The organism is uncultured Azohydromonas sp. (assembly GCF_937926365.1).
Classification (GTDB): Bacteria; Pseudomonadota; Gammaproteobacteria; order Burkholderiales; family Burkholderiaceae_C; genus Azohydromonas.
In genome coordinates, this window is sequence record NZ_CALAOH010000123.1 from 1 (window position 1) to 53,870 (window position 53,870).

Here is a 53,870-nt window from a genome sequence, read left to right on the forward strand (position 1 = left end):
CGCCGCAGCGCCTGGCCGCGCGCCTGGAGCGTGCGCAGGGCGTGCAGCGCGAGCGCGCCGCCGTGCGGCTGCAGGGCCTGGCCGCGCGGCTGCTGCGCGCACAGCAGACACAGCACCAGCGCACGCTGCTCACGTTGCAAGGCATGGAGCAGCGCCTGGCCGCCCTGGACCCGCACCGGGTGCTGTCGCGCGGTTACGCCTGGGTGACGAACGAGGCCGGCCAGCCCATCGTCTCGGCGCGGGCATTGCAGCCGGGCCAGCAGGTGCAGGCAGTGTGGAGCGACGGCCGGGCGCTGGCGCAGGTGCTGCGGGTGCAGCCGGAGGACTGAAGCCGGATGTTGCGCGCAAGGCCCTTGCACCGCCGACGCGCCGCAGCGTGCACTCCTACAATCGCCGTGGCTTTGCCGTTGCACGCTCTTTGACGTGCATCAATGAACCCAGGAGAAAAGATGGAACACGTTCTGCCCCCGCTGCCCTACGGCTACGACGACCTCGCCCCGCACTACAGCCGCGAGACCCTGGAGTACCACCACGACAAGCACCACAACGCTTATGTGGTGAACCTCAACAACCTCCAGAAGTGCACCGAGTTCGAGAACATGGCCCTGGAAGACATCATCAAGAAGTCCTCCGGCGGCATCTACAACAACGCGGCCCAGATCTGGAACCACACCTTCTTCTGGAGCTGCATGAAGCCCAACGGCGGCGGTGAGCCCAAGGGCGCGCTGGCCCAGGCCATCAACGCCAAGTTCGGCTCCTACGCCGCCTTCCGCGAAGCCTTCGTCAAGAGCGCCGTGGGCAACTTCGGCTCGGGCTGGACCTGGCTGGTCGGCAAGGCCGACGGCAGCGTGGACATCGTCAACATGGGCGCCGCCGGTACGCCGCTGACCACCGGCGACAAGCCGCTGCTGACGGTGGACGTGTGGGAGCACGCCTACTACATCGACTACCGCAACCTGCGTCCGAAGTTCGTCGAAACCTTCCTCGACAAGCTGGTGAACTGGGACTTCGCGGAGAGCAACTTCGCCGCCTGAGGCCGTTGATGCCCGCGGCGCCCGGTGCGGCGCCGCTTGAGCGATGTCAAGAGGCCGATCCCCAAGATCGGCCTTTTTGTTTCACTTCGGCGTGTTGAACGGTGCGCCGCTAAGCTTCGCGCCGGCCTGGATGCCGCGCTTGGCAAACCAGCCCTGGTTCATCTCCAGCGCATAGCGCACCGGCTTGGCCGAGCAGTGAGAGTCCAGCGTCTGAGGCTTCATGTCGGCGATGTTCACCACCGTCCCGTCATCGGCCAGGAAGGCGATGGAAAGAGGCAGCAGCGTGTTCTTCATCCAGAAGCACTGCGGCGCCGCCTGCTCGAACACAAACAGCATGCCCTCGTGAGCCGCCATCTCGCGCCTGTACATCAGGCCGGTGGCGCGCTGCTCCGGGGTGAGCGCCACCTCGGCGCGGATGTTGTGCATGCCCGCGTTGAGCGTGACGGTTTCGAGCCGCTGGGGCTGGCTCTGCTGTGCGACGGCGGGCAGGGTGGTGAGTGCCAGGGCCAGCAGCCCCGTCAGGAATGCGTACGTCTTGATCTTGATCATGCCGTGCTCTGGGGTTGACACCTAGATTATCCGTGTCGTCGAGCCTGTGGCCGGCGGCTGCCCGTCGCCGATGAATGCCCCCACCGCCTCCCTGGATACCACTGCCGCACAGCCCGATCTCGCCGTACTGGACGACCCGCAGGAACAGCAGCGCTTCACGCGCTGGCGCGAGGGACGTGACGGGCAGCGCGTCGGCGAGTCGGTGCTGCGCCTCTCGGGCATGTATTGCGCCGCCTGTGCCGACACCATCGAGCAGGCGCTCATGGCCGTGCCGGGCGTGCAGTCCGCGCGCGTGAGCGCCTCGGCCGAGCGCGCGCGCATCGAGTGGGACCCATCGCGCACGCGTGTGGCGGAGATGGTGCAGGCGATCCGCCGCGCCGGCTACGACGCCGTGCCCGACGCCGCCGCGCCGGCACGCGCGCTGCGCCAGGCCGAGCACCGGCAGGCCGTGTGGCGGCTGTTCGTGGCCTGGTTCTGCATGATGCAGGTGATGATGATGGCTTGGCCGATCTACGTGGCTAAGCCGGGCGAGATGGCGCCCGACCTGTGGCAGTTGCTCAACTGGGGCTCCTGGGTTTTGAGCGTGCCCGTGGTGTGGTGGTCGGCCGCGCCGTTCCTCAAGGGCGCCTGGCGCAGCCTGCGCACGCGGCGCATCGGCATGGACGTGCCGGTGGCGCTGGGCGTGATCGTGACCTTCGTCGCCAGCAGCGGCGCGACCTTCGACCCGGGAGGCATCTTCGGCCACGAGGTGTATTTCGACTCGCTCACGATGTTCGTGGCCTTCCTGCTGGCCGGGCGCTATCTGGAGATGCGCGCGCGCCATCGCGTGGCCTCGGCGCTGGAGGAGGCGCTGGCGCGCATGCCGCAGACGGCGCAGCGCGTGCGCGCCGATGGCAGCCTCGAAGCCGTGAGCGTGCATGCGCTGCGTCCGGGCGACGTGGTGCAGGTGGCGCTGGGCGAGAGCTACCCGGCCGACGGCGAACTCATTGAAGGGCAGACGCAGGCCGACGAATCGCTGCTCAGCGGCGAGTCGCGCCCGGTGTCGCGGCAGTGTGGCGACGCGCTGGTGGGCGGTGCGGTTAACGTTGGCGCCCCGGTGCGCATGCGCGTGCAGCGCGTGGGTGCAGACACTCGTTACGAGCGCATCGTGGCGCTGATGCAGCAGGCGCTCACCGAGCGGCCCGCGCTGGCGCGCAGTGCCGACCGCTGGGCGCGGCCCTTCCTGTGGGCGGTGCTGGTGCTGGCCCTCGGCGCGGCGCTGGCGTGGAGCCTGGTGGATCCGTCGCGGGCGGTGTGGGTGGCGGTGTCGGTGCTGATCGTGACTTGTCCCTGTGCGCTGTCGCTGGCCGCGCCCTCGGCGCTGGTGGCCGCCGCTGGCGGGCTGGCGCGCCGCGGCGTGCTGCTGCAGCGGCTGGACGCGCTGGAAGCGCTGGCGCGGGTGCGGCGTCTCTTCATCGACAAGACCGGCACGCTGACCGAGGACAGGCTGGCGCTGCGCGATCTGCAGCGGGGTGCCGGCGTGGCCGATGCCGAGCTGGATGCGCTGCGCGTGGGCGCCGTGGTGCTGGCGCGCTGGTCCAGGCATCCGCTGTCGCGCGCGCTGGTGCAGACCGTGGGCAGCGACGAGGCCGTGCCGGGCGAGGGCGGATGGACTCAGGTGCGCGAGCAACCAGGCCAGGGCCTCAGCGCGCTGGACGCGCAGGGCCGGGAGTGGCGCCTGGGCCGGGCCTCGTGGGTGGCCGACGCGCCCGTGGCCGATGGCGGCGACGCACTGCAGGTGGCCTTCGGACCGCGCGGTCAGGTACTGCTGACCTTCTGTTTTGAAGAGCGGCTGCGCGAGGACGCGGCCGCAGCCATGGCCGCGCTGCGCGCCGCCGGCATCGAGCCCGCGCTGCTGTCGGGCGATGCGCCCGCGCGCGTGCAGCGGGTGGCGCAGCGCCTGGATCTGCCGGTGGCGCAGGCCGGCGCCACGCCCGAGCGCAAGCTCGAGGCGGTGCGCGAAGCGCAGGCACGTGGCGAGGTGGTGGCCATGGTGGGTGACGGTGTCAACGATGCGCCGGTGCTGGCGCAGGCGGACGTTTCGTTTGCGATGGGCGACGGCGCGCTGGTGGCGCGGGTGCACGCCGACGCCATCCTGCCGTCGCAAAAGCTGCAGGCATTGGCCGATGCGCGCAGTATTGCCGCCAGGACCATGGGGGTGGTGCGGCAAAATATCGCCTGGGCCGCGCTCTACAACCTGGCCTGTATTCCGCTGGCGCTGGCCGGCTGGCTCCCACCGTGGGCCGCCGGCTTGGGCATGGCAACGAGCTCACTGCTCGTGGTGGGCAACTCGTTGCGCCTGGCGCGCTGAGGGACGATGGAAATCCTGTACCTGCTCATTCCGATGTCGGCGCTGCTGGTGCTGATGATCATCGGCGTGTTCGGCTGGGCCTTGCACGGCGGGCAATTTGACGATCTCGACCGAGAGGGCGAGCGCATCTTGAATGCGGATGGTGAAGCGTTGACGGGGGTCAAGCTTGAAGAAAGCACGGCCCCGAACAATGCGCACCGGGTGGATTCTCACTAAGAAGGAGGCCAGTGATGGCTCAAGCGGCGCAACCGGGAAGACCGGTATATAGCGACGCCCCCGTGCGATTGTTCGCACTGGCGGCGGTGCTTTGGGGTGTGGTCGGCATGTTTGTGGGCGTGTTCATCGCCGCGCAGCTTGCCTTCCCTGATCTGACGTTCGGCATTCCCTGGCTGAGCTACGGGCGCTTGCGTCCGCTGCACACCAACGCGGTGATCTTCGCCTTCGGCGGCTGCGCGTTGTTTGCCACGTCCTATCACGTGGTGCAGCGTACCTGCCAGACGCGCCTGTTCGCGCCGGGCCTGGCGATGTTCACGTTCATCGCCTGGCAGGTGGTGATCGTGCTGGCCGCGATCTCGCTGCCGCTGGGCTACACCTCCGGCAAGGAATACGCCGAGCTGGAGTGGCCGATCGACATCCTGATCGCCGTTACCTGGGTCTCCTACGCCATCGTGTTCTTCGGCACGGTGGGCATCCGCAAGGTGCGCCACATCTACGTGGCCAACTGGTTCTTCGGCGCCTTCATCATCGCCGTGGCCCTGCTGCATATCGTCAACAGCGCCGCGATCCCGGTGAGCCTGACCAAGTCCTACTCGGCCTACGCCGGTGTGCAGGACGCCATGGTGCAGTGGTGGTACGGCCACAATGCCGTGGGCTTCTTCCTGACCGCGGGCTTCCTGGGGATGATGTACTACTACATCCCCAAGCAGGCCGAGCGCCCGGTGTACTCGTATCGCCTGTCGATCGTGCACTTCTGGGCCCTGATCTTCACGTACATGTGGGCGGGTCCGCACCACCTGCACTACACCGCGCTGCCCGACTGGACGCAAAGCGTGGGCATGATCTTCTCGCTGGTGCTGCTGGCGCCGAGCTGGGGCGGCATGATCAACGGCATCATGACCCTCTCGGGTGCGTGGCACAAGCTGCGTGACGACGCGATCCTGAAGTTCCTGATCGTTGCGCTGTCGTTCTACGGCATGTCGACCTTCGAAGGTCCGATGATGTCGATCAAGACCGTCAACGCGCTGTCGCACTACACCGACTGGACCGTGGGCCACGTGCACTCCGGCGCTCTGGGCTGGGTGGGCATGATCTCGATCGGCTCGCTGTACTTCCTGATCCCGCGCATGTTCGGCCGCAAGACGATGTACAGCACCCGTGCCATCGAGCTGCACTTCTGGGTGGCCACCATCGGCATCGTGCTCTACATCGCCGCGATGTGGATCGCCGGCGTGATGCAGGGCCTGATGTGGCGCGCGGTCAACCCCGACGGCACGCTGGTGTACAGCTTCGTCGAGAGCGTGAAGGCTTCGTATCCCTTCTACATCATCCGCATGCTGGGTGGTCTGCTGTACCTCACGGGCATGGTCATCATGCTGTGGAACACGATCATGACGGTGCGTAGCGGCAAGGTCGTCGAGACGCCGGTGCCCATGGTGACGGCTCACGCCTGACTGGATTGAGGAAAGACCGACATGGCACACGCAAATCCGACTGGTCACGAGAAGATTGAGACCAGCAACTTCCTGATGATCGTGCTGATCCTGGTCACGGTCGCCTTTGGCGGCCTGACCGAGATCGTTCCGCTGTTCTTCCAGCACAGCACGACCAAGCCGGTGGAAAACCTCAAGCCGTACACGGCGCTGCAGCTCGCGGGCCGGGACGTCTACATCCGCGAGGGCTGCTACAACTGCCACTCGCAGATGGTGCGTCCCTTCCGCGCCGAGACGCTGCGCTACGGCCACTACTCCACGGCCGGCGAGTTCGTCTACGACCATCCCTTCCAGTGGGGCTCCAAGCGCACGGGTCCGGACCTGCACCGCGTGGGCGGCAAGTACAGCGACGACTGGCATCGCATCCACCTGATCAACCCGCGTGACGTGGTGCCCGAGTCCAACATGCCGGCCTATCCGTGGCTGGAAAACGCGGCCCTCAACCCGGCTGACGTGGCGCCCAAGATGACGGCGCTGCGCAAGGTGGGCGTGCCTTACACCGACGACGAGATCGCCAAGGCGGCCGACGAGGTCAAGGGCAAGACCGAGCTCGATGCGGTCGTCGCCTACCTCCAGGTGCTGGGCACCGCTCTGAAGTAAACCAGCCCGGAGCCTTAGCGATGGACTTCGACATCAATGTCCTGCGCAGCGCCGTGACGGTGTTCAGCTTCATGCTGTTCCTCGGCATCGCGTGGTGGACGTGGAGCAAGCGTCAGCTTTCCCAACACGAAGCGGCGGCCCAGCTGCCCTTCCTCGAAGAGGACGGCGAGCCCGTCGCTGCGGCAGCGGCCCGCTTCCAAGGGAGTAAGTAATGAGTGATTTCATCAACAGCGGCTGGTCCTGGTACGTGATCGCCATCGTCGTGGGCGGACTTGCGTTCTGCATGTTCGTGCTGATGGTGGCGAGCAAGCACAAGCCCATGGCCAGCGACAACACCACCGGCCACCTCTGGGACGAGGACCTGCGTGAACTGAACAACCCGCTGCCGCGCTGGTGGCTGTGGCTGTTCATCATCACGGTGGTCTTCGCGGCCATCTACCTGGCGCTGTACCCCGGCCTGGGTTCGAGCAAGGGCGCCTTCAACTGGAGCAGCCGCGGCCAGTACGAGGCCGAGCAGGAGAAGGCCCGCGCCGCCATGGCGCCGGTCTACGCCAAGTACGTGGGTATGACGGCCGAGCAACTGGCTCAGGATCCGGCGGCCATGGGCATCGGCGAGCGCCTGTTCGTCAACACCTGCGCCGGTTGCCACGGCTCGGACGCGCGCGGCAGCAAGGGCTTCCCCAACCTGACCGACGATGACTGGCTGTACGGTGGCGACCACGACAAGATCAAGGAAACCATCTCCACGGGTCGCCAAGGCATGATGCCCCCGATGGCCGCGGCCATCGGTGGTGGCGAGAACGTGCGCAACGTCGCCAACTACGTGCTGAGCCTCTCGGGCAGCCCGCACAACGCGGTCTACGCGCAGCTGGGCAAGGAGAAGTTCACCGCGGTGTGCGCCGCCTGCCACGGTGCCGACGGCAAGGGCATGCAGGCCATGGGCGCGCCCAACCTGACCGACAAGATCTGGCTGCACGGCTGGGGTGAGCAGGCGATCATGAACATGATCAACAACGGCAAGACCAACGTCATGCCGGCACACGCCAGCCGCCTGAACCCCGAGCAGATCCATGTGCTCGGCGCCTATGTCTGGAGCCTGTCCCACAAGGGCGGTGCCGCCACGACGGCGCAGAAGTAAGCAAGCGGTACGACCTCCGGAGGCTCATGGCGGCATGAGCTCTCCGCCGAGGTGCTGATGCATCAACACACGCGCGCCAGGCCGGTTTCCGGCTCTGGCGCGCGGCGTTTTTTGGGCCCTGACGGCCTAGGAGCAGGAATCCATGGATCGCAAGACCGATCAAGAGGCGGCCGGCGGCCAGCGTGTGCCCTGGTGGCGCGTGCGCATGATGTGGCTGGTGGTGGGCGGGCCGTTGGCCGTGGTCGTGGCCGCCATCGTGACGGCTGTCATCGCCATCCGCGGCGCGGACGAGGTGGTGGGCTCCGGCGCGGCGCCGCAGTCGCAGCAGCCCGCCGAGGATGCCTCCTCGGGCGATATGCGCCCCGCCCTCGAAGCCCGAAACAAGGCCGCCGCCGAGGCGGCCGCGGCCAAGGCCTCTTCGGGTCAACGCTAGGGCAGGGCGCGCCGCGAACGCGCAAGAATGGTCCGCAGGAGGTGATCGGACATGTCGACAACCCCTCGCGTGCTGACGGTGATGATGGTGGCCTGGCCTTCGTTCCTGATGGCCTCGGTGCTGGAGATGCTGGTGTTCGCACTGGTCGATCCGCACGACCTGCAAGGTGCGGGCGGCATCCCGCTGGAGCTTTCCGCCACCAGCGTGTACTCCCTGGCCTTCTTCCTGTTCTGGGCCGTGATCGCTGCGGCGGGTGCCCTGGAGCACTGGCTCTCGACGCCCCCGGGCGGCACCCGTTCCACGATGCGCGGCGTCCACGGACACTGAATCCGCAAGACGCAAGCGCAAAAAAGCCGATGGCGCCTTCGAGGCGCCATCGGCGTTTCTGAGAACCTGTTCTCGAAAATTCCGGCTCAGCAGGCCGCGCCGTTGACGAGTTTCTGCAGGCCGGCCTGGTCCACGATGCGGATCTGGCGCTGCTTGACCTCCAGAAGACCTTCCTCCTGGAACTTCGAGAAGGTGCGGCTGACCGTTTCCAGCTTGAGGCCCAGGTAGCTGCCGATTTCCTCACGCGTCATGCGCAGGATCAGCGACGAGGCGGAGAAGCCGCGTGCCTGCAGGCGCTGCGTGAGGTTGAGCAGGAAGGCTGCCAGCCGCTCTTCGGCACGCATGCTGCCCAGCAGCAGCATCACGCCATGATCGCGAACGATTTCACGGCTCATGATCTTGTGCAGCTGGCGCTGCAGGTCGGAGAACTCGCGCGAGAGCTCTTCGAGCTGGCCGTAGGGGATCACACAAACCTGCGAGTCCTCCAGTGCCACGGCATCCACCGTGTGTCGCTCGCTGCCGATGCCGTCGAGCCCCAGCAGTTCGCCGGCCATCTGGAAGCCCGTGACCTGGTCGCGCCCGTCCTCGGCCGAGACGCAGGTCTTGAAGAAACCCGTGCGCACCGCGTACAGCGACTGGAAGGCGTCGCCGGCGCGGAAAAGGGTGTCGCCGCGCACCACCGAACGCCGCGTCGCCACCATGGTGTCCAGGTGCTCCAGGTCGCTGCGCGACAGGCCCACCGGCAGGCACAGCTCACGCAGGTTGCAGCTTGAGCAGGCAACCTTGAAAGGCTCGGTGCGGATGGGCGGCAGTGTGCTGTTCATGGTGCTTCGCGTCGTTGAGGCGGCACAGCCCGGCGATTGGGCGCAGGAGTCTTCGGAGTGATCGTCGGTCTTCAACATGATATGCCTCAATAACAAGCACCATTCTTGGCTTCGGTGCGGCTTGCCGGCTTGAGGCACATCAAGCTCTGATGTGCCGAGTTTGGCAAAGTCTCTCCATGCTAAGCGATACCTCCACCACCGGGCCCATCCTGACTGAAAGCCTGCTGCGGCGCCTGGACGTGCCGGGGCCCCGCTATACCTCTTATCCGACCGCCGATCGCTTCGTGGAAGCCTTCGGCCCGATCGAATACCGCCAGGCTCTGGAGCAGCGCGCCCAGGGTGCCACGGTGGGCGGCACGCCGCCCTTGTCGATCTACGTGCACATCCCGTTCTGCGAATCGGTCTGCTATTACTGCGCGTGCAACAAGGTCATCACCAAGCACCATGAGCGCGCCGAGGAATACCTGCGGGCGCTGGAAGCCGAGATCGGACTGCACGTGGCCGTACTGGGCAAGGGCAAGGCGGTGTCGCAGCTGCACTTCGGTGGCGGCTCGCCGACCTTCCTGTCGGACGCCGAGATCGAGCGGCTGATGACCGCGCTGCGCGATGCCTTCCGCATCGCACCGGGGGCCGAGCTTTCCATCGAGGTGGATCCGCGCACCGTCACCGCGCAACGCCTGGAGCACCTGGCACGCCTGGGTTTCAACCGCCTGAGCTTCGGCGTGCAGGACTTCGATACCGAAGTGCAGAAGGCCGTGCACCGCGTGCAGTCTTACGAGAGCGTGCGCGACCTCGTGGCCAGCGCCCGGAGCCTGGGCTTCGAGTCGCTCAACGTCGATCTGATCTACGGGCTGCCCAAGCAGACGCCCGTCTCCTTTGCCCGCACGGTGGAGTTGGTGGGCGAGCTGCGGCCGGACCGCATCGCGCTCTATGCCTACGCGCACCTGCCGGCGCGCTTCAAGCCGCAGCGCCGCATCGATCCGGCCGAGCTGCCGCCGCCCGGCGACCGGGTCCAGATGCTGGGCAGCGCCATCCAGGGCTTCCTGGGCTTCGGCTACACCTACATCGGTATGGACCACTTCGCCCTGCCGGGCGACAGCCTGGCCGCGGCCAAGCGCCAGGGGCGGCTGCACCGCAACTTCCAGGGCTACAGCACGCAGCCCGACTGCGACCTTATCGGCTTGGGCGTGTCGGCCATCGGCCGCATGGGCGCCACCTACAGCCAGAACGCCAAAACCCTGCCGGAGTACTACGACGCCGTGAACCAGGGCCAGTTTCCCGTGGTGCGCGGCCTGGCGCTCACGCGCGACGACCTGGTGCGCCGCGCCGTGATCATGGCCCTCATGTGCCAGGGCCGGGTGGAATTCGAGTCCATCGAGCTGGCGCACCTGGTGAGCATGCGCAAGTACTTCGCCACCGAGCTCGAAGCGTTGCAGCCGCTGGTGGACATGGGCTTGGTGGAGATCGAGCCCGAGGCGATCCAGGTCACGCCGCGGGGCTGGTACTTCGTGCGCGGGGTCGCCATGGTGTTCGACCGGCATTTGCGCGCCGATCAAACGCGCGAGCGCTTTTCGCGGATCATTTGAGGCTTCGCCCGCATTCCCCCTCGCAGTAACTCCCTCGTCTTCCGGTCATGGATGCCGCCCTCGTCTTGAGCGCCCTGCTGATGGGCCTGGCCGGATCGCCCCACTGTGTGGCCATGTGCGGCGCGGCGTGTACTGCGCTGGCCGGACGCTGCGGGGCAGGGCGGCCGCAGCAGGCGCTGCTGGGCTTTCACCTCGGCCGGCTGCTGGGCTATTCGGCCGCCGGCGCGATCGCGGCGGGCAGTGTGTCGCTGCTGGCGCAGTTCTCGCAGTTGACGCCGGCCCTGCGACCCCTGTGGACGCTGGTGCACGTCGCGGCGCTGGGGCTGGGCGTATGGTTATTGGTGAAGGGCAAGCAGCCCGAATGGATCGAGAACCTCGGTCGCGGTACGCGGCTCGCGCCGGCGGCGGCCTCCGCGGCGGGTGCAGGCGGATGGCAGCCGATGCTCGGTCCGCTCAAGGCCGGGCTGGCCGGTACGGCCTGGGTGGCCTGGCCTTGCGGGCTGCTGCAGTCGGCGCTGGTGGTGGCGGCGCTGGGCCATCAGGCGGCTTCCGGTGCGCTGATCATGGCCGGCTTCGCACTGGGTTCCTCGCTGGGCCTGTGGCTGGGCCCGGCGCTGTGGTGGCGGCTGGGCGCGCCGGGTTCGCGCTGGCTGGCCTCGGGCGGCTGGGCCGTGCGCCTGGCGGGCCTGGGCCTCGCGGGCGCATCGGCCTGGGCGCTGGGCCATGGGCTGTGGCAGCGCATCGCCGACTGGTGCGCGAGCTGAAGGCAGCACCGGGTCTTCCCCAGGGGCAGGGAACGAACGCTGTCAACTTCGCGTCAACCTCGACTGCAATGCTGTTTCGGTTTCGTCCAAGGAGTCTCAAGTCTTATGTAAGACATAGGACTCAGGACCGCGTCGAATAGAATCGCGGTCTCATTCCACAACCCCACGCCGGAGCGAGTTTTCATGTACCAGCACATCAAGGTGCCCGAGGGCGGGCAGAAGATCACCGTCAACGCGGACTTCTCGCTCAACGTCCCCAGCAACCCGATCATTCCTTACATCGAAGGTGACGGCACCGGTTTCGACATCACGCCGGTGATGCTGAAGGTGGTGGACGCTGCAGTGCAGAAGGCTTATGGCGGCGAGCGCAAGATCCACTGGATGGAGGTCTACGCCGGTGAGAAGTCAACGAAGGTCTATGGCCCTGACGTGTGGCTGCCGACCGAGACGCTCGACGTGCTGCGCGAGTACGTGGTGTCGATCAAGGGCCCGCTGACCACGCCCGTGGGTGGCGGTATCCGCTCGCTGAACGTGGCGCTGCGCCAGGAGCTCGACCTCTACGTCTGCCTGCGCCCGGTGCAGTACTTCAAGGGCGTGCCCAGCCCGCTGAAGGAGCCTGAGAAGACCAACATGGTCATCTTCCGCGAGAACTCGGAAGACATTTACGCCGGCATCGAATACGAGGCCAAGAGCGAGAAGGCCCAGAAGCTCATCAAATTCCTGATCGACGAGATGGGCGTCAAGAAGATCCGTTTCCCCGAGACCTCGGGTATCGGCATCAAGCCCGTGTCGATCGAAGGCACCGAGCGGCTGGTGCGCAAGGCGATCCAGTACGCCATCGACAACGACAAGCCCAGCGTGACCATCGTCCACAAGGGCAACATCATGAAGTTCACGGAAGGCGGCTTCCGTGACTGGGCCTATGCGCTGGCCAAGCGCGAGTTCGGCGCCGTGGAGATCGACGGCGGCCCGTGGTGCAAGTTCAAGAACCCGAAGACGGGCAGGGACATCATCATCAAGGACTCGATCGCCGACGCCTTCCTGCAGCAGATCCTGCTGCGCCCGGCCGAGTACTCCGTGATCGCCACGCTCAACCTTAACGGCGACTACATCTCCGACGCCCTGGCCGCGCAGGTCGGCGGCATCGGCATCGCCCCGGGTGCGAACCTGTCCGACTCGGTGGCCTGCTTTGAAGCCACGCACGGCACGGCGCCGAAGTACGCCGGCAAGGACTACGTGAACCCCGGTTCCGAGATCCTGTCGGCCGAGATGATGCTGCGCCACATGGGCTGGACCGAGGCGGCTGACCTGATCATCAGCTCCATGGAGAAGTCGATCCAGTCCAAGAAGGTGACTTACGACTTCGCCCGCCTGATGGAAGGCGCGACGCAGGTCTCCTGCTCGGGCTTCGGCCAAGTGATGATCGACAACATGTGAAGTCCGCGCCCGGCGCCGTTGGGCGCCGGGCCGGTCGTCCAGTTGCAGCAGGCTTATGCAATGAGCCTGTGCGGTCCGCAAGGAACCGTCAGACAAAAAAAGTGATGAAATCGCTTGCCAGGTCTGAAATCCTTGCTAGAATCTCAGCTTCTGTTCCCCGATAGCTCAGTCGGTAGAGCGACGGACTGTTAATCCGCAGGTCCCTGGTTCGAGCCCAGGTCGGGGAGCCAAACAGAAAACCCAGTAGTGCCGAAGAAGCGCCGCAAGCACTTGGTGCAAGTGGTGATTCAAATCCCCGATAGCTCAGTCGGTAGAGCGACGGACTGTTAATCCGCAGGTCCCTGGTTCGAGCCCAGGTCGGGGAGCCAAATACTGAAAAATGCCCGCAGCCGCGGGCATTTTTCTTGGAAATCCCGGTTGCGGCCAGTTTGGCCGCCACGGGTCCGCGGCAATACGCGCTTGGCCAGCAGGGCGTCCGGAGGACGCCGCCGACGCGGTTACACTAGCGGTTTCGGTCCGACGGGGGTGCTTAGCTCAGTTGGTAGAGCGGCGCCCTTACAAGGCGTAGGTCGGGGGTTCGAACCCCTCAGCACCCACCACCCCGCGGCGGCTCAAGGGCCGGCTCAGCAGATGGCTTCAAAGGCGAACCGAGGTTCGCCTTTGTTGCATCCGGGCCAGGCTTTTTTCCGTGTCCCAGCCTCAGGACCCTGGTCGAGGAACCCATGTTCGATTTCGTTCGCACCCACACCCGGCTGCTGCAGTTCCTGCTGGTGCTGCTGATCTTTCCTTCCTTCGTGTTCTTCGGTGTGCAGGGCTACAGCAGCTTCACCGAGGGCGGCAACGCCACGGTGGCGGAAGTCGATGGCCATGCCATCAAGCAGCAGCAGTGGGACATGGCGCACCAGCAGCAGGCCGAGCAGCTGCGCCGCCAGATGCCCAACGTGGACCCCAAGCTGCTGGATTCGCCGCAGTTCAAGCGCGAGACGCTGGACCAGCTCGTGCGCGAGCGCGTGCTGATGTCCGCGGCCGAGAAGCAGCACCTGGCGATCAATGACGACCGGCTGCAGCGTCTCTTCGTCAACGACCCGCAGTACGCCTTCCTGCGCAAGCCCGATGGGAGCATCAACAACGAGATGCTGGCCGCGCAGGGCATGAGCTCCGCGGAGTTCGCCGAGCGCCTGCGCCGAGACCTGACGCTGCGCCAGGTGATGGAAGGCGTCACGCAATCGACGCCGGACACGCCCGCGGCGCGCCAGCTCTCCTTCAACGCGCTGCTGCAGCAACGTCAGGTGCAGCTGCAACGATTCAGCGCCGCCGACTACACCGCGCGCGTGAACCCCGGCGACGCCGAGCTCAAGGCCTATTACGACGGCCACCAGGCGCAGTTCAAGGCGCCCGAACAGGCCGTGATCGAGTACGTGGTGCTGGGCGTGGACGCGCTGCAGCAGGACGTGAGCGTGAGCGAGGAAGAGCTGCGCAAGTACTACGACGAGAACGCCGCGCGCTACACCAGCGCCGAGCAGCGCCGCGCCAGCCACATCCTCATCGCCTCCGACAAGGACCAGCCTGCCGCCGAGCGCACCAAGGCCAAGGCCAAGGCCGAGGCGCTGCTGGCCGAGCTGCGCAAGAACCCGGCGAGCTTTGCCGAGGTGGCGAAGAAGGAGTCGCAGGACCCGGGCTCCGCGCAGCGCGGCGGCGATCTCGACTTCTTCGCCCGCGGCGCCATGGTCAAGCCCTTCGAGGACGCGGCCTTCGCCATGAAGCCCGGCGAGATCAGCAACGTGGTCGAGAGCGATTTTGGTTACCACATCATCCGGCTCGACGCCGTGCGCGGCGGCGAGAAGAGGCCGTATGAAGCGGTGCGTGCGGAGATCGAGGCCGAGGTGAAGAAGCAGCTGGCGCAGCGCCGCTACACCGAGGCCGCCGAGCAGTTCACCAACACGGTGTACGAGCAATCGGACTCGTTGCAGCCCGTCATCGACAAGCTCAAGCTCAAGAAGCAGACCGCCACCGTGCAGCGCACGCCCGCGCCCGGCGCCAGCGGCGCGCTGGCCTCGCCCAAGCTGCTGGAGGCCGTGTTCTCCAACGACGTGCTGCGCAACAAGCGCAATACCGAGGCCGTGGAGGTCGGCGCGAACCAGCTGGTCTCCGCGCGCGTGGTGGAGTACCGGCCCGAGCGCGTGCGTCCGTTCGAGGAGGTGCAGCTGCAGGTGCGCGAGCGCGTGGTGAACGAGCAGGCGCTGGCGCTGGCGCGCAAGGACGGCCAGGCGCGCCTGGCGCAGCTGCAGCAGGGCAGCGATGCCGCTGCGGCTTCGCTGCCGGCGGCCGTGACGGTGTCGCGTGCCGAGCGCGGCGATCTCGCGCCCGCGGCGCTGGATGCTGTGCTGCGCGCCGATGCCTCCAAGCTGCCGACGCTGGTGGGCGTGGACGTGCCGCAGGGCTACGTGATCGCGCGGCTGCTCAAGGTCGAGGCGCCCAAGGCCGACTCGCCGCAACTCGTGGCGCTGCAGGGCCAGTACGCGCAGGCCTGGGCCGCGGCCGAAGGCCGTGCCTATTACGAGGCGTTGAAGAAGCGCTTCGACGTGAAGATCAAGGTCCCGGCGGTGGCCACGGTGTCGGCCGAGGACACGGCGTCGAAATAATTCGCGCAAAGGCCTTGCAAAGCTTGGAAAGTTCGTACTACAATCTATTTCTTCAACGACGGTGGCTGTAGCTCAGTTGGTAGAGTCCCAGATTGTGATTCTGGTCGTCGTGGGTTCGAGTCCCATCAGCCACCCCACCGAATACCGGCAGTGATGCCGCAAACAAAGCCTCCCTCGCGGAGGCTTTGTTGTTTTTGCCCTCGGGCATGCCCTGATCGCGGCTGTCTGGTCTGTGAAATAAAAAGTCACAAATACGGACCTGCAGAGGAGGGGAACCCAAGATGGACGTCCTGCTGGCGCATCAGCGGGCGGTCGAGGACGACTCGAAGTACATCCGCAGTTCCTTTCACGGCCTCGATCCCCACCTGCGTTCCGTTCTCGAAGCCACGCTCGCCTGCCAGCCACCGGACGGCTCATCCGCCGGCCCGCGCGCGCTGATCGTCTGCCCGACACGAGCGTCGATCGATGAGCGGCTCGAAGCGCTGGACCGCTGCGCACGCAACCGGTTCGACCCCGCGGGCAGCGCCTTTCCCATCAGCTTCTCTGCCTGCGCAAGCCAGGAGCCGCAAGCCACACACGACCGCCTGGGCCAGCATGCACCGGTGCTGCTGCTGACCGATGCCGCATCGCTGGACCGGTGGCTCATGGGCTGGAGCGGCCCCGAACTGCGCGACAGCCTGCGCGTCGTGGCGTTCGAGGCCAAGGGTCAAGGCCGGGTGCAGGCCGTGGAGCTGGCACTGCTCATCAGCCGGCTCCAGGTGCAGTGCGAGCACGCCCTGGTCCGCATCGGCAACGTCCCCTCGGCGGCGCCGGTTCCGCCGGAACTGTTGCAGGCGCACCTGTACGCGCTGGCGGTCGCGGAAATGGACTTGCCCGAGTGGTCGCGTCGTGAGCACGGCCGGCCCGCGCTCAGCGCCTTCGTGAACGAGGCACCCGCCTCGCTGCCGCTGCGCGCCGCCTTGCGTGCCGCGCTGCAACCCAGGCCCCGGGTGCGGGCACGCCTCCAGGCCGCCTTCGTCCACACCCTCCGCGAGCTGCAGTCCCCACTGCACGCCTATACCGATGCGCGCACCGAGGCCTGGATCGAGCACGCGCTCGACACCCTGCCAGGCCGTCTCGACCAGGCGTTGGGCCGCTGGCGTGTTCTCTACCGTGCCGCCCGTGCCACGCTGGAGTGGGCAACGTACAAGATTCAAAGTGATCTACTACCCTCACGCAGTGGGGCCTACCGTTGCCAGCAACGCCGACAGGAAGAGGGAGCACATCAGCTTCAGCTGCTGCGCAACGCATGCGACGCCGCCGGGGCATGGCCGGAATTCCATCCCGCACGCTTCCTCGCCGCCGAAGGCCTGTTGCCCGGCCACGGCGAGGCACGGCATCCGTTGCGCGTGTTCCTGTCCGCGGCACGGGGACCTGGCGAGTTCATTTCCCGCCCGCACCCCGACGCACTGCGCGAGTTGGGGCCGCGGGCGCTTCTTCATCACGGGGGGCGACGCTATCGGGTCACCGGAACCGTGCCGCGAGACGCTGCCGCCGCGCTCACCGAGGCCAAGCTGTGCCGCTCGTCCGGCTGTCTGCTGCTGGGCGATCAGCGCCGGCGCGAGCTCTGTCCCGTCTCCGGTGCAAACCTTTCGGATCCCGGCGCCAGCGAGTACCTGCACGACCTGCTGGAGGCGCCTGATGCCTACGCCGAGGAAGTGGAGGGACACGCCCCGGCGGACGAGCCCGGCACGGCTGGCTTCGATGTCGACACCTGCTTCAGCATCGATGAAGGCAGCAGGGACTTGGTGCAGGAGGCTTGGTTGAGGAGCGGCAGCGAGACGCTGCTGGCGCTGAAGTTCATCCCTGGCGCGCGCCTGGTGCGCCTCAACCGCAGGTGGCATGGCTGCGAGGACGAAGGTTTCATGCTCGACCTGCACAGTGGAGCCTGGTGCGGGTTGCAGCCTCAGGCGTCGCTCACGGGCCCGCGGCGCCGCGTCAGGCTCTGGACCTCGTACCGCACCGATGCGCTCCTGCTCCAACCCACGGCTCTCCTTGGCTTGAAGCGTGGGCACGTCGCCGCGTTCCAGCATGCGCTGCTGCATGGCGTCGCGCGGTGCCTGCAACTCGATCCGGGCGAGCTGGGCATGGTGTGCTTGGGGCAGGGTGAGGTCCCCAGCATCCTGCTGCACGAGGTGGACGGAGGCGGTGCGGCGCTGCTGTCGCGCCTGATGGACGAAGAATTCCTGCGGGCCGTGATGAGCGAGGCACGGGCACCGTGCCGCGTTGACAAGGCGGACTGCGCGGCATCGGGCCGTCCCGCTGGTGGCGCGGGCGACGGCGGATGGGAACTCAACGACGTACTGGACCGGCTGGGCCACTGCGCGCTGGATTTGAAGGCTCCTACCGCGGAAGAAGGCTACGAGGCCCGCTACCTGCGGCTGCTGCAGCAGCTCGACCCGGCGTCCGCCGCCAGCCGCCGCTTTCTCGACCACCTCCACGGCTGCCGCCTGCGCCTGCCCGACGCGGTACGACGGCGCGTGCCGGGCCTGTACCTGCAGCCGGATTTCCACTTCGAGCCCCGCACGTGGGTCTTCTGCGACGGCGCGTCGCCTGGAGACCTGGCCGCGCAGGAAGAAGCCTGGGCCCAGCATGAAACCCTGCTGGCGCGCGGCGATGAAGTGTGGGTTTGGCATGCCGCGGAGGACCTGGCCGCGAAGGTGGCACAGCGACCGGACCTCTTCAGCCCTCAGCGGTGAGTGCCGTGACGTACCCGCCCGGCAGGCTCGTGGCCCTGCGCGGGCGCGACTGGGTCGTACAGCCTTGCGCCGACCCCGAATTGCTGTTGCTCAAGCCCCTGGGCGGCTCCGAGGACGAGATCACCGGCCTGTACCTGCCGCTGGGCGGCGAGCGGCCGCGGGACGCGCGCTTCGAGCCGCCCACGGCCGAGGACCTGGGCGACTTCGCCACCGCGCGGCTGCTGCACGATGCCGCGCGGCTGGCGCTGCGCAACGGCGCCGGCCCGTTCCGCAGCCTCGCGAAACTGTCGTTCCGCCCGCGCTCGTACCAGATGGTGCCGTTGGTCATGGCACTGCGGCAGGACACGGTGCGGCTGCTCATCGCCGATGACGTGGGCGTGGGCAAGACGGTGGAGTCGCTGCTGGTGGTGCGCGAGCTGCTGGAGCGCCGGCGCATCCAGCGCTTCGCGGTGCTGTGCCTGCCGCACCTGTGCGAACAGTGGCAGGCCGAGATCCGGGCCAAGCTCGACATCGAGGCCGTGGTGATCCGCAGCAGCACGCAGGCGCGGCTGGACCGCCAGATTCACGGTGACGCCAGCGTCTACGACCACTATCCGTTCCAGGTCATCAGCATCGACTTCATCAAGTCCGATGCGCGCCGCGACGTGTTCATCGAGCAGTGCCCGGCGTTGATTGTCGTGGACGAGGCCCACGCCTGCGCGCGCCCCTCCGGCGCCGCCGCGGCGCAGCAGCAGCGCTACCACCTGGTCAGCCGCATCGCCGCCAAGTCGCGGCACCTGCTGCTGCTCACGGCCACGCCGCACAGCGGCAAGGCCGAGGAGTTCCAGTCGCTGCTGGGCCTGCTCAAGCCCGGTTTCGAGATGGTGGACCTGCCCACCGCCACCCAGGCGCAGCGGCGCGAGCTGGCCCGCCATTTCGTGCAGCGCAAGCGCGCCGATGTGGAGAAGTGGCTCGGCGAGGACACGCCTTTTCCCCAGCGCGATGCCTTCGAACTCAGCTATGAGCTCTCGCCGGAGTACCTGAAGCTGTTCCAGGCGCTGCTTCACTTCTCGCGCCACCTCATCGCGCCGGCTCCGGGCCAGAGGCAGAAGAAAGCGCATGACTGGGCCGCGCTCGGCCTGCTGCGCGGCGTCATGTCGAGCCCGGCGGCCGGCGTCGAGATGCTGCACACGCGGCTGGCGGGGCTCGGCCGGCTCGCAGCCGAGGAGCAGGGCGACCCCGCGGCGGCCGTGGACGTGGCCGAGGACGACCTGTTCTTCAACCCCGTGGCGGATACCGAGTTCGGCCCCGAGGGCGACCACGCGCCGGTGCGGGTGGTGGAGCGCAGCCACTGGTCCGAGCCCCAGCGCCGCCAGTTGCGCGAGTTCGCCTCGGCGCTGCAAGCCCTGGCCGGCCCGGCGCAGGACCGGAAACTCCTCGCCATGGCGCGCCAGCTCACGGCCTGGCTCCAGGAAGCGCCGCCCCAGTGCCCGGTGGTGTTCTGCCGCTACGTCGAGACGGCCAAGTACGTGGGCGAGTACCTGGCGCCGCTGCTGCGCAAGGAGCTCGGCCGGCTGGACTTGCAGGTGATCACCAGCGAGCTGCCCGACGAGCTGCGCCGCCAGCGCATCGAGGCCATGGGCGGCACCAGGCTGCGCGTGCTGGTGGCCACCGACTGCCTCAGCGAAGGCATCAACCTGCAGGAGCACTTCACCGCGGTGCTGCACTACGACCTGCCGTGGAACCCCAACCGGCTGGAGCAGCGCGAGGGCCGCGTGGACCGCTTCGGCCAGACCGCGCCCGTGGTGAAGGCCTGCCTGCTCTACGGCGCCGACAACCCCATCGACGGCGTCGTGCTGGACGTGCTGCTGCGCAAGGTCAAGGAGATCAAGCGCGCCACGGGCATCAACGTGCCGTTTCCCGAGGACTCGCGGTGCGTCATCGACACCATCGCCCAGGCGCTGTTGCTGGACCCCGGGCGCGGCATCAGCACCCGGCAGGGCGCGCAGGGGCTGCTGTTCGATTTCGGCGACTTCGAGGAAGCCGCCACCGCCAGGGACAGCGTCACGCGCAGCCTCGACGACGCCGCGCAGCGCGAAACGGCCTCGCGCGGCCTCTTTGCCCAGCACGCCCTCAAGGCCCAGGACATCGAGGCCGACCTGCGCGAGGCGGACGAGGCCATCGGCGACCCGCACGCCGTCGAGCACTTCGTCACCCGCGCGCTGCCGGACCTCTTCGGCGTGCAGGTCATCCCACAGGGGCCGGGCTGGCGCATCGTCACCGACAACCTGGCGCCCGCGCTGCGCGAGGCACTGCCCGGCGCGGCCACCGCCCGGGCCGTGGCGGTGAGCTTCCAGTCGCCCACGCCCGCGGGCTTCAGCTATCTGGGCCGCAACCACGCCTTCGTCGAGCAGTTGTGCCAGGTGGTGATGGCCAACACCCTCCACCGCCAGGGTCCGCGCGCCGCGCGCGCGGCCGTGATCCGCACCCACGCCGTGGCGACCAAGACCACGCTGCTGCTGTTCCGCTGCCGCAACCTCATCGAGCAGTCGCGCGGGCAGCACCAGATCGTGGCCGAGGAGATGCTGCTGTGGGGCTGGCGCGGCCCGGCGTCGCGGCGCGAGTTGCTGGACCACGCCGCGGCCAAGGCGCTGCTGGCGCAGGCCCGCGCCGCGTCCGATCTCTCGCCCCAGGCCCGTGCCGCCTTCCTCGCCAACGAGCTGAAGAACCTGGAGCGGCTGGACGCCGCCTTCGTCGAGCTGGCCGAGGGCCAGGCGCGGCGGCTGGCCGAGGCGCACGAGCGCTTCAGCGCGCTGATGGACCAGCAGCGCTTCCAGGTCGTCCGCCCCGTGCTGCCCATGGACCTGCTGGGCGTCTACGTGCTGCTGCCGGAGGCGCCGCCATGATGTTTCCCGCCCTTCGCATCGAAGGGGCGATCCTCTCGCCCGACATCCTGGACCGGCTGGAGGACCACGCCGGCCAGCGTCCGGCCGACTTCGGCTTGGAAGGCAGCGCCCGGGTCAAGGACGAGATCGCACGTGCCTGGGCCGACGCGCAGGAGCTCTGGCGCCTGTTCCGGCGCAAGCTCGCCTCGCTGCCGCCGGACCACCCCGCCACCAGCGAGACGCGCCAGCAGTGGGTGCTGCCGCTGCTGGGGCTGCTGGCCTACCAGCTCGAATTCCAGGCCCGGCACACCGAGCTCAACGGCAAGCTCTATCCGCTGTCGCACCGCGTGGTGAACCGCGGCGGCACCGTGGTGCAGGTGCTGGGCTGGCGCGACCCGGCCGGGCTGGACCGCAAGGCCGAGCCGCGCGCCGGCGCGCCGCGCATGTCGGCGCATGCCATGGTCCAGGAATACCTGAACCTGGCCGACGAGCTCTATGGCCTGGTGACCAACGGCCGCGTGCTGCGCCTGCTGCGCGACAGCTCGCGGCTGATCAAGCTGAGCTATCTGGAGTTCGACCTCGAACGCATCTTCGGCGACGGCCTGTTCGCGGACTTCGCGCTGCTGTACCGGCTGCTGCACGCCAGCCGCCTGCCGGCGCGGCGCGAGGAGGCGGCGCAGTGCTGGCTGGAGCGCTACCACCTGGATTCGCTGGACGCGGGCTCACGCATCCGCGCCGGCCTGTCCCAGGCGGTGGAGCAGGCCTTGAAAGGCCTGGCCAACGGTTTCATCCAGCACCCGGCCAACGCCGCGCTTCGCGAGCGGCTGCGCGGCGGTGCGCTGGGCGCCGATGCCCTCTACCAGCAGTTGCTGCGGCTGATCTACCGGCTGCTGTTCCTGATGGTGATCGAGGAGCGCGGCCTGGTCTTCCCTCCCGGCGTGGAGGCGCAGCGGCGCGAGATCTACGAGCGCTACTACAGCCTGCAGCGCCTGCGCCGCCTGAGCGAGAAGCGTCACCTGGCCGACCGCCGCCATGCGGACCTGTGGCCGTCGCTGCTGTCCACCTTCGAGCTCTTCGAGGCCGGCGGGCCGGGTGCCAAGCTGGGGCTGGCGCCGCTGGCCGGCGAGCTGTTCGGCCGTGGCGCCATCGCCAACCTGGCCGGCTGCGCGCTGGGCAACGACGCGCTGTTGGGGGCCCTGCGCGCGCTGAACCTGTACGCGCACCCGGACAGCGGACAGCTCATCCGCGTCAACTACGGCGCGCTCAACGTGGAGGAGTTCGGCGCCGTCTACGAGGGCTTGCTGGAATACGAGCCGGCGATCCTGTGGGAGGGCGAGCAGGCCGCCTTCGATTTCAGGCGCGGCGACGAGCGCGCCAACACCGGTTCGCACTACACGCCGGACGAGTTGGTCCAGCCGCTGTTGAAACACTCGCTGGACCACCTGATCGCCGAACGGCTGAAGGCGCCGGACCCGGTTGCCGCGCTGCTGGACCTGCGCGTGGCCGACGTGGCCTGCGGCTCAGGGCACATCCTGCTGGCGGCGGCGCGGCGCATCGCCACGGAGTTGGCGATCCATGAAACGAGGGAGGACCAGCCCTCGCCCTCGGCCTTCCGTGCCGCGCTGCGCCGGGTGATCTGCAACTGCATCTATGGCGTGGACCTGAATCCGCTGGCGGTGGAGCTGTGCAAGGTGGCGCTGTGGCTGGAGGCGCACGTGCCGGGCGAGCCGCTGAGCTTCCTGGACCACCACGTCAAGTGCGGCAATGCGATCGTGGGCAGCGGGCGGCGGGAGGACATCGGCCGGCGCGGGGTGCCGGACGAGGCTTTCAAAACCCTGCCGGGTGACGACAAGGAAACGGCTGCAGCACTGCGAAAACGCAACAAGGCCGAACGGGCGGGGCAGGGCTCCTTGGGCTTCGACCCCGAGGGCGAGCGCCGCATGGTGGCCGAGCTGGAGGGCTGGCGGGCGCTGGACGCCATGCCAGACCACACGCCGGAACAGGTGGAGGCCAAGAGAATGCGCTTCATCGAGCTGTCGCACTCGCCGCAAGCGCAGCTGATGAAGCAGCTGGCCTCGCTGCCGATCGCGCAGTTCTACGTGCCCAAGCGCGCGGGCCGGCTCGACCTGCATGTCACCGAGGAGGCTTTCCGCCACTACTGGCAGGGCTCGCGCCGGCCGGAAGGCGTGGCGGTGGAGGAGGCGCTGGCCGTGGCCGAGAGGAAACGCTTCTTCCACTGGTTCTTGGAATTCCCGGAGGTGATGGCGCGGGGCGGGTTCGATTGCGTGGTGGGGAATCCACCGTATTTGGGTGGGCAGGATTTGAGCGGCACGTATGGGTACCCGTTCTGCAATTACGTCAAATGGGAATATGTGCCGGCCGGGTTGAGCGACTTGGTGGTGTATTTCGTCCGACGCATCTTTGGCTTGTTGCGCCAGGATGGGTTCATGGCGCTGCTGGCCACGAACTCCATCAAGGATGGTGACGTGCGCAAGGATGGGCTGGAGCAAGTCATTCGCCTTGGTGGATGCATCAATTTGGCGGTGCGAGGCGTTAAATGGCCTGGGCGTGCAAATATGGTTGTTTCAATGCTTGCGGTCTGCAATGGCGAGGCCGTTGTTCCAAGAGTGCTCGATGGACAACCTGTTTGTCAAATTAATGCTTTTCTTGAAGAAGGTGAAAAAGAAGAGCAGCCCTCGAACTTGCTTTTCAATGCAGAACAATTATTTCAGGGTAGCATTTTCTTGGGCGATGGGTTTGTGCTTGGCGACAAAGAGGTGCAGGCGTTTGTTGATGCAGACAAGAGAAATGTTGACGTCATCTTTCCATTGCTGAACGGTCAGGAGCTCAACAACGAACCTCTGCAACAATCGGAGCGAAAGATAATTAATTTTTTCGATTGGTCGGCTGAGGCCGCAGCCCGGTACAAGGAACCGTTTCAGCGCATTGAGCAGCTTGTACGTCCAATGCGTGCCAAGAATAATCGGGTGGCGTATCGTGAAAAATGGTGGCTTTACGGTGAACCACGGCCCAAGTTGATGTCGAAGCTATCAGGGCTTGACAACTGTTTTCTCGTGGCTGCCAACACGAAATATTTGAATTTTTCCAGAGTGCAAACGGGTGTAGTTTTCACGCATACAATTTTTGTGCTCACCACCGACCGCTGGGACCTCTACGCCGTCGTCCAGTCCACCCTGCATGAAATCTGGGCCCGCAAATACAGCGGCACCCTGAAGCAGGATCTGCGCTACTCGCCTTCCAAGTGCTTTGAAACCTTTCCCTTTCCTTCGAAGCTCTGGGACGCTTCAAGCGCCGAGCTGGCCGCCATCGGCGAGCGTTACCACGAACACCGCCGCCGCCTGATGCGCGAGCTGTGGCTGGGCCTGACGGATGTTTATAACCTGTTCCATGCCAAGGCCCTGACGCCGGCGCTGGTCGAGAAAATCAGCAGGAAACCGGCGGACATTGCGCAAGCCGGTTATGAAAACCTGCTGGAGCTGCGCCGCCTGCACCTTGCCCTGGACGCCGCCGTGCGCGACGCCTACGGCTGGCAGGACCTGGATTTGAGCCACGATTTCGTCGAGGTGGAAACGCTGCCGGAAAACGACCGCGTGCGCTTCACCATCAGCCCCGCGGCGCGGCGGGAATTGCTGCGGCGGCTTCTGGTGCTGAACCACGAGCGGGCGGAAGCCGAGAAACGTTCCCCAGCACCTAAAACCAAACCAGGCCACAAGAAATCGAGAGAAGGCCAGGCGGACTGCCAGAGCACAACGCTCTTTGGGGAATACTGAGCCGACTCAGTGTCGCGGCGGTATGGTTCCTCCTGGCCGCTCTGGGTGTCAGCGCAGGGAAATCTCCTCCTCCGAAGCCTTCAGCACCAACCGAATGGCATCGATGACCGCCTCGGGCGCCGAGTGGCCGACCAGCACGTAGGGCGGCCTTAAACCTTTGCTCTTCAGCAGCGCGCGCAATTCCTCCACGATGTGCTCGCCGTCGCGCGGCGTGGTGGCCGGATCGCTGTCGCCATAGCCGGGGCGGTTGTAGGCGAAGGCGGTAGTGTTCTTCGATATCTCAGGGAAAACCTTGTCCCAGTTACCCAGCTTCGCCCCCAGGCCGTTTTCGAACACTACCACCTGCGGCCCGTTGCGCACCAGCACATATTCGGTTTGTCACTCCTCCACCTTTTCCGTCACCGTACCGGGCAGGGTGGCGCAGCCCGAAACCAGGCTGGACAAGGCCAGGGCGGCACCGGCCAGCAAATGCCCGGTGGCGCGCCATGAAGATGGCCGAGCCGAATCGACCGAGTGCGTGCGCTGGGGCTGCTGCAAGCTTGAAGTCTTGATTGAAATCATGGCGGTTTTGTTTGCAGGGGCTCAGGTCACGCCTTTGTCTAGGTCCGCTTGCCCGGACTTCGGGTGCTGAGCCTGCCGGTTGATGGGGCGGCCCTTGAGGACACCGTAGTTCTTGAGCGGCATGGGACCTCCGTTGCATGGTTGCGGAAGCATCCGGCGGCCTGGGCCGCCGGCGTGCAACCTTCGCGCGGGGGCCGGGCGGCGAAAGGGACCTTCGTCACCCGCGGCCCGGCGTGCCGCTCAGGGATAGCTCACCGGCGGCGTCGGCCGGCTCTGCGGCAGCGGGATGAACTCCGTCTCCTGCGGCACCGCCGGGAAGCGCCCGGTGGCCCAGTCGGCCTTGGCCTGCTCGATGCGCTCGCGTGAGCTGGAAACGAAGTTCCACCACACGTAGCGCGGCGCGTCCATCGCCGGCCCGCCCAGCAGCACCAGGCGCACCGGCTCTTCCAGCGCGCGCAGCACCACCGGTTCGCCCGTCCTGAACACCAGCAGCTGCCGCGGCCCGTGTCCCTGCGTCGCGTCCTCGGCGTTGACTGACACCTGGCCCTCGATCACGTAGGCGGCGCGCTCCTCGTGCAGCGGCGGCAGCGGCAGCTGCGCGCCGGGTGCCAGCCGCACCTCCACGTAGAACATCTCCGACAGCGTGCGCACGGGCGAGTGCGCGCCCTCGAAGTCGCCCAGGATCACGCGCAGGCTGCAGCCCCCGGCCTCCAGTTGCGGCAGCTCCCCGGCGCCGTGGTGCACGAAGGACGGTTCAACTTCCTCGTGCGCCTTGGGCAGCGCCACCCACAGCTGGATCCCGGCCAGCGGACTGCGGCCGTCGCGCCGCTCGGCCGGCGTGCGCTCGGAGTGCACGATGCCGCGTCCGGCCGTCATCCAGTTCAGCTCGCCGGGGCGGATGGGCTGCACCACGCCCAGGCTGTCGCGGTGCAGGATCTCGCCCTCCAGCAGGTACGTCACCGTGGCCAGGCCGATGTGCGGGTGCGGACGCACGTCCAGCCCGCGTCCGGCCTCGAAGCTCACCGGCCCCATCTCGTCGAAGAACACGAAGGGTCCCACCATGCGCCGCTCGGCCGAGGGCAGCGCGCGGCGTACCGTGAAGCCGTCCCCCAGTTCCGAGCTGCGGGGAATGACGATGGTCTCCAGTGCGTCCATGGACATGGCGGTCTCCCGGGGTGGTTGGTCAAGCGGTCAATCGAGTTCCAGCAGCAGCGGCTGGTGGTCGGAGGCGCTCGTGCGCGCGTCCACGCGCAGCGCGCGCAGGCGCGGCGCGAGGTCGGCGCTGGCGAACACGAAATCGCAGCAGTAGGGCGGCTCCGGCGCCGGCCCCTCGTGCGGCGCGAAGGTCGGCGGGTGCGGCTCCTGTGGATGCAGCAGCGCCCAGGCATCGAGCCAGGCCGGCGTGGCGTCGGGGAAGGGTGCCAGCATCCGGCGGTACTCCTCCGAGCCGGGCTTGAAGTTCATGTCTCCCGCCAGCAGCGCGGCGCCGCCACGCGGCAGCACCAGGAACGGGCCTTCCTGCGCCGCCGGCGGCTGCCGCGCATGCGCCGCGGCCTCCTGCTGCAGCTCGCGCAGCCGCTGCACCTGCGCCAGGCGCTGAGACTGGGCGTAGTAGGCGAGGTGCGTGGTCATCACCCGCAGCGGCCCGAAGGGCGCGCGCAGCGTGGCCTCGATAACCAGCCGCGGCATGCTGGGCACGCCCGGGGCGGCCGGCCTGGGCAGCTGGTGGCGCAGCACCTGCAGCACCGGCAGCCGCGACAGCAGCAGGTTGCCGAAGCGCCGGCGCGAGCCCGCCGGGCCGGGCACGTCCACCGCCACGCCCTCGACGGCGGTGAAGCCCGGCAGCGCCAGGGCCAGGGCGCGGAACTGGTTGCCGGCCGCGCCGCCGGGAAGCCGGGGCCAGCCATCGGCCACCTCCTGCAGGCACAGCACGTCGAAGTCGGCCAGCGCGCGGGCGTCGGCCACGATGCGCTCCAGGTCCACGCGGCCGTCGGTGCCGCGGCCCCACTGGATGTTCCAGGTGATCAGCTTCACGGGTCGGCTCCTCCAGAGCTGAGGGCGGCGCCAGCAGATGGGGTGCCCGCCACGCGGGTCGACGTGTGGTGCGCGAGCGTCAGGCGGGCTGCAACTCGATGTGCACTTCACGGCCGCAGGCGGCGGCCATGTTCACCAGTGCATCCAGCGAGAAGCGGCTGATGCGGCCTCGCAGCAGGTCATTCATGCGCGGCTGCGTCACGCCGCAGCGCCGCGCGGCTTCGGCCTGCGTCCAGCCCTCGCTGGCCACCAGCGCCGACAAGGCCCGCGCCAGCTCGGCCCGCACCCGCAGGTTCGCCGCTTCCTCGGGCGTGTCGGCCAATGCGTCGAACACGTTGCTGAAGGTCTGCACTTCCATCATCGGCTCCTCATCAAGTCCCGGTAGCGCCGGGCCGCCAGCTCGATCTCCGCCTTGGGAGTGGCCTGCGTCTTCTTCTGGAAGGCATGCAGGACATAGACCGCCTCGGGCAGCCGCGCCAGGTAGATCACGCGGAAAGTGCCTTGCTCGCACCACACCCGCAGTTCCTCGACGCCGGCCCCGGCCGCCGGTATCGGCTTGAAGTCGTCCGGCTGTTTGCCACGCTGTACCAAGTCGAGCTGATAGCCCGTGTCCTGCCGCGCATCGCTCGGAAACTCGCGCACCGCCTTCAGGGAGTCACCGAGGAAGGTGATGGGCTTCATGAGCAGTCACTATATCCGTTTTGATATAGGTGCCGCCAGAGTTCCGCCCCTCACCACCGCGCCGACACCTCCACCCCCGCGCCGTGCGGCCCGATCAGCGGCAGCACCGTCACGCGCCGCTCCTGCTTCGGGTCCACCAGCCACCAGGTCGCCGCCGCCGAGAGCGCGGCGCCGCCGAGAACGTCGCGCCAGCGGTGCTCATCGGCGTGCACGCGGGTCCAGCCGACGTAGCCGGCGGCCAGGTACATCGGCCACGCGGCCTCGATGCCGTGGCGCCGGTGCACGTAGGCCGCGGCCGAGAAGGCACGCGCGGCGTGGCCGGAGGGGAAGGCATCGTCGTCCTTGCCGTTGGGCCGGTCCACGCCGGTCGTGCGCTTGAGCACCTCCGTGGCGCCCAGGGTCACCACGAAGGCCTTGCCGAACTGCAGCGCGCCTTCGCGGTCGCCCTGGTAGAGCTCGTAGCCGGCCACGCCGGCGGGCAGCGCCCAGCTCAGCGCGGTGCCGGCGCGCTCATGGCCGTCGGCCCGGACCGGGGTGGAGAAGGACAAGGAAAGGGCGGCGCCCAGGCCCAGCAGGGCCAGGCCGCGGCGGCAGGAATCGACCATCGGGATATTCATGGCCGGCATGATGCGGGGGCCGGAATGAAGGCCGGGTTAAGAACGGCGCTTCGGCGGTACCCGGGCTTGGCGAAAGGCGGAAGTTGTCGTCGGGACGCAACGCCGGGTGCCGCTGCGCTCACCCTGCTCCCTGTGTCGCCCGCTGCCGCAGCGCCGCCGGCGATTCCCCCGTCCAGCCCTTGAAGGCGCGGGTAAAGCTCTTTTCGTTGTCGAAGCCCGCCGCCAGCGCGATCTGCTTGACGGGGCGGTTGCTGCGCAGCAGCAGCTCCACGGCAATGTCGCGCCGTACCGCGTCCTTCAGCGCCTGCAGCGAGGTGGCTTCCTCCTGCAGCTGGCGGTGCAGGCTGCGCGTGGACAGGAACAGCGATCGCGCCACCTCGTCCGCGTTCGCCCCGGGCTGCTGGCGCAGCCGCTCGCGCACGCGCTGCGCCAGCAGCCGGTCGCGCCGGTACTGGCGCACCGTCAGCGGCAGCGCGCGCTTGAGCATGCCGTTGAGCGCCGCCTCGTCGCGGCGCAGCGGCAGCCCCAGGTAGCGCGCATCGAAGCTGAAGCCCGCCTGGCCGGCCTCGAAGCGCACCGGCCCGGGGAACATGTGGGCGTAGGCGTCGGCATGCGCCGGGGCGGGGAAGGGAAACGTCGCCTCCAGCAGCGGGATGCGCGAGTCCACCGCCCAGCAGGCGTAGCCGTGCACGTAGCGCAGCAATGTCACCAGGCAGAACTCGCGCAGTTCGCCCAGCGCGCGGTGCTCGGTGATGGACAGGTGGGCCGCGTCCTCTCTCACCTCCAGTCCCAGCAGCACGTCCTCCGTCAGCAGCCGGTGGTGCCGGCACCAGCGCTTGAGCGCCAGCCCCAGCGTCGCGGCGCCGGTGCTGGCGCGGCACAGCATCCCGTAGCTGCCCCAGGGCAGGCGGCGCCCGAACCAGCCCAGCGCCTCGTCGTCCAGCGCCTGCATCGCGGCGGCGGAGACGGTTTCCATCTGCAGCGCCGTGATGCGCCCCAACGGATCGCACAGCTCCGCTGGCGTGATTTGTGCCGCCGCCAGCGTCGGCGCCGGGTCCATCCCCCGGCGCTCGAAGGCCAGGACGATGCACCGGACGAAGGCCATGGGGGTGACGGCGGGGGGCGTGCTCATGATCACCTGCAAGTTTGGCAGCTTTTGCAACCCAGCTGGCCGCCGCCGTGCCGCGCGCGGGCCTACGCTCGCCCTCGGCACCAGCGCACCAAAGGAGACAAGCCATGACCCAGCTTCCCGGCCTGAACTTCGGCCTCGGCGAAACCATCGACATGCTGCGCGACACGGTCGCGAACTTCGCCTCCAAGGAGATCGCTCCCCGCGCCGCGGCCATCGACCGCGACAACCTCTTCCCCGCCGACCTGTGGAAGAAGCTCGGCGACCTGGGCCTGCACGGCATGACGGTGAGCGAGGAGTACGGCGGCACGAACCTGGGCTACCTCGCCCACATCGTGGCGATGGAGGAGGTCTCGCGCGCCTCGGCCTCGGTGGGCCTGTCCTACGGCGCGCACTCCAACCTCGCGGTCAACCAGCTGCACCGCAACGGCACCGCCGCGCAGAAGGACCGCTACCTGCCCAAGCTGGTCAGCGGCGAGCACGTCGGCGCGCTGGCCATGAGCGAGCCCGGCGCCGGCTCGGACGTGGTGAGCATGAAGCTGCGCGCCGAGAAGAAGGGCGACCGCTTCGTGCTCAACGGCTCGAAGATGTGGATCACCAACGGCGGCGACGCCGACACCCTCGTCGTCTACGCCAAGACCGACCCCGAGGCCGGCCCCAAGGGCATCACCGCCTTCATCCTGGAAAAGGGCTTCAAGGGCCTGTCCTTCGGCGAGAAGCTCGACAAGCTGGGCATGCGCGGCTCCAACACCTTCCCGGTGTTCTTCGACGACTGCGAGGTGCCCGAGGAGAACGTGCTGGGCGGCGTGGGCAACGGCGTGAAAGTGCTGATGAGCGGGCTGGACTACGAGCGCGCCGTGCTCTCCGGCGGCCCGCTGGGCATCATGGCCGCGTGCATGGACGCGGTGATTCCCTACGTGCACGACCGCAAGCAGTTCGGCCAGAGCATCGGGGAGTTCCAGCTCATGCAGGGCAAGCTGGCCGACATGTACACCACGCACCAGGCCTGCCGCGCCTACGTCTACGCCGTGGGCCGCGCCTGCGACTCCGCCGACCACGCGCGCACGCTGCGCAAGGACGCCGCCGGCGCGATCCTGTACTCGGCCGAGAAGGCGACCTGGATGGCGGGCGAGGCGATCCAGACGCTGGGCGGCGTGGGCTACACCAAGGAGTTCCCGGTGGAGCGGCTGTGGCGCGACGCCAAGCTCTACGAAATCGGCGCGGGCACCAGCGAGATCCGCCGCATGCTCATCGGCCGAGAGCTGTTCGCGGAGACCCTGTGATGCAGGCGCTGGACAGCCGCATCGACCCACGCTCCGAGGAGTTCAAGGCCAACGCCGCCGCGATGCGCGCGCTGGTGGAGGACCTGCGCGAGCAGGCCGCCCGGGCCGCCCAGGGTGGCGGCGAGGCGGCGCGGGCCAAGCACACGGCGCGAGGAAAACTGCTGCCGCGCGACCGCGTCGATCAGCTGCTGGACCCGGGCAGCCCCTTCCTGGAAATCGGCCAGCTCGCCGCGCATGGCATGTACGACGGCGACGCGCCCAGCGCGGGCGTGATCGCGGGCATCGGGCGTGTCCAAGGGGTGGAGTGCATGGTCGTCGCCAACGATGCGACGGTGAAGGGCGGCACCTACTACCCGATGACCGTCAAGAAGCATTTAAGGGCGCAGGAGATCGCACAAGTAAATCGGCTGCCGTGCATCTACCTGGTGGACTCGGGCGGCGCCTTCCTGCCCAAGCAGGACGAGGTGTTCCCGGACCGCGACCACTTCGGCCGCATCTTCTTCAACCAGGCCAACATGTCGGCGCAGGGCATCGCGCAGATCGCGGTGGTGATGGGCTCGTGCACGGCCGGCGGCGCCTACGTGCCGGCGATGAGCGACGAAACCGTGATCGTGCGCAACCAGGGCACGATCTTCCTGGGCGGCCCGCCGCTGGTGAAGGCCGCCACCGGCGAGGTGGTCAGCGCCGAGGACCTGGGCGGCGGCGACGTGCACACGCGCATCTCCGGCGTGGCGGACCACCTGGCGGAGAACGACGGCCACGCCCTGTACCTGGCGCGGCGCATCGTGGCGCGGCTCAACCACCGCAAGCCCAACACGGTGGCGCTGCAGAACGCCGAGCCGCCGCGCTTCGACCCGGAGGAGCTGTACGGGATCATTCCGCGCGACACGAGGAAACCCTACGACGTGCGCGAGGTCATCGCGCGCGTGGTGGACGGCTCGCGTTTCGACGAGTTCAAGGCGCGCTACGGCAGCACGCTGGTGACGGGTTTCGCGTCGCTGCACGGCATGCCGGTGGGCATCGTGGCCAACAACGGCATCCTGTTCGGCGAGTCGGCGCAGAAGGGCGCGCACTTCATCGAGCTGTGCTCGCAGCGCGGCATCCCGCTGCTGTTCCTGCAGAACATCACCGGCTTCATGGTGGGCCGCAAGTACGAGAACGGCGGCATCGCCAAGGACGGCGCCAAGATGGTGACGGCCGTGGCGACGGCGCAGGTGCCCAAGATCACCGCGATCATCGGCGGCTCCTTCGGCGCCGGTAACTACGGCATGTGCGGCCGGGCCTACTCGCCGCGCTTCCTGTGGATGTGGCCGAACTCGCGCATCAGCGTGATGGGCGGCGAGCAGGCCGCCAGCGTGCTGGCCACGGTGCGGCGCGACGGCATCGAGGCCAAGGGCCAGAGCTGGAGCGCCGAGGCCGAGGAGGCGTTCAAGGCGCCGATCCGCCAGCAGTACGAGGACCAGGGCCATCCGTACTACGCCACGGCGCGGCTGTGGGACGACGGCGTGATCGACCCGGCGCAGACGCGCCGCGTGCTGGCGCTGTCGCTGTCCGCGGCGCTGAATGCGCCTATCGAGCCGACCCGATTCGGCGTGTTCCGCATGTGAGGCCGTGATGAGCACTCAACCCTTGAAGATCGAACGTGCCGGCGGCGTCGTCCGCGTGGTGATGAGCCGGCCCGAGGTGCACAACGCCTTCGACGAGGCGCTGATCGCGGTGCTGACCGAGGCCTTCCGGGCCCTCGACGCCGACGAGTCCGTGCGCGTGATCGTGCTGGCCGGCGAAGGCAAGAGCTTTTCCGCCGGCGCGGACCTGAACTGGATGCAGCGCCAGAGCGCCGCGCCGCTGGAAGCCAACCTGGAGGACGCGCGCAAGCTCGCCGAGCTGTTCCGCACCATCGCCACCTGCGGCAAGCCGACCATCGCGCGCGTGCACGGCGCGGCGCTGGGCGGCGGCATGGGGTTGGCCTCGGCCTGCGACATCTGCGTCGCCTCCACGGCGGCGTCTTTCGCTACGTCCGAAGTGAAGTTCGGGATCATTCCCTCGGCCATCAGCCTCTACGTGATCCGCGCCATCGGGCAGCGCCAGGCCGCGCGCTACTTCCAGACGGCGGAGCGCATCACGGCGCAGCGCGCCTGGGAGCTGGGGCTGGTGCACGAGCTGGCCGCGGCCGATGCGCTGGACGCGGCGGTGGACCAGGTGGTGCAGGCGTTGCTGGCCGGCGGGCCCAAGGCCCAGGCGGCCGCCAAGGAGCTGATCCGCGCCGTGGCCGACCGGCCCATCGACGCGGCCGTGATCGAGGACACGGCACGGCGCATCGCGACGCTGCGGGCCACGCCGGAGGCGAAGGAGGGTTTAGCGGCCTTCCTGGAGAAGCGGCCGGCGGGGTGGGTGGGAGGGCAGTGAGATGTTCAAGAAAATCCTGATCGCCAACCGTGGCGAGATCGCGTGCCGCGTGATCCGCACGGCGCGGCGCATGGGCATCGCCACGGTGGCGGTGTATTCCGAGGCCGACGCCAACGCGCGCCACGTGCGCCTGGCCGATGAGGCCGTGCTGATCGGCCCGGCCGCGGCGCGCGAGTCCTACCTGCGCGGCGACCGCATCCTGGAGGCCGCGCGCGCCACCGGCGCCGAGGCCATCCATCCCGGCTACGGCTTCCTGTCCGAGAACGAGGAGTTCGCCGAGGCCTGCGAGGCCGCGGACGTCGCCTTCATCGGCCCGCCCGCGTCCGCCATCCGCGCCATGGGCAGCAAGTCCGCCGCCAAGGCGCTGATGCAGAAGGCCGGCGTGCCGCTCACGCCCGGCTACCACGGCGACAACCAGGACCCCGCCTTCCTGGCGACGCAGGCGCAAGCCATCGGCTACCCGGTGCTCATCAAGGCCAGCGCTGGCGGCGGGGGCAAGGGCATGCGCCGCGTGGACCGCGCCGAGGACTTCGAGGCTGCGCTCGCCTCCTGCCAGCGCGAGGCGACCAACGCCTTCGGCGACGCGCACGTGCTGGTCGAGAAGTACGTGCTGCAGCCGCGGCACATCGAGATCCAGGTCTTCGCCGACCGGCACGGCCGCTGCGTGTACCTGTTCGAGCGCGACTGCTCGGTGCAGCGCCGCCACCAGAAGGTGCTGGAAGAGGCGCCCGCGCCGGGCATGACGGCCGAGCGCCGCGCCGCCATGGGCCAGGCAGCCGTGGAAGCGGCCAAGGCCGTGGGCTACGTGGGCGCGGGCACGGTGGAGTTCATCGCCCAGGGCGACGGCTCCTTCTGGTTCATGGAGATGAACACGCGGCTGCAGGTCGAGCACCCGGTGACGGAAATGATCACGGGGCTGGACCTGGTGGAGTGGCAGCTGCGCGTGGCCGCCGGCGAGCCGCTGCCACTGGCGCAGGAGCAGCTCTCCATCGACGGCCACGCGCTGGAGGCGCGCATCTACGCCGAGGACCCGGACAAGGGTTTCCTGCCCTCCACGGGCCGGCTGCTGCACCTGTCGCCGCCCACCGAGAGCGAGCACGTGCGCATCGACAGCGGCGTGGAGCAGGGCGACGAGATCACGCCGCACTACGACCCGATGATCGCCAAGCTCATCGTCTGGGGCGCCGACCGCACGCAGGCCCTGTCGCGCATGCGGCAGGCGCTGGCGCAGTTCCGCGTGGTGGGCGTGCAGAACAACGTGGAGTTCCTGGCGCGGCTGGTGGCGCTGCCGGCCTTCGCGCAGGGGCGCTTCGACACCGGGCTGATCGAGCGCGAGCAGGAAGCGCTGTTCCCGCCCGGGCGCGAGGTGCCCGAGAGCGTGTGGCTGATCGCCGCGCTGGCCGAGCTGCAGCGCGAGCTGCGGCAGGCACAGAAGGCGGCCGAGCGCAGTGCCGCGGCCGATTCGCCCTGGGCCGCGCTGGACGGCTGGCGCCTCAACGGCCGCGCGCAGCGGCGGCTGCAATTGCGGCTGGGCGAGCAGCTGCAGGCGGTGGCGGTGGAGGTGCTGCCGCGCAATGCCTGGCGCATCGGGCTGGAGGGCGGCCCCGCGGTGGAAGCGCGCGCCACGCCCGGCGCCGATGGCGCGCTGCTGGTGCAGCTGGGCGAGCGGCGGCTGCACGCGGCGGTGATCGCGGCCGGCGAGCGGCGCCACGTCTTCTTCGAGGGCCGCAGCTGGCCGCTGAGCCTGGTGGACAGCCTGCACGTGGGCGGCGGCGGCGACGAGGCCGAGGGCGGCTTGCGCGCGCCCATGCCGGGCAAGGTGATCGCGTGGCTGGCGCAGCCCGGCGCCACGGTCGAGAAGGGCGCGCCGCTGCTGGTGCTGGAGGCGATGAAGATGGAGCACACCATCACCGCGCCGCGGCAGGGCGTGGTCAAGGCGTTCCGGTACGCGCCGGGCGAGCAGGTCGCCGACGGGGCGGAGCTGGTGGAATTCGGAGAGCAGTCATGAGCGACAACCGTGTGCGCATCGTCGAGGTCGGCCCGCGTGACGGGCTGCAGAACGAGAAGTTGCCCGTCCCCACGGACGTGAAGCTGGAGCTGATCGCGCGGCTGGCCGACGCGGGGCTGCGCGACATCGAGGCCACGGCCTTCGTCTCGCCGAAGTGGGTGCCGCAGATGGCGGACCACGCCGATCTCATGCGCCGCCTGCCGCGCCGCCCGGGCGTGAACTACCCGGTGCTGGTGCCCAACCTCAAGGGTTTGGAGGCGGCGGTGGAGTCCGGCGCGACCGAGGTGGCGGTGTTCGCGGCGGCGTCCGAGAGCTTTTCGCAGAAGAACATCAACTGCTCGATCGCCGAATCGCTGATCCGCTTCGAGCCGGTGATGGAGGCCGCGCGCGCCGCGGGCGTGAAGGTGCGCGGCTACGTCTCCTGCGTGGTGGCCTGTCCCTACGAGGGGCCGGTGGCGCCGTTGCGGGTGGCGGAGGTGGCGGCGCGGCTGCACGGCATGGGCTGCTACGAGGTGTCGCTGGGCGACACCATCGGCACCGGCACCCCGGCCAGCGTCACGGCAATGCTGGAGGCGGTGGCCGCGCGCGTGCCGGTGGCGCAGCTCGCCGGCCACTACCACGACACCTGGGGCATGGCCGTGGCCAACGTGGCGGCCTCGTATGCGCTGGGCCTGCGCGTCTTCGACGCCTCGGTTTCCGGCCTGGGCGGCTGCCCCTACGCCAAGGGCGCCTCGGGCAACGTCGCGACGGAGGACGTGGTGTACCTGCTGCAAGGCCTGGGTGCCGACACCGGCGTGGACCTGCAGCAACTGGCGCAGACCTCGGTCTGGATCAGCGGCGTGCTGGGGCGCGAGCCGGGCTCGAAGGTGACGCGGGCGCTGCGGGCGGCCTGAGGCCGCTTCAAGCGAGGCATCGAGGGGCAGCCGCGGCCCCCGCCGGGAGGCACGGGCCACGGTGGTGGGCCCGAGTGCGGGCCCGCTTCGCTCTCAATGCATCTGCGCCCGGCTGATCCGGCCCCAGCGCGCGCCGTGCATCAGCGCGTGGAACTGGTCCTGCGACAGCCGCAGCAGCTGTTCGTGGTCACCGGTCTCCAAGTAGATCACCTCGCGCTGCTCCAGCTCGTCGTCCACGATGGTTTCCAGCCCCCAGGCCATGCCCACGGGCGGCACGGCGCCGGGCTCGCAGCCGTCGAGCAGCTCGCCCAGGCGGCGCTCCTCCACCAGGCGCAGCTCCTGGCGGCCCAGCAGCTGCGCCACCTCGTGGGGCATCACGCTCTTGTCGGCGGGCAGCACCGCGATCACGCAGCCGTGCGGGTCTTCCAGCATCACCGCCTTGGCCAGCTGGCCGGGCGGCACGTGCGCGGCGCGGGCGGTCTCGGCGCTGCTGCGGCTGTGCGGGTGCCAGCAGACGTCGTAGCGGGTGCCGTGCTGGTTCAGGTAGTCCGATAGACGCGAAGGAATGGACATCTCAGCCTCCTTGGTCAATGCGACGGCGCCCTGCGTTGCGCAGGACGGGAGGCGAGTGTGCGCCGCTGGTGGGAGGGCGGCGACTTGGCCCCGATGGCGTCGCAGGCGGGGGTGACGGGCTTGGTGCCTGAGCGGACCCGCCCCGCCAGCTGCTTCGTCATCGCCGCGCAGGGGCTTCACGAAGGCGCCGCCGCTCCCAGCGCCTGCAGCCGCGCCCGCGCCTCGCGCAGCTCCAGCTCGATGGCCGCGCGCGCCGTGAAGATGCGGTAGACCGACTCCAGCAGCAGCTCGTCGCCGCGCGGCGCGGTGTCCAGGAAGGCCAGGTGGCCCAGCACCCGGCCGTCCTGCGCCTGGATCGGGATGCCCAGGTAGGCCTCGTAGCCCGCTTCCACCGGATACAGGCGTTGCACCTCACTGCGAAAGAAGCACAGGCGCCCGCCGCCCACCACCTGCTCGCAGGGCGTGCCGGGCAGGCCGTATTCGACGTTGTCCTCGTACTGCTGGCCTGACCAGACGGCCAGCGTGCGCACGCGCGTGGGCGGCTGGTCGGCGCATTCGGTGATGAAGGCGCAGTCCACCTCCAGCGCGCGCGCGAAATGCCGCACCAGCGCCCTGAAGAAGGCTTCGCCGAAGGCGTCGGCGGTGCCGCGGGCCACGGCGTCAAGGATGGTCTCCACGCGCTTGAGCCGGGTGACGTCGGTGTCCAGCCCGACCATGCGGTAGGGCGTGCCGCTGGCATGGCGCAGCGCCACGCCGCGCGTGAGCACCCAGCGCAGGCTGCCGTCCTTGTGTTTCAAGCGCAGCTCGCCCTCGAAGCGGCACTGCGCGTCGGCCAGGTGGCGCTGCAGCGCCTGCTCCAGCGCGGGCAGGTCCTGCGGCTCCACGCAGGCGCGCCACTGCGCGCGCGAGTCGCCCAGCTCGTGCTCGGCGTAGCCCAGCATGCTTTTCCAGCGCGGGGACAGCCGCATGCGGTCGGCGCCGATGTCCCATTCCCACAGCCCGTCCTGGCTGCCGCGCAGCGCCAGCTCGTAGCGCTGCTCGCCCGCGCGCACGGCGGCCAGCGCTTCGCCGCGCTCGGCCTGGGCATGCTCCAGAGCCTGCTGCAGCGCGCCCAGGCGCTGTGCCTGCCCGGCCAGTTGCACCTTCAGCGCCAGCTCGCGCCGCCGCGCCCGGCAGCCCAGCGCAACGGCCAGCCCCAGCGCGCAAACAAGTGCCGGCGCCAGCGCGGCGCTGCCCAGGCGCAGCGCAAGCCCGCCCAGCGCCGCGGCCAGGACCAGCAGCAGGCCCAGCACCCACGGGTACCGACTCGGGGCAATGATGTTCATGGCGCGGCGATGGTCCCGCCGGGCAGGGGCTGCGCTTGTGTCGCCATGTCTTTGTCGTTCGAAACGGTCAGTCCGGGCGCCAGCGGCAGGTCGAAGCTGAAGGTGGTGCCGTGGCCCGGCCTGCTGCGCACCCGCAGCTGCCCGCCGTGCAGCTGCACCATCAGCCGCGCGATGGCCAGGCCGAGCCCGGCGTGGTGGCGCGCGCCGGTGCGGTCGGCGCGGTAGAAGCGGTCGAACACCTTGTCGATCTCGTCGGCCGGGATGCCCACGCCGGTGTCGCTCACCGCCACCGTGGCGCGGCCCTGGTCCAGCCCCAGCTCCAGCGTGACGCGGCCCCCTTCGGGCGTGTGGCGCAGCGCGTTCTCCACCAGGTTCTCCAGCACGCGCTCGACCATGCCGATGTCGGCCTCCACCAGCGGCATGGCGGCGCCGCAGGCGGCGTGCAGCGTGAGCTGGCGCTGCGCGGCGTCGAGGGCGAATTTCTGCGCCACGTCCTGCACCAGCTCCGCCAGCGGGAAGCGCTCGCATTGCGGGTGCACGTCCTCGGCCTCCAGCTTGGTGAGCTGGAACAGGTCGTTGACCAGCCGGCCCAGCCGCTCGCTGTGCTTGGCCGCGACTTCGAGGTAGTTGCGCTCCTCGGCCTCGGAAAGCTCGCCGCGGCGCAGCAGCAGGATCTCCAGGTAGCCCTGCATCGAGGCCAGCGGCGTGCGCAGGTCGTGCGAGACGTTGGCCAGCAGGTCGCGCCGGCGCGTGGCCACGCGCTCCAGCTCGCCGAGCTGGTCGGCGATGCGCCCGGTCATGCCTTCCACGTGCGCGGCCAGGCGCTCGATCTCGTCGCCGTGCGCGTCGGCCTCGGCCAGCGCCAGCGGCGTGCGGAAGTCGCCGCGCTGGTCGTAGGCGTCCACCGCGTCGGCCAGGCGCTTGAGCCGCCGCGTGAAGAGCTGGAACACGCACAGCGCCGCCAGCAGCGAGAACACCACGCTGCCGATCATCACGTCGGTGGACAGCTCCAGCAGCCGCGAGGGCTCGAACATCGCCTGCGTCGCCACGACGAGCAGCCCGCCCACGGCGATGAAGGCCGCGGCCAGCAGGGCGGAGAGTTTCAGCGACAGGCTGTTGCCCACGGGGCCGCGCGTGCGCGGCGGCTTGGGTTGGACCAGGAAGCTCATGACTGCGACGCGAAGCGGTAGCCCACGCCCCACACGGTCTGGATGTGTGCCGGCTGCGCCGGGTCGCGCTCGATCTTGTTGCGCAGCCGGTTGATGTGGGAGTTGACGGTGTGCTCGTAGCCGCTGTGGGTGTAGCCCCAGACCTGGTCCAGCAGTTGCGCGCGGGTGAAGACGCGGCCCGGCGCGCGCGCGAAGTGCACCAGCAGCTCGAACTCCTTGGCCGTGAGGTCCACGGGGCGGCCGGAGACCCGTACCTCGTGGCGGTCGAGGTCGATGCGCAGCTCGCCGGCCTCGATGAGGGTGCTCGCCGGCGTGGCGGCCGCGGCCTCGAAATGCTCCTGCCGGCGCAGGATGGCCTTCACCCGCGCCGCCAGCTCCAGCATGGAGAAGGGTTTCGTCAGGTAGTCGTCCGCGCCCAGCTCCAGGCCCAGCACGCGGTCCAGCTCGGAGGACTTGGCGGTGAGCATGAGGATGGGCAGGTAGCCCCCGCTGCGGCTGCGCAGGCGCTTGCAGATCTGCAGCCCGTCCAGGCGCGGCAGCATGAGGTCCAGGATCAACAGGTCCCAGCGCCCGTCCTCGGCCTCGGCCAGGCCGGTGACGCCGTCGCCGACCAGCCGGTGCTCGAAGCCCAGCTCGGCCAGCTGCAGCGTCACGAGGCGGCCGATGTCCGGGTCGTCCTCGATCACCAGCACGCGACGGGGGGTCATGAGGGGTCTCCTTGGAGGGCGGGGTGCGGGGTGGTAGAGGAAGGAAAGGATGAGGTGCATGCCGTGAGCGGCGCCGCTTCACCCACTACTTCGTCATTCCCGCGAAGGCGGGAATCCAGGCGGCCCCCAAGTTGGCCGGTGGCAGATCGGTCGGCACCCCAGTCACTGCCGGTCTGGTTCGCTGCACCCTTGCTCCGCTCTGGCGTGGGGCCGCCTGGATCCCCGCCTGCGCGGGGATGACGAAGTAGGGTGCGCGGCGCTTCAGCTGACGAGGTGTGATCCAAAGCACAAAAACTCCCCAGCTCCAGATGCCGCATCAGCACCGCCGGCAGCTCGAAGCCAGGGTCCGCCACCAGCGCCAGCCCGCACGCCGCCGCCAGCGCCTCGCCGTCGTGCAGCGCCCGCAGCCAGGCGTATTCGCCCACGCCCAGCAGCCGGAACTCCACTTCCAGCTCGCGCTGCGCCACCAGCAGCCGCGTGCCGCCGCCGTGCCAGTCGATGGCCTCCAGGGCGTCTTCGGCGTTGCCCTGGTGCGCCCGCCACAGGTCCAGTACCGGCCACTCGGAGGCCAGCAGCCGGGCGCAGGGCTGCAGTTTCAGCCGCAGCGCCGCCTGCTGGTCCGCGTCCAGCGCCGCCAGCGCGTCCAGCGAGAGCGCGGGCACCGGCGCCTCGTGATAGACGGCGTGGCAGGCCCATTCCAGCGCCGCCACGTCCGGCAGGTAGGGCAGCGACGTGGCCGGCTCGAAGCCGCGCAGGAATTCGGACAACTCGGCGCCGAAGTCATGCAGGTTGCCCGAGCGCGAGGGGAACGCGGGGATGAAGCGCCGCGCCAGTGCCCGGAAGAACGCGTCGCCCACGAGTTGCCGCACCACCGGGTACACCGCGCCCAGCGCCGCGCTGAGGCTTTCGAAGCAGTTATTCCGGTAGAGCTGCAGCCGCCGCGCCGCGTCCAGCCCCGGCGTGGGGCGCAGCAGCGCCGCGGCGGCGGTGGCGTCGCCGCGCTGGAGCAGGGCGTGCATCACTTGGCGTTGGATCTCATGCAGGGCAGCAGGCATGGGTGTGCTCCTCCATCAGCGCGGCGGCCTGGCGCGCCTCGGCCACCAGCGTGGGCAGCGGCGGCAGCTCGGCGTCCCACTCGATCAGCGTGGGCCGCGGCCCCAGGCACCGCAGCGCTTGCGCGTACAGCGCCCACACGTCCTCGCTCACGCGGCGGCTGTGGGTGTCGATGAGGATTTCGGCGCCGTCGTCGAAGCGCCGGTGCGTGAAGCCCGCCAGGTGGTATTGCGCGACGGCCTCGGGCGGCAGCGCGGCCAGGTAATCCGCGGGATCGAAGCCGTGGTTGCGCGCGCTCACGTACAGGTTGTTCACGTCGAGCAGCAGGCCGCAGCCGCTGCGCCGCGCGACCTCGCTGATGAAATCCCACTCCGGCATCTCGTCGGCCGCGAAGCGCAGGTAGCTGGAGAGGTTCTCCAGCAGCAGCGGGCGGCCCAGCGCCTCCTGCACCTGCTGCACGCGCGCCACCACGTGCGCCAGCGCCTCGCGCGTGAAGGGCAACGGCAATAAATCGTTGGCGTAGAGGCCGTCCACGCAGCTCCAGCTCAGGTGCTCGGAGACGAGCGCGGGCTGCAGCTCATCGACCAGCTCGCGCAGGCGCCGCAGGTGCTGCGCGCGCAGCGGGTCCACCGAGCCGATGGACAGTCCCACGCCGTGCAGGCTCAGCGCACAGAACTCGCGCGCGCGGCGCAGCCAGTGCAGCGGCGGCCCGCCGCGGCCGAAGTAGTTCTCGCTGTGCACCTCCGCGAAGTCCACCCGGGGTTTCAGGTCCAGCAGCGCGGCGTGGTGCTCGGCGCGCAGGCCGATGCCGGCAGCGCAGGGCGGCAGCGGGTGCGAGAGCAGAGGATTCATGCGCGCTCCTGGAGGGGCTGAAGGCTTGAAAAACAGTCTAGGCAGCGGGGCGTGGAGCGCAGGGCTCGTGATGGAAAAGTGATCTTTGGTGGCCCGCCGCGCGGCGTGACCAAAACGTGACCAACGCGCGACCGCGCGGTGAAGCCCGGCGACCAAATTTGTCTGCGGGCGGCCCGGCAAAGGGCCGGTCCATGCAACCCCTCCAAACCCTCTTTCCGATGGAGCACGCCGCATGAACCGCATGACTTCCTCCCCCCGGCGCCGCGTGGCGCAAGCCACCGTCGTGGCCGCCGTCGCCGCGCTGGGCGCCACGGCCGCGCTGGCCGGCGAATGCCCGGCCGACAAGCGCGTCCCCGACGGCCGCGGCCAGGCCATGGGTCCGACCCTGCCGCAGGGCGTCACGGACGTGGTGCGCGCCATGACGGACCTCTCGCGCGAGCCGTTGGCGCTGCAGGGTCGGGCCTTCAGGCTGCGCCAGCTCGACATCGAGCCCGGCGGCATCGTGCCCTGGCACAGCCACGACCACCGCCCGGCCATGATCTACACGGTCTCGGGCGAGGTCACCGAGTACGCCAGCAGCTGCGCCATGCCCATCGTGCACCGCGCCGGCGACGTCGCGCCCGAGCGCAACGGCACCTCCCACTGGTGGAAGAACACCGGCTCCACCCCGGCGGTGCTGATCGCGGTCGATCTCTTCCCCGTCGACAAGCCGCACATGGAACACGACATGTGAGGCCCGCGCCGCGGCGCGGGCCGCCAAGCCCGTGCCGCCGCGGCGTCCCTGTGCCTTTCGGAGGCCGCCATGAACATCCGCCATCCCGAACTGAACCTGCGGCTCGCGCTCGCGCTCGCGTCCGCGCTGGCCGCGGCCTGAACGGCGCCGTGACCAAAACGTGAATTTCGCTCCACGGCCGCGTGATGCCCGCCGACCAGACTGTGGATCACGGGGCGACCGAAGTTGCAGCCGCAACGGGGGCGATCCGGCCTGAACCCGAACCTCAATCCTTTCCCTACCGACCAAGGAGTCCGACATGAGCACCCAATCGAAGACCCTCGTTGCCGCTTCCATCGCCACGCTGGTGGCGCTGGGCGGATCGCTGGGCAGCGGCCCGGCGCTGGCCGCCAAGGGCGACATGGAGAAGTGCGCCGGCATCGTCAAGGCCGGCAAGAACGACTGCGGCACCAGCAAGAGCGCCTGCGCCGGCACCTCCACCATGGACCGCGAGGCCGAGGCCTGGATCTACGTGCCCAAGGGCACCTGCGCGCGCATCGCCGGCGGCATGGTCACGGACAAGCCCGAGAACGTGCACGGCGGGGCGGCGGCGCTGATGAAGGGAGAGAAGAAGGCGGGGTGAGCTGACCCGTCCAGGCAAGCTGCCAGACGTTGGCCGTGAGCTGGATGGCTGCGCTGCCTGGTTCGTCTTGCCCGCGAAGGTGCACGGGTGTCCGGGGAACGTGGCGGAGCGTCAGTCGGGAGCTGGTTTGCCTCGCTAACTACTCCGTCATTCCCGCGAAGGCGGGAATCCAGGCGGCCCCCCGTCAGCGCGAAGCCTGGGTGCAGCGAATCAAGACCCCCAATTCCCGGCGTTCCGACCAATCCGCTTGCGGCCGGCTTGGGGGCCGCCTGGACTCCCGCCTTCGCGGGAGTGACGAATCAGGGTGCGAAGCGGCTCGGCTCACGGCGAATGCCTCCCAACCATCCATCCGTCCCGCGCGTCTGCGGACAGCACCACTCAGGAGCAATCAACGTGCATTACGTCAACTCGCCTTCGCAGTTCCCCACCACCGCACCCCCCGGCCTCGCACAGCGCGCCCTGGAGCAGGGCCGCCTGGTGCGCGGCCTCGATCACCTTTCGCCGGTGGTGGACCTGGTCCTGCGCCTCTTCGTCGCCGCCGTGTTCTTCAAGTCCGGCCTGACCAAGCTCGCGAGCTGGGACTCGACGCTGGCCCTGTTCGAGAACGAGTACGCCGTGCCGCTGCTGCCGCCGGCGCTGGCGGCGCTGCTGGGCACGGGGGTGGAGCTGTTCTTCCCGGTGCTGCTGGTGCTGGGCCTCGGCACGCGGCTGGCCGCCGCGGTGCTGTTCGTGTTCAACGTCGTGGCCGTCATTTCCTATCCGGACCTGGGCGCCGTGGGCCTGAAGGATCACCAGACCTGGGGCCTGATGCTGCTGGTGACGCTCACGCACGGCCCCGGCGCGCTGTCGCTGGACCGGCTGCTCGGCCGCCGCGTGTGGCCGGGCTCGGATCGCTGAGGGAGCGCGGCCATGACCCGCCACATCGTGATCGTGGGCGGCGGCTTCGGCGGCACCGCGCCCACGCGGGCCTTCAGCCACCGCTCGCGCGGAATGATGGCCACCACCGGCCACCTCAAGGGCGTGGCCGAGCTGTCCGGGCTGCGGCTGTCGGGCCTGCCGGCCTGGCTGCTGTGGCGCGCGTACTACCTGCTGCTCATGCCCACCCTCGGACGCAAGGTGCGCATCTGGGTCGAGTGGACCTGGAGCATGTGCTTCAGCGCCGACATCACGCACCTGCGCTTCACGCGCACGCCGGAGGCGGATGGGGAAGGGACGCCGTCCCAGGCCGTACTGCCTTCCCGTCCCACCGTCTGAACCCTCCTGGAGAACACCATGCTGCTCGCAAGCAAATCCGCCATCGTCACCGGCTCCACCAGCGGCATCGGGTTGGCTATTGCCCGGGCCTTCGCGGCGCAGGGCGCCGACGTGATGCTCAACGGGCTGGGCCCCGCCGACGAGATCGAGCGCACCCGGGCCGGGCTGCAGCGCGAGTTCGGCGTGAAGGTGCGCTTCCACGGCGCGGACATGCGCCAACCACAGGAGATCCGCGACCTGGCGGCGCGCGCCGAAGCCGAGTTCGGCCGGGTGGACATCGTGGTCAACAACGCCGGCATCCAGCACGTGGCGCCGGTGGAGGACTTCCCGCCCGACCGCTGGGACGCCGTGCTGGCCATCAACCTCACGGCGGCCTTCGTGCTGATCCAGGCCGTGGTGCCGGGCATGAAGGCGCGGCGCTTCGGCCGCATCCTCAACGTGGCGTCGGCGCACGGGCTCACGGCGTCGCCCTTCAAGTCGGCCTACGTCGCGGCCAAGCACGGGCTGGTGGGGCTCACGCGCTGCGTGGCGGTGGAGCTGGCCGAATCCGGCATCACGGCCAACACGCTCTGTCCGGGCTACGTGAAGACGCCGCTGGTGGAGCGGCAGATCGCCGACCAGGCGCGCGCGCACGGCATCCCGCCCGAGGCGGTGGTGCGCGACGTGATGCTGGTGCACCAGGCGCGCAAGGAGTTCGTGCGCGTGGAGGAGTTGGCCGCGCTGGCGGTGTTCCTGGCCTCCGAGGCCGCCGCCTCCCTGACCGCCGCCGCCATCCCGATGGACGGGGGCTGGACCCAGCACTGATCCCGTTTTGCCGCGGGAGCCCGAAGATGTCCGTTCAGCCAGCCCTGGTCGAACGGAGCGACGAGATGCGAAACCGAGGAGCCGCCATGGACATGCGCGTGAAACCCAGCCGCCAGCGGGCGGCCGTGAAGCCCGAAGTGAAGACCGTCAACCTGGCGCTGCAGGGCGGTGGGGCGCATGGCGCCTTCGCCTGGGGCGTGCTGGACCGGCTGATCGAGGACGGCCGCATCCGCTTCGAGGGCATCAGCGCCACCAGCGCCGGCGCCATGAACGCGGCGGTGCTGGCGCACGGCTGGACCGTGGACGGGCCCGACGGCGCGCGCGAGGCGCTGGAGCGCTTCTGGCGCGCGGTGAGCGAGGCCGACCAGCGCTGGAACCCGTACCGCGCGCTGCCGTGGATGAGCTGGCTGCACGACTTCCCGCTGGAGTACTCGCCGGCCTACCAGTGGATGGAGTTCCTCACGCGCGTGTTCTCGCCCTATCAGCTCAACCCGCTGAACTTCAACCCGCTGCGCGACGTGCTGGAGGCGCACGTGGATTTCGAGCGGCTGCGGCGCGAGTCGGCCGTGAAACTGTTCCTGTGCGCCACCAACGTGCAGACCTGCAAGGTGCGCATCTTCAGCTGCGCCGACGTGAGCGCGGACGCGGTGCTGGCTTCGGCCTGTCTGCCCTTCGTGTTCCAGTCGGTGATGATCGACGGCGAGCCCTACTGGGACGGCGGCTACATGGGCAACCCGGCCATCTTCCCGCTGATCTACGAGTGCGACGCGCGGGACGTGGTGATCGTGCACCTGAACCCCATCGTGCGCCGGGGCGTGCCGACCACGGCCGGGGAGATCCTGAACCGGCTCAACGAGGTGAGCTTCAACTCCTCGCTGATGCGCGAGATGCGCGCCATCGTGTTCGTCACCGGGTTGATCGAGCGCGGCAAGCTCTCCAGCGACGAGTTCAAGCAGATGCTCATCCACTCGATCCGTGCCGACGACGTGATGAGCGGCTACGGCGCCGCCAGCAAGCTCAACTGCGACTGGAACTTCCTCACCGAGCTGCGCGACGCCGGACGCCTGCACGCCGGGCGCTGGCTGGAGCAGCACTTCGGCGCGCTGGGGGTGCGGTCGAGCGTGGACTTGAGGGGGGAGTTTTTGTGAGGCGTCAAGACCGCACGGGCGACTTGATGCAGTGCCGGTGCCTCGCTGCCCAGCGTCATGAGCGGCGAGATACCGTGAGCTGAAACGCCTCGCTCTCTACTTCGTCATGCCCGCGAAGGCGGGCATCCACGAACGCCGACACGCCACCCTGACGAGGCATTGAGGCAGGCCCGCGTTTGCAGGCTGCGTCCCGGTACTCGTGGATGCCCGCCTGCGCGGGCATGACGGGTCAGGGGGCGGCGCACGTCGGCTCACGGCCGGCGACGGTGTCGTACTCAGACAGTCGTCGCGACCCAAGGAGCTCTCCATGACCCATCTCACGAGCGCCGCCGCCGTGCTCGCCGTCCTGGCCTGCGTCGCCCTGATGGGCTTTGCCATCCAGCGCGGCGGCACCTGCACCGTCGCGGCCGTGGAAGAGGTGTTGCGCCAGCGCAGCGCCCGGCGGTTGCGCGCCATGGGCGAGGCGGCGCTGTGGGTGGCCGGCGGGCTGGCGCTGGCTCAAGTAGCGGGCTGGACCGGCGTCATGCCCGCGCCGCATCCGGTGGGCGTCCACACGGTGCTGGGCGCCGCGCTGCTGGGGCTGGGCGCCTGGATCAACGGCGCTTGCGTCTTTGGCGCCATCGCGCGGCTGGGCTCGGGACAGTGGGCGCAGGCCGCGGTGCCGGCGGGTTTCTACCTCGGCTGCCTGGCGGCGGGCCTGCTGGGACCGCAGCCGGTGGCGGCCACCTCGCCCCCGCCGAGCCTGCTGCCCCAGGCCCCGCTGGCCGCCGGCTTCGTGCTGTTCGCGGCCTGGCGCCTGGCGCGCGGATCGCGCGGCGGCTGGCGCGCCGTGGCGGCGCGGGTGTGGGCGCCGCACGCGGCCACGGCCGTCATCGGCCTCTGCTTCCTGCTGAGCTGGCTGCTGGCCGGCGCCTGGGCCTACACGGATCTGCTGGCGGCGCTGGCGCGGCGCATGGCATCTCACCCGGCCCTGCCGCTGGCGCTACTGACCGCGCTGCTCGGCGGTGCACTGGTGGGCGGCTGGACGGCCGGGCGTTTGAAAAGCCAGCGCCCGACGCCGGCGCAGTGGCTGCGCAGCCTGGCGGGCGGGGCGCTCATGGCGGTGGGCAGCCTGCTGATCCCGGGCTCCAACGACGGCCTGGTGCTGGTGGGGCTGCCGCTGCTGCATCCGCATGCCTGGCTCGCCTTCGGCGTGATGTGCACGGTCATCGCCGCCGCGATGCGGTTGGCGCAGGGGCTCAAGGCGCCGGTGCTGCGCGGGGAGAAACTGCAATGAGCGCGGGCCCGTCCCTGGAACCGTCCGACGGGGCCGATGCCACCGGCGCCACCGGCGCACCTCGCATGGCCCCGGGCTGCGCCACCGCGCTGGGCAACGCGCTCGTGCTGGGCAGCGTGCTGCTGGCGGCGCTGGCCGCGGTGCAGCGCTACACGCAAGTGCTGAGCACGCCGGGCAGCAGCTTCGTGCTGGAGCGCGAGCGCTGCCACGGCATCGTGCGTGCCGGCCGCAATGACTGCGGCACCAGCGTCCACGCCTGCGCGGGCCAGGCGCGCGAGGAGCGGGGCGCGGAGGAATGGATCGTCCTGCCCGCGGGCACCTGTGAGCGCATCGCGGGCGGGCGGCTGCGCGTCGGCGGCACGGGAGCCTGAGCATGGCCGCCGCGTGGCGCTCCTGGCTGCTGCTGAACGCGCCCGGCGCGACGCTGCCGGCGCGGGTACGGCAGGAACTGCGGGCGGAGCAGTTCCGCGCCGAGTTGCTGGTGGCGGGCGTGCAGCTGCTGCTGGTGGGCTTGCTGGCGGTGCTGGTGGGCATCACGCCGCCGGGCTTCGCGCCCGATGCGCCGGTGCAGGCCGCGCCGCTGGGGCTGAGCCTGTTCGCGCTGCTGGTGCTGCTGCGCCTGTACGCGGCCTGGACCGGCCAGCTCGGCCCCCGGCTGCTGGCCGCCGGCGTGGTGGCGGAGATGGGCGTGCTCATCGCCACGCTCTGGCTGCAGCATCTGCAGTACGAGCAGCCGCCGCAGCTGGCGCTCAAGGGCACGGCCTTCGTCTACGTCTTCGTGCTGGTGGGCCTGCGCGCGCTGCGCTTCGAGCCGCTGTGGGTGGCGGTGTCGGGCGGCACCGCCTTGCTGGGCTGGCTGGCGCTGCTGGGCTGGACGCTGTGGAGCGCGCCGGCGAGCCCGATCACCTGGGACTACGTGACCTCGCTGCGCTCGCTGCAGATCCACCTCGGCAGCGAACTGGACAAGCTGCTGGCGCTGGCGCTGTTCACCGCCACGCTGACGCTGGCCCTGGTGCGTGCCCGCGCGCTGCTGCGGCGCGCGCTGGCACAGCAGCGCGCGGCGGCGGACTTGTCACTGTTCTTCGACGACGCGGTGGCACGGCGCATCACGGGCTCGGAGGACGAGCTCATGGCCGGGCAGGGCGAGCTGCGGGAAGCGGCGGTGCTGTTCCTGGATCTGCGCGGCTTCACTGCGGCGGCGGCGCAGCTCGGCCCGCGGGGCGTGATCGCGCTGCTGGGCGAGTACCAGCGGCTGATCGTTCCCATCCTGCGGCGCCACGGCGGCAGCGTCGACAAGTACCTGGGTGACGGCATCCTGGCCAGCTTCGGCGCGGTGGCGCCGGACCCTGCCTGCGCCGCGCGGGCGCTGCGCGCGGTGGACGAGATCGTGCTGGCGGTGGACGGCTGGCGCGCGCGGCGGCGGCAGGCCGGGCTGGCGGCGCCGGACGTGGGCGCCGGGCTGGCGGCGGGGGAGGTGGTGTCGGGCATCGTCGGCGATGGCCGGCGGCTGGAATACACCGTCATCGGCGACGCCGTGAACCTCGCGGCCAAGCTGGAGAAGCACAACAAGGCCCAGGGCACGCGGGCGCTGGCCACGCGCGAGGCTTACGCGCTGGCGCGGGCGCAGGGCTACGAGGGGGAGAAGCGGCTGTGCTTGGGCGCCGCGGTGGCCGGCGTGGCGGCGCCTATCGATCTGGCGGTGCTGGCGGACACGACGGCTCGTTGAGGTTTCCGGGCCGGAAATGAAAAAAGCCAGCGCAGTGCGCTGGCTTTTTCGTTGGTGCCCAGGAGAGGACTCGAACCTCCACGGAGTTACCCGCTAGTACCTGAAACTAGTGCGTCTACCAATTCCGCCACCTGGGCAGGTGTTCGTCTCAGAAGCTGCGCAGTTTAGCAGCGTTTTTAGCGACTACACAAGCGTTTCTATCGATTTTTCAGGGCGGATGCCGTTTCGCCGAAGCCGGTGGCCTCGTCGAGCCGGCGGCGGTAGAGCGCGGCCACCAGGTCCGACTGCGTGACCATGCCGACCAGGCGCCGATCGGCGTCCACGACCGGGATGTGGTGCAGCCCCAGGTCCGACAGCAGCGGCACGAGCTCGACGATGGGCGTGTCCACGCCGGCGGTGTGCACGCGGGCGGTCATGATCTGGCCCACCGCCTCGGGCTTCTCGGTGTGCGTCAGGCCGCTGGGTCGCAGGAAGTCGCGCAGCTTGCGCGACCAGCCGTCGTGGCGGTCCAGGCCGGCGTGCTTCATGAAATCCACCAGCGTGAGGATGCCGATGACGTGCCGGGCCCGGTCCACCACCGGCAGCGCCTTGACGCGGTGGCCGCGCAGCTGGTTCCAGGCCTCTGTCAGCGAGGTGCCGAACTCCACCGTCACCACGTCGCGCGACATGATGTCGCCGCAGCGGATCACGCCGAATCGGCGCTGGTAGGCCTGGGCCTCGGCCTGGTGCAGCAGGTCTTCCAAGTCGTCGGGGTCCACGTCCAGCACCTGCCCGTAGCGGTGCAGCACCACCTCCAGGTCCTCGTGCGTGAAGCCCAGGCGCTGGTTGGGCGCGGCATCGGCGGTGCCGTGGCCGGGCGCTGGCGGGGCGGCGCGGTGCGGGTAGGCGCGGCCGGTGACGTTGTTGTAGAGAACGGCCGCCAGCAGCAGCAGCGCCGTGTTCAGCCCGACGGGCATGAGTACGAAGCTGAAACCTTGGGCCTGCAGTGCCGAGCCGCCCAGCACGGCCGAGACGGCGATGGCGCCGCCCGGCGGGTGCAGGCAGCGCAGCCAGAACATGGCCAGCAGCGCCAGCATCAGCGCCAGGCCCGCCGACAGCGGCGAGGTGCCCAGCGCCAGCACGCAGGCCACGCCCATGGTGGCCGACACCATGTTGCCGCCCAGCACCGACCAGGGCTGCGCCAGCGGGCTGGCCGGCAGCGCGAACAGCAGCACCGCCGAGGCGCCCATGGGCGCGATCAGCCAGGGCTGGCCGGCGGCGAGCATCGAGCGCGCCATCAGCGCGGTGGCCAGGATGCCGACCAGGCCGCCGGCCGCGGCACGCCAGCGCTCCCGCGGCGCCACGTCCAGGCGTGGCGGCAGCAGCCGCTTCAGGGAGGAAAGACGGGGAGAAGTGGGGGTAGTGGTAAGCGACGACACGGACTTCAAGGAAGGTCGGCGAGGGCGGGAGTCTGCGCGCTGCCCTAAATCGGTGCAGGCGCAGGGTCAGAGATGGGCAGGGCACCCCGCCCTGCCCAGGAAGGCTCCCGGGTTCAAGCCGCCTCTTCCAGCGCCTCCAGCGGCCCGAAGAACTCCCAGCGCAGCCGTTCTTCCGGCACGCCCAGCGCCAGCGCCAGGCGGCGCACCTGCTGCATGAAGGGTTTGGGGCCGAGGAAGTACAGGTCCACGTCGCGGTCCGCGGGCAGGTGCTGCACCAGCACCTGGGACGTGAGGCGGCCCACGGCGTGCGGCTTGTCGCCCGCGCGCGGCTCGTCGTAGAGGAAGAAGGCCTGCACGTTCGGATGCTCGGCCGCCAGCGCCTGCACGCGCTCGCGGAAGGCGTGCACGCCGCCGTGGCGCGCGGCATGCAGGAAGTGCACGGGGCGGCCGGTGGCGGCCACGGTCTCCAGCATGCTCATCGCGGGCGTGATGCCCACGCCGCCGGTGATCAGCAGCAGCGGGCGCGTGGCGTCGAGCTTGTCCAGCACGAACTCGCCCGCGGGTTGCTGCACCTGCAGCTCGGTGCCGACCTGGGCCTGGTCGTGCAGCCAGTTCGACACCTTGCCGCCGGGCTCGCGCTTGACGCTGATGCGCCAGGTGTCTTGCCCCGGCGCGCCGGAGAGCGAGTAGTTGCGCCGCGTGGGCTGGCCGTCGATGTTGAGCACCAGCGTCAGGTACTGGCCGGGGTGGTACGCCGGCAGCGCACCGCCGTCCACGGGGGCCAGGTAGAAGGAGGTGATCAGTTCGCTCTCCACCTCGCGGCGCGCGACGCGGAAGGCGCGCGTGCCGCGCCAGCCGCCCACGCGCTCGGCGTTGCTGGCGTACACCTCCTCCTCGGCCTGGATCAGCACCTGCGCCAGCGCGCCGTAGGCCTCGGCCCAGGCGTTGATGATGTCGTCGGTGGCGGCCGCGCCCAGCACCTCGCGGATGGCGCGCAGCAGGTACTCGCCGACGATGGGGTAGTGCTCGGGCAGCACACCCAGCGCCACGTGCTTGTGCACGATGCGCGGCAGCTCGCCGGCGATCTTGTCGAGGCGGTCGATGTGCGCCGCGTAGGCCAGCACCGCGTGCGCCAGCGCGCGCGGCTGCGAGCCATGCGCCTGGTGCGCCTCGTTGAAGAAGGCCTTCACTTCCGGGCGCTCGCGGAACATGAGCGGATAGAAGTGCTTCGTGATCGCCTCGCCGTGCTCCTGCAGCACGGGAACGGTGGCTTTGACAAGTTCAATGGTCTTGGGGGACAGCATGTGGAAGCTCCTGAAGCAGAACCTTTGTTCCATATCAAGTTGCGGGCCTGCCCGCCGGCGTGCGCCAAGTACTTGATTCATCTCAATTCCATGCCCGCGGTGGTCTTTTTCACTCGGATTAGCGCGTGGTCGAATAGACAACAATGTGGTCATGAAGACCGAGATGACAGGTGTAGCGGCAGAGGACGTGCGCTACGCCGAGCTGTTGGCCGCCGTGCGCGGCATGGCGCAGGCGGACGCAGTGGCGCTGCTGCGGCTCGAAGGCGAGGTGCTGGTGCCGGTGGCGGTGCAGGGCCTGAGCGAGGAGGCGCTGGCGCGGCGCTTCCCGGTGCAGGCCCATCCGCGGCTGGCGCTGCTGCTGCGCAGTCCGCAAGGGCAGCGGCTGCCGGCGGACTGCAGCCTGCCCGACCCCTACGACGGGCTGGTGGCGCACCAGCCCGAGATCCTGCCGGTGCACGACTGCATGGGCGCGCCGCTGCGGCTGGATGGCCAGACCTGGGGCCTGCTGACACTGGACGCGCTGCAGCCCGGGCGTTTCGACACGGTGCAGGCGCAGCTGCCGGCGCTGGCGCGGCTGGTGGAGCAGGGCATTGCGGCGGCACAGACCATCCGCGCGCTGGCCGACAGCGCCGAGCAGGCGCTGGCGCGGGCCGAGGCGCTGCGCGACGAGGGCCAGCGCGCGCCGCGCGAACTGCTGGGCCGCAGCCCGGCGATGCAGCGGCTGCAGCGCGAGATCGCCACCGTCGCCGCCTCGGAGCTGACGGTGCTGATCCTGGGCGAGACCGGCGTGGGCAAGGAACTGGTTGCCCGCCGGCTGCATGCCCAGTCGCTGCGCCATGCGCAGCCGCTGGTGCAGGTGAACTGCGCGGCGTTGCCGGAGACGCTGGCCGAGAGCGAACTGTTCGGCCACCGGCGGGGCGCCTTCACCGGCGCGACGCAGGCGCGCGCGGGGCGCTTCCAAGTCGCCGACGGCGGCACGCTGTTCCTGGACGAGGTGGGCGAGCTGTCGCTGCCGGTGCAGGCCAAGCTGCTGCGCGTGCTGCAGAGCGGTGAAGTTCAGCGCCCGGGCAGCGACGAGGTGGTGCACGTGGACGTGCGGGTGATCGCGGCGACGAACCGTGACCTGGCGGAGGAAGTGGCGGCCGGGCGCTTCCGCGCCGATCTCTACCACCGGCTGTCGGTGTACCCGCTGCGCGTGCCGCCGCTGCGCGAGCGCGGGCGCGACGTGCTGGCGCTGGCGGAGAGTTTTTTGGAGGAGAACCAGCACCGCCTGGGCGCGCGCAACCTGCGCCTGTCGCCGGCGAGCAAGGCGCTGCTGTTGCACCAATCCTGGCCGGGCAACGTGCGCGAGCTGGAGCACCTGATCAGCCGCGCCGCGCTGCGCGCCCGCATGGAATCAGGCAAGGGCCGCTGGATCGCGATCGAGCCCCGGCACCTGCTGGGCGAGGCGGGCATCGCCGGCGCCGGGATGCCGGTGGCGGCGCCAGCGCCGGCTGCCGCGGGCGGCG

The 53,870-nt window shown here is 69.5% G+C and carries 49 protein-coding genes, 5 tRNA genes and 1 pseudogene; 36 read left to right on the plus strand and 19 right to left on the minus strand.

The genetic code is table 11. The annotated features are described in order from the left end of the window. Both Q0741_RS12675 and Q0741_RS12680 read left to right on the plus strand, forming a co-directional pair. Positions 1 to 329: exodeoxyribonuclease VII large subunit (locus tag Q0741_RS12675; RefSeq protein WP_298233569.1), on the plus strand; the 329-nt coding region annotated here is incomplete at its 5' end. Between the two features lie 120 nt (positions 330 to 449). Then, complete coding sequence (locus Q0741_RS12680; protein WP_298233570.1) at positions 450 to 1,034, plus strand: Fe-Mn family superoxide dismutase; 585 nt, start codon at positions 450 to 452, stop codon at positions 1,032 to 1,034. A gap of 81 nt (positions 1,035 to 1,115) precedes the next feature. Here the strand turns inward: Q0741_RS12680 and Q0741_RS12685 are convergent, their stop codons facing one another. Then, entirely contained in the window at positions 1,116 to 1,583 is a 468-nt protein-coding gene (locus Q0741_RS12685; RefSeq protein ID WP_298233571.1) for a DUF192 domain-containing protein, read from the minus strand. Between the two features lie 70 nt (positions 1,584 to 1,653). Between Q0741_RS12685 and Q0741_RS12690 the strand changes: the two genes are divergently transcribed. From Q0741_RS12690 to Q0741_RS12725, 8 genes and pseudogenes are all read left to right on the plus strand, one after another. Then, positions 1,654 to 3,933 (plus strand): cation-translocating P-type ATPase, encoded by a 2,280-nt coding sequence (locus Q0741_RS12690; RefSeq protein ID WP_298233572.1) that lies wholly within the window; start codon positions 1,654 to 1,656, stop codon positions 3,931 to 3,933. Positions 3,934 to 3,939: 6 nt separating this feature from the next. Next, positions 3,940 to 4,074: pseudogene (gene ccoS / locus Q0741_RS28895) on the plus strand (cbb3-type cytochrome oxidase assembly protein CcoS); the annotation flags it as partial. Positions 4,075 to 4,163: 89 nt separating this feature from the next. Beyond that, positions 4,164 to 5,603: a cytochrome-c oxidase, cbb3-type subunit I gene (ccoN, locus tag Q0741_RS12700; protein ID WP_298233574.1), complete on the plus strand. Its 1,440-nt coding sequence runs from the start codon at positions 4,164 to 4,166 to the stop codon at positions 5,601 to 5,603. Positions 5,604 to 5,624: 21 nt separating this feature from the next. Then, a complete protein-coding gene (ccoO, locus tag Q0741_RS12705; RefSeq protein ID WP_298233575.1) occupies positions 5,625 to 6,242 on the plus strand; it encodes a cytochrome-c oxidase, cbb3-type subunit II in 618 nt (205 codons plus the stop codon). A gap of 20 nt (positions 6,243 to 6,262) precedes the next feature. Then, positions 6,263 to 6,454, plus strand: coding sequence for a CcoQ/FixQ family Cbb3-type cytochrome c oxidase assembly chaperone (locus Q0741_RS12710; protein WP_298233576.1), 192 nt, complete (start codon positions 6,263 to 6,265; stop codon positions 6,452 to 6,454). After that, a complete protein-coding gene (gene ccoP, locus Q0741_RS12715; protein ID WP_298233577.1) occupies positions 6,454 to 7,380 on the plus strand; it encodes a cytochrome-c oxidase, cbb3-type subunit III in 927 nt (308 codons plus the stop codon). Before Q0741_RS12710 ends, ccoP begins: the two co-directional genes overlap by 1 nt. Before the next feature lie 142 nt (positions 7,381 to 7,522). Then, positions 7,523 to 7,813, plus strand: a complete 291-nt coding sequence (locus tag Q0741_RS12720; RefSeq protein ID WP_298233578.1) for a nitrogen fixation protein FixH — start codon at positions 7,523 to 7,525, stop codon at positions 7,811 to 7,813. A 51-nt stretch (positions 7,814 to 7,864) separates the two neighbouring features. Next, complete coding sequence (locus Q0741_RS12725) at positions 7,865 to 8,140, plus strand: hypothetical protein (RefSeq protein WP_298233579.1); 276 nt, start codon at positions 7,865 to 7,867, stop codon at positions 8,138 to 8,140. Between the two features lie 86 nt (positions 8,141 to 8,226). On the opposite strand, the gene fnr is transcribed toward Q0741_RS12725, so the two are convergent. Further along, the gene (fnr, locus tag Q0741_RS12730; protein ID WP_298233580.1) at positions 8,227 to 8,964 is read right to left on the minus strand and encodes a fumarate/nitrate reduction transcriptional regulator Fnr; all 738 of its coding nucleotides are present in this window, start codon (positions 8,962 to 8,964) and stop codon (positions 8,227 to 8,229) included. A 176-nt stretch (positions 8,965 to 9,140) separates the two neighbouring features. On the opposite strand from fnr, the gene hemN reads away from it, so the two are divergent. The 11 genes from hemN (at position 9,141) to Q0741_RS12785 (ending at position 24,786) form a co-directional block, all read left to right on the plus strand. Then, positions 9,141 to 10,550, plus strand: coding sequence for an oxygen-independent coproporphyrinogen III oxidase (gene hemN / locus Q0741_RS12735; RefSeq protein WP_298233581.1), 1,410 nt, complete (start codon positions 9,141 to 9,143; stop codon positions 10,548 to 10,550). A gap of 65 nt (positions 10,551 to 10,615) precedes the next feature. Continuing rightward, complete coding sequence (locus Q0741_RS12740) at positions 10,616 to 11,314, plus strand: sulfite exporter TauE/SafE family protein (RefSeq protein ID WP_367184111.1); 699 nt, start codon at positions 10,616 to 10,618, stop codon at positions 11,312 to 11,314. A gap of 183 nt (positions 11,315 to 11,497) precedes the next feature. After that, the gene (gene icd, locus Q0741_RS12745; protein ID WP_298233583.1) at positions 11,498 to 12,751 is read left to right on the plus strand and encodes an NADP-dependent isocitrate dehydrogenase; all 1,254 of its coding nucleotides are present in this window, start codon (positions 11,498 to 11,500) and stop codon (positions 12,749 to 12,751) included. Between the two features lie 154 nt (positions 12,752 to 12,905). Further along, positions 12,906 to 12,981 (plus strand) — tRNA-Asn (locus Q0741_RS12750). Positions 12,982 to 13,043: 62 nt separating this feature from the next. Next, positions 13,044 to 13,119 (plus strand) — tRNA-Asn (locus Q0741_RS12755). Positions 13,120 to 13,274: 155 nt separating this feature from the next. Then, positions 13,275 to 13,350: transfer RNA gene (locus tag Q0741_RS12760), tRNA-Val, on the plus strand. Between the two features lie 123 nt (positions 13,351 to 13,473). Then, positions 13,474 to 15,393, plus strand: coding sequence for a SurA N-terminal domain-containing protein (locus tag Q0741_RS12765; protein WP_298233584.1), 1,920 nt, complete (start codon positions 13,474 to 13,476; stop codon positions 15,391 to 15,393). Positions 15,394 to 15,454: 61 nt separating this feature from the next. Beyond that, positions 15,455 to 15,530 (plus strand) — tRNA-His (locus Q0741_RS12770). A 144-nt stretch (positions 15,531 to 15,674) separates the two neighbouring features. Then, on the plus strand, positions 15,675 to 18,131 hold the full coding sequence (locus Q0741_RS12775; RefSeq protein WP_298233585.1) for a DUF1998 domain-containing protein: 2,457 nt from the start codon (positions 15,675 to 15,677) through the stop codon (positions 18,129 to 18,131). A gap of 5 nt (positions 18,132 to 18,136) precedes the next feature. After that, positions 18,137 to 21,016 carry a helicase-related protein gene (locus tag Q0741_RS12780; protein WP_298233586.1) on the plus strand — a complete coding sequence of 960 codons (2,880 nt, stop codon included), beginning with the start codon at positions 18,137 to 18,139 and terminating at the stop codon, positions 21,014 to 21,016. A gap of 233 nt (positions 21,017 to 21,249) precedes the next feature. After that, entirely contained in the window at positions 21,250 to 24,786 is a 3,537-nt protein-coding gene (locus Q0741_RS12785) for a type IIL restriction-modification enzyme MmeI (RefSeq protein WP_298233587.1), read from the plus strand. 48 nt (positions 24,787 to 24,834) lie between these two features. On the opposite strand, the gene Q0741_RS12790 is transcribed toward Q0741_RS12785, so the two are convergent. The 8 genes from Q0741_RS12790 to Q0741_RS12825 all read right to left on the minus strand — a co-directional run bounded on the left by Q0741_RS12790 (position 24,835) and on the right by Q0741_RS12825 (position 29,811). Then, positions 24,835 to 25,152 (minus strand): alpha/beta fold hydrolase, encoded by a 318-nt coding sequence (locus Q0741_RS12790; RefSeq protein WP_298233588.1) that lies wholly within the window; start codon positions 25,150 to 25,152, stop codon positions 24,835 to 24,837. A gap of 12 nt (positions 25,153 to 25,164) precedes the next feature. Beyond that, complete coding sequence (locus Q0741_RS12795) at positions 25,165 to 25,347, minus strand: hypothetical protein (RefSeq protein ID WP_298233589.1); 183 nt, start codon at positions 25,345 to 25,347, stop codon at positions 25,165 to 25,167. Positions 25,348 to 25,587: 240 nt separating this feature from the next. Then, positions 25,588 to 26,508, minus strand: coding sequence for a pirin family protein (locus Q0741_RS12800; RefSeq protein WP_298233590.1), 921 nt, complete (start codon positions 26,506 to 26,508; stop codon positions 25,588 to 25,590). Positions 26,509 to 26,538: 30 nt separating this feature from the next. After that, on the minus strand, positions 26,539 to 27,381 hold the full coding sequence (locus Q0741_RS12805) for an endonuclease/exonuclease/phosphatase family protein (RefSeq protein ID WP_298233591.1): 843 nt from the start codon (positions 27,379 to 27,381) through the stop codon (positions 26,539 to 26,541). Positions 27,382 to 27,460: 79 nt separating this feature from the next. Next, positions 27,461 to 27,739 carry an XRE family transcriptional regulator gene (locus tag Q0741_RS12810; RefSeq protein ID WP_298233592.1) on the minus strand — a complete coding sequence of 93 codons (279 nt, stop codon included), beginning with the start codon at positions 27,737 to 27,739 and terminating at the stop codon, positions 27,461 to 27,463. Continuing rightward, a complete protein-coding gene (locus tag Q0741_RS12815) occupies positions 27,739 to 28,062 on the minus strand; it encodes a type II toxin-antitoxin system RelE/ParE family toxin (RefSeq protein WP_298233593.1) in 324 nt (107 codons plus the stop codon). The genes Q0741_RS12810 and Q0741_RS12815 overlap by 1 nt, the downstream gene beginning before the upstream one ends. A 50-nt stretch (positions 28,063 to 28,112) precedes the next feature. After that, positions 28,113 to 28,679, minus strand: a complete 567-nt coding sequence (locus Q0741_RS12820; RefSeq protein ID WP_298233594.1) for a phosphatase PAP2 family protein — start codon at positions 28,677 to 28,679, stop codon at positions 28,113 to 28,115. Between the two features lie 118 nt (positions 28,680 to 28,797). Next, a complete protein-coding gene (locus tag Q0741_RS12825) occupies positions 28,798 to 29,811 on the minus strand; it encodes an AraC family transcriptional regulator (RefSeq protein ID WP_298233595.1) in 1,014 nt (337 codons plus the stop codon). Between the two features lie 104 nt (positions 29,812 to 29,915). On the opposite strand from Q0741_RS12825, the gene Q0741_RS12830 reads away from it, so the two are divergent. Genes Q0741_RS12830 through Q0741_RS12850 form a run of 5 tightly spaced genes read left to right on the plus strand, consistent with a single transcriptional unit; the run spans position 29,916 to position 36,398 of the window. Continuing rightward, entirely contained in the window at positions 29,916 to 31,091 is a 1,176-nt protein-coding gene (locus Q0741_RS12830) for an isovaleryl-CoA dehydrogenase (RefSeq protein WP_298233596.1), read from the plus strand. Next, entirely contained in the window at positions 31,091 to 32,698 is a 1,608-nt protein-coding gene (locus Q0741_RS12835) for a carboxyl transferase domain-containing protein (protein ID WP_298233597.1), read from the plus strand. The genes Q0741_RS12830 and Q0741_RS12835 overlap by 1 nt, the downstream gene beginning before the upstream one ends. Before the next feature lie 7 nt (positions 32,699 to 32,705). Then, entirely contained in the window at positions 32,706 to 33,497 is a 792-nt protein-coding gene (locus tag Q0741_RS12840) for an enoyl-CoA hydratase/isomerase family protein (protein ID WP_298233598.1), read from the plus strand. A gap of 1 nt (position 33,498) precedes the next feature. After that, entirely contained in the window at positions 33,499 to 35,505 is a 2,007-nt protein-coding gene (locus tag Q0741_RS12845; RefSeq protein WP_298233599.1) for an acetyl/propionyl/methylcrotonyl-CoA carboxylase subunit alpha, read from the plus strand. Beyond that, on the plus strand, positions 35,502 to 36,398 hold the full coding sequence (locus tag Q0741_RS12850; protein WP_298233600.1) for a hydroxymethylglutaryl-CoA lyase: 897 nt from the start codon (positions 35,502 to 35,504) through the stop codon (positions 36,396 to 36,398). Before Q0741_RS12845 ends, Q0741_RS12850 begins: the two co-directional genes overlap by 4 nt. A 93-nt stretch (positions 36,399 to 36,491) precedes the next feature. Here the strand turns inward: Q0741_RS12850 and Q0741_RS12855 are convergent, their stop codons facing one another. From Q0741_RS12855 to Q0741_RS12880, 6 genes are all read right to left on the minus strand, one after another. Then, complete coding sequence (locus Q0741_RS12855) at positions 36,492 to 36,971, minus strand: aminoacyl-tRNA deacylase (RefSeq protein ID WP_298233601.1); 480 nt, start codon at positions 36,969 to 36,971, stop codon at positions 36,492 to 36,494. Positions 36,972 to 37,147: 176 nt separating this feature from the next. After that, positions 37,148 to 38,296 (minus strand): PAS domain-containing protein, encoded by a 1,149-nt coding sequence (locus tag Q0741_RS12860; protein WP_298233602.1) that lies wholly within the window; start codon positions 38,294 to 38,296, stop codon positions 37,148 to 37,150. Continuing rightward, positions 38,293 to 39,465, minus strand: a complete 1,173-nt coding sequence (locus tag Q0741_RS12865) for an ATP-binding protein (protein ID WP_298233603.1) — start codon at positions 39,463 to 39,465, stop codon at positions 38,293 to 38,295. Before Q0741_RS12865 ends, Q0741_RS12860 begins: the two co-directional genes overlap by 4 nt. Then, complete coding sequence (locus Q0741_RS12870; RefSeq protein ID WP_298233604.1) at positions 39,462 to 40,172, minus strand: response regulator transcription factor; 711 nt, start codon at positions 40,170 to 40,172, stop codon at positions 39,462 to 39,464. The genes Q0741_RS12865 and Q0741_RS12870 overlap by 4 nt, the downstream gene beginning before the upstream one ends. Further along, positions 40,169 to 41,227 carry a DUF2063 domain-containing protein gene (locus Q0741_RS12875; RefSeq protein ID WP_298233605.1) on the minus strand — a complete coding sequence of 353 codons (1,059 nt, stop codon included), beginning with the start codon at positions 41,225 to 41,227 and terminating at the stop codon, positions 40,169 to 40,171. The genes Q0741_RS12870 and Q0741_RS12875 overlap by 4 nt, the downstream gene beginning before the upstream one ends. Next, positions 41,208 to 42,077 (minus strand): DUF692 domain-containing protein, encoded by an 870-nt coding sequence (locus tag Q0741_RS12880; protein ID WP_298233606.1) that lies wholly within the window; start codon positions 42,075 to 42,077, stop codon positions 41,208 to 41,210. Before Q0741_RS12880 ends, Q0741_RS12875 begins: the two co-directional genes overlap by 20 nt. 232 nt (positions 42,078 to 42,309) lie before the next feature. On the opposite strand from Q0741_RS12880, the gene Q0741_RS12885 reads away from it, so the two are divergent. The 9 genes from Q0741_RS12885 to Q0741_RS12925 all read left to right on the plus strand — a co-directional run bounded on the left by Q0741_RS12885 (position 42,310) and on the right by Q0741_RS12925 (position 49,640). Beyond that, a complete protein-coding gene (locus Q0741_RS12885; protein ID WP_298233607.1) occupies positions 42,310 to 42,810 on the plus strand; it encodes a cupin domain-containing protein in 501 nt (166 codons plus the stop codon). 298 nt (positions 42,811 to 43,108) lie between these two features. After that, positions 43,109 to 43,432, plus strand: a complete 324-nt coding sequence (locus Q0741_RS12890) for a DUF2282 domain-containing protein (protein ID WP_298233608.1) — start codon at positions 43,109 to 43,111, stop codon at positions 43,430 to 43,432. A gap of 393 nt (positions 43,433 to 43,825) precedes the next feature. Then, positions 43,826 to 44,329, plus strand: coding sequence for a DoxX family protein (locus tag Q0741_RS12895; protein ID WP_298233609.1), 504 nt, complete (start codon positions 43,826 to 43,828; stop codon positions 44,327 to 44,329). Positions 44,330 to 44,341: 12 nt separating this feature from the next. After that, positions 44,342 to 44,686: a hypothetical protein gene (locus Q0741_RS12900; RefSeq protein ID WP_298233610.1), complete on the plus strand. Its 345-nt coding sequence runs from the start codon at positions 44,342 to 44,344 to the stop codon at positions 44,684 to 44,686. 21 nt (positions 44,687 to 44,707) lie between these two features. Next, the gene (locus Q0741_RS12905) at positions 44,708 to 45,490 is read left to right on the plus strand and encodes a 3-hydroxybutyrate dehydrogenase (protein WP_298233618.1); all 783 of its coding nucleotides are present in this window, start codon (positions 44,708 to 44,710) and stop codon (positions 45,488 to 45,490) included. 86 nt (positions 45,491 to 45,576) lie between these two features. After that, positions 45,577 to 46,638, plus strand: a complete 1,062-nt coding sequence (locus tag Q0741_RS12910) for a patatin-like phospholipase family protein (protein WP_298233611.1) — start codon at positions 45,577 to 45,579, stop codon at positions 46,636 to 46,638. 307 nt (positions 46,639 to 46,945) lie between these two features. Continuing rightward, positions 46,946 to 47,914, plus strand: coding sequence for a YeeE/YedE thiosulfate transporter family protein (locus tag Q0741_RS12915; protein ID WP_298233612.1), 969 nt, complete (start codon positions 46,946 to 46,948; stop codon positions 47,912 to 47,914). Continuing rightward, complete coding sequence (locus tag Q0741_RS12920) at positions 47,911 to 48,285, plus strand: DUF2282 domain-containing protein (protein WP_298233613.1); 375 nt, start codon at positions 47,911 to 47,913, stop codon at positions 48,283 to 48,285. Before Q0741_RS12915 ends, Q0741_RS12920 begins: the two co-directional genes overlap by 4 nt. Positions 48,286 to 48,287: 2 nt before the next feature. Continuing rightward, positions 48,288 to 49,640, plus strand: a complete 1,353-nt coding sequence (locus Q0741_RS12925; protein WP_298233614.1) for an adenylate/guanylate cyclase domain-containing protein — start codon at positions 48,288 to 48,290, stop codon at positions 49,638 to 49,640. 52 nt (positions 49,641 to 49,692) lie between these two features. On the opposite strand, the gene Q0741_RS12930 is transcribed toward Q0741_RS12925, so the two are convergent. The 3 genes from Q0741_RS12930 to hmpA form a co-directional block, all read right to left on the minus strand. Continuing rightward, a tRNA-Leu gene (locus tag Q0741_RS12930) sits at positions 49,693 to 49,777 on the minus strand. Positions 49,778 to 49,837: 60 nt separating this feature from the next. Beyond that, entirely contained in the window at positions 49,838 to 51,058 is a 1,221-nt protein-coding gene (locus Q0741_RS12935) for an HPP family protein (protein WP_298233615.1), read from the minus strand. A 113-nt stretch (positions 51,059 to 51,171) separates the two neighbouring features. Further along, positions 51,172 to 52,362: an NO-inducible flavohemoprotein gene (gene hmpA / locus Q0741_RS12940; protein WP_298233616.1), complete on the minus strand. Its 1,191-nt coding sequence runs from the start codon at positions 52,360 to 52,362 to the stop codon at positions 51,172 to 51,174. Positions 52,363 to 52,513: 151 nt separating this feature from the next. Here hmpA and norR point away from each other — a divergent pair. Next, the coding region (gene norR, locus Q0741_RS12945) for a nitric oxide reductase transcriptional regulator NorR (protein WP_298233617.1) at positions 52,514 to 53,870 on the plus strand (1,357 nt) is incomplete at its 3' end.

Coding starts and splice junctions, on each gene's coding strand:
- hmpA (WP_298233616.1), bottom strand. CDS start 52,362: ATGCTGTCCCCCAAGACCATTGAACTTGTCAAAGCCACCGTTCCCGTG.
- Q0741_RS12870 (WP_298233604.1), bottom strand. CDS start 40,172: ATGACCCCCCGTCGCGTGCTGGTGATCGAGGACGACCCGGACATCGGC.
- Q0741_RS12830 (WP_298233596.1), top strand. CDS start 29,916: ATGACCCAGCTTCCCGGCCTGAACTTCGGCCTCGGCGAAACCATCGAC.
- Q0741_RS12845 (WP_298233599.1), top strand. CDS start 33,499: ATGTTCAAGAAAATCCTGATCGCCAACCGTGGCGAGATCGCGTGCCGC.
- ccoP (WP_298233577.1), top strand. CDS start 6,454: ATGAGTGATTTCATCAACAGCGGCTGGTCCTGGTACGTGATCGCCATC.
- Q0741_RS12825 (WP_298233595.1), bottom strand. CDS start 29,811: ATGAGCACGCCCCCCGCCGTCACCCCCATGGCCTTCGTCCGGTGCATC.
- Q0741_RS12775 (WP_298233585.1), top strand. CDS start 15,675: ATGGACGTCCTGCTGGCGCATCAGCGGGCGGTCGAGGACGACTCGAAG.
- Q0741_RS12875 (WP_298233605.1), bottom strand. CDS start 41,227: ATGCCTGCTGCCCTGCATGAGATCCAACGCCAAGTGATGCACGCCCTG.
- Q0741_RS12890 (WP_298233608.1), top strand. CDS start 43,109: ATGAGCACCCAATCGAAGACCCTCGTTGCCGCTTCCATCGCCACGCTG.
- Q0741_RS12765 (WP_298233584.1), top strand. CDS start 13,474: ATGTTCGATTTCGTTCGCACCCACACCCGGCTGCTGCAGTTCCTGCTG.
- Q0741_RS12915 (WP_298233612.1), top strand. CDS start 46,946: ATGACCCATCTCACGAGCGCCGCCGCCGTGCTCGCCGTCCTGGCCTGC.
- Q0741_RS12800 (WP_298233590.1), bottom strand. CDS start 26,508: ATGTCCATGGACGCACTGGAGACCATCGTCATTCCCCGCAGCTCGGAA.
- Q0741_RS12910 (WP_298233611.1), top strand. CDS start 45,577: ATGGACATGCGCGTGAAACCCAGCCGCCAGCGGGCGGCCGTGAAGCCC.
- Q0741_RS12835 (WP_298233597.1), top strand. CDS start 31,091: ATGCAGGCGCTGGACAGCCGCATCGACCCACGCTCCGAGGAGTTCAAG.
- Q0741_RS12880 (WP_298233606.1), bottom strand. CDS start 42,077: ATGAATCCTCTGCTCTCGCACCCGCTGCCGCCCTGCGCTGCCGGCATC.
- Q0741_RS12925 (WP_298233614.1), top strand. CDS start 48,288: ATGGCCGCCGCGTGGCGCTCCTGGCTGCTGCTGAACGCGCCCGGCGCG.
- hemN (WP_298233581.1), top strand. CDS start 9,141: ATGCTAAGCGATACCTCCACCACCGGGCCCATCCTGACTGAAAGCCTG.
- Q0741_RS12690 (WP_298233572.1), top strand. CDS start 1,654: ATGAATGCCCCCACCGCCTCCCTGGATACCACTGCCGCACAGCCCGAT.
- ccoO (WP_298233575.1), top strand. CDS start 5,625: ATGGCACACGCAAATCCGACTGGTCACGAGAAGATTGAGACCAGCAAC.
- Q0741_RS12900 (WP_298233610.1), top strand. CDS start 44,342: ATGACCCGCCACATCGTGATCGTGGGCGGCGGCTTCGGCGGCACCGCG.
- Q0741_RS12840 (WP_298233598.1), top strand. CDS start 32,706: ATGAGCACTCAACCCTTGAAGATCGAACGTGCCGGCGGCGTCGTCCGC.
- Q0741_RS12850 (WP_298233600.1), top strand. CDS start 35,502: ATGAGCGACAACCGTGTGCGCATCGTCGAGGTCGGCCCGCGTGACGGG.
- Q0741_RS12865 (WP_298233603.1), bottom strand. CDS start 39,465: ATGAGCTTCCTGGTCCAACCCAAGCCGCCGCGCACGCGCGGCCCCGTG.
- Q0741_RS12720 (WP_298233578.1), top strand. CDS start 7,523: ATGGATCGCAAGACCGATCAAGAGGCGGCCGGCGGCCAGCGTGTGCCC.
- Q0741_RS12795 (WP_298233589.1), bottom strand. CDS start 25,347: ATGATTTCAATCAAGACTTCAAGCTTGCAGCAGCCCCAGCGCACGCAC.
- Q0741_RS12725 (WP_298233579.1), top strand. CDS start 7,865: ATGTCGACAACCCCTCGCGTGCTGACGGTGATGATGGTGGCCTGGCCT.
- Q0741_RS12710 (WP_298233576.1), top strand. CDS start 6,263: ATGGACTTCGACATCAATGTCCTGCGCAGCGCCGTGACGGTGTTCAGC.
- Q0741_RS12815 (WP_298233593.1), bottom strand. CDS start 28,062: ATGAAGCCCATCACCTTCCTCGGTGACTCCCTGAAGGCGGTGCGCGAG.
- icd (WP_298233583.1), top strand. CDS start 11,498: ATGTACCAGCACATCAAGGTGCCCGAGGGCGGGCAGAAGATCACCGTC.
- Q0741_RS12685 (WP_298233571.1), bottom strand. CDS start 1,583: ATGATCAAGATCAAGACGTACGCATTCCTGACGGGGCTGCTGGCCCTG.
- fnr (WP_298233580.1), bottom strand. CDS start 8,964: ATGAACAGCACACTGCCGCCCATCCGCACCGAGCCTTTCAAGGTTGCC.
- Q0741_RS12855 (WP_298233601.1), bottom strand. CDS start 36,971: ATGTCCATTCCTTCGCGTCTATCGGACTACCTGAACCAGCACGGCACC.
- Q0741_RS12860 (WP_298233602.1), bottom strand. CDS start 38,296: ATGAACATCATTGCCCCGAGTCGGTACCCGTGGGTGCTGGGCCTGCTG.
- Q0741_RS12680 (WP_298233570.1), top strand. CDS start 450: ATGGAACACGTTCTGCCCCCGCTGCCCTACGGCTACGACGACCTCGCC.
- ccoN (WP_298233574.1), top strand. CDS start 4,164: ATGGCTCAAGCGGCGCAACCGGGAAGACCGGTATATAGCGACGCCCCC.
- Q0741_RS12920 (WP_298233613.1), top strand. CDS start 47,911: ATGAGCGCGGGCCCGTCCCTGGAACCGTCCGACGGGGCCGATGCCACC.
- Q0741_RS12820 (WP_298233594.1), bottom strand. CDS start 28,679: ATGAATATCCCGATGGTCGATTCCTGCCGCCGCGGCCTGGCCCTGCTG.
- Q0741_RS12885 (WP_298233607.1), top strand. CDS start 42,310: ATGAACCGCATGACTTCCTCCCCCCGGCGCCGCGTGGCGCAAGCCACC.
- Q0741_RS12810 (WP_298233592.1), bottom strand. CDS start 27,739: ATGGAAGTGCAGACCTTCAGCAACGTGTTCGACGCATTGGCCGACACG.